The sequence below is a fragment of the Chitinophaga sp. CC14 genome, from assembly GCF_048957795.1.
In the GTDB taxonomy this organism is placed as follows: Bacteria; Bacteroidota; Bacteroidia; order Chitinophagales; family Chitinophagaceae; genus Chitinophaga; species Chitinophaga ginsengisegetis.
This window is the reverse complement of the sequence record NZ_JARBFY010000005.1, coordinates 1038085-1095755: the sequence shown is the minus strand read 5'-3', so window position 1 is coordinate 1095755 and position 57671 is coordinate 1038085. Positions and strand designations below refer to the sequence as shown.

At 45.4% G+C, this 57671-nt stretch carries 48 protein-coding genes and 1 tRNA gene (2 of these 49 only partly in view); 24 read left to right on the top strand and 25 right to left on the bottom strand.

Features of this window, described 5'->3' with window-relative positions; genetic code table 11:
• Positions 1–1055, bottom strand: partial view of an ATP-binding protein gene (locus PV783_RS23950; RefSeq protein ID WP_420989879.1) — the 5' portion only. 865 nt of this gene lie to the left of the window's left edge; the window shows 1055 of its 1920 coding nt (coding positions 1–1055); its start codon is at positions 1053–1055; the stop codon falls past the left edge of the window.
• A gap of 212 nt (positions 1056–1267) precedes the next feature.
• Between PV783_RS23950 and PV783_RS23945 the strand changes: the two genes are divergently transcribed.
• Positions 1268–2242 (top strand): TolB family protein, encoded by a 975-nt coding sequence (locus PV783_RS23945; protein WP_420989878.1) that lies wholly within the window; start codon positions 1268–1270, stop codon positions 2240–2242.
• 20 nt (positions 2243–2262) lie between these two features.
• Here PV783_RS23945 and ygiD read toward each other — a convergent pair whose 3' ends face one another.
• The 4 genes from ygiD to msrA form a co-directional block, all read right to left on the bottom strand.
• Complete coding sequence (gene ygiD / locus PV783_RS23940) at positions 2263–3084, bottom strand: 4,5-DOPA dioxygenase extradiol (RefSeq protein ID WP_420989877.1); 822 nt, start codon at positions 3082–3084, stop codon at positions 2263–2265.
• A 41-nt stretch (positions 3085–3125) separates the two neighbouring features.
• Entirely contained in the window at positions 3126–3536 is a 411-nt protein-coding gene (locus PV783_RS23935; protein ID WP_079473398.1) for an Rrf2 family transcriptional regulator, read from the bottom strand.
• A gap of 57 nt (positions 3537–3593) precedes the next feature.
• Positions 3594–4013, bottom strand: a complete 420-nt coding sequence (locus PV783_RS23930; RefSeq protein WP_420989876.1) for a hypothetical protein — start codon at positions 4011–4013, stop codon at positions 3594–3596.
• Positions 4014–4248: 235 nt separating this feature from the next.
• The gene (gene msrA / locus PV783_RS23925; RefSeq protein ID WP_310009564.1) at positions 4249–4896 is read right to left on the bottom strand and encodes a peptide-methionine (S)-S-oxide reductase MsrA; all 648 of its coding nucleotides are present in this window, start codon (positions 4894–4896) and stop codon (positions 4249–4251) included.
• A gap of 432 nt (positions 4897–5328) precedes the next feature.
• Here msrA and PV783_RS23920 point away from each other — a divergent pair, with 432 nt between their 5' ends.
• The 8 genes from PV783_RS23920 (at position 5329) to PV783_RS23885 (ending at position 19997) form a co-directional block, all read left to right on the top strand.
• Complete coding sequence (locus tag PV783_RS23920; protein WP_079473400.1) at positions 5329–7449, top strand: endonuclease MutS2; 2121 nt, start codon at positions 5329–5331, stop codon at positions 7447–7449.
• A gap of 123 nt (positions 7450–7572) precedes the next feature.
• Complete coding sequence (locus PV783_RS23915) at positions 7573–8457, top strand: helix-turn-helix domain-containing protein (RefSeq protein ID WP_420989875.1); 885 nt, start codon at positions 7573–7575, stop codon at positions 8455–8457.
• Positions 8458–8800: 343 nt separating this feature from the next.
• Entirely contained in the window at positions 8801–9994 is a 1194-nt protein-coding gene (locus PV783_RS23910; protein ID WP_420989874.1) for an efflux RND transporter periplasmic adaptor subunit, read from the top strand.
• A gap of 134 nt (positions 9995–10128) precedes the next feature.
• Positions 10129–13293, top strand: a complete 3165-nt coding sequence (locus PV783_RS23905; protein ID WP_420989873.1) for an efflux RND transporter permease subunit — start codon at positions 10129–10131, stop codon at positions 13291–13293.
• Positions 13294–13334: 41 nt separating this feature from the next.
• A complete protein-coding gene (locus tag PV783_RS23900) occupies positions 13335–14753 on the top strand; it encodes an efflux transporter outer membrane subunit (protein ID WP_420989872.1) in 1419 nt (472 codons plus the stop codon).
• Positions 14754–14970: 217 nt separating this feature from the next.
• Positions 14971–15055 (top strand) — tRNA-Ser (locus PV783_RS23895).
• 694 nt (positions 15056–15749) lie between these two features.
• Entirely contained in the window at positions 15750–17663 is a 1914-nt protein-coding gene (locus PV783_RS23890; RefSeq protein WP_420989871.1) for a glycoside hydrolase family 2 protein, read from the top strand.
• A 210-nt stretch (positions 17664–17873) separates the two neighbouring features.
• Entirely contained in the window at positions 17874–19997 is a 2124-nt protein-coding gene (locus PV783_RS23885; protein WP_420989870.1) for a hypothetical protein, read from the top strand.
• A gap of 58 nt (positions 19998–20055) precedes the next feature.
• Here PV783_RS23885 and PV783_RS23880 read toward each other — a convergent pair whose 3' ends face one another.
• Positions 20056–20433, bottom strand: coding sequence for a winged helix-turn-helix transcriptional regulator (locus tag PV783_RS23880; RefSeq protein WP_200817394.1), 378 nt, complete (start codon positions 20431–20433; stop codon positions 20056–20058).
• Positions 20434–20597: 164 nt separating this feature from the next.
• On the opposite strand from PV783_RS23880, the gene PV783_RS23875 reads away from it, so the two are divergent.
• A complete protein-coding gene (locus PV783_RS23875) occupies positions 20598–21200 on the top strand; it encodes an FMN-dependent NADH-azoreductase (RefSeq protein WP_363438831.1) in 603 nt (200 codons plus the stop codon).
• A 142-nt stretch (positions 21201–21342) separates the two neighbouring features.
• On the opposite strand, the gene PV783_RS23870 is transcribed toward PV783_RS23875, so the two are convergent.
• From PV783_RS23870 to PV783_RS23835, 8 genes are all read right to left on the bottom strand, one after another.
• Positions 21343–21891, bottom strand: coding sequence for a hypothetical protein (locus PV783_RS23870; protein WP_079473407.1), 549 nt, complete (start codon positions 21889–21891; stop codon positions 21343–21345).
• 53 nt (positions 21892–21944) lie between these two features.
• A complete protein-coding gene (locus PV783_RS23865) occupies positions 21945–23054 on the bottom strand; it encodes a type I restriction endonuclease (protein ID WP_420989869.1) in 1110 nt (369 codons plus the stop codon).
• 36 nt (positions 23055–23090) lie between these two features.
• A complete protein-coding gene (locus PV783_RS23860) occupies positions 23091–24086 on the bottom strand; it encodes a DUF4407 domain-containing protein (protein ID WP_420989868.1) in 996 nt (331 codons plus the stop codon).
• Between the two features lie 11 nt (positions 24087–24097).
• The gene (locus tag PV783_RS23855; protein ID WP_111579065.1) at positions 24098–24664 is read right to left on the bottom strand and encodes a hypothetical protein; all 567 of its coding nucleotides are present in this window, start codon (positions 24662–24664) and stop codon (positions 24098–24100) included.
• 10 nt (positions 24665–24674) lie between these two features.
• Positions 24675–25076 carry a hypothetical protein gene (locus PV783_RS23850; RefSeq protein WP_420989867.1) on the bottom strand — a complete coding sequence of 134 codons (402 nt, stop codon included), beginning with the start codon at positions 25074–25076 and terminating at the stop codon, positions 24675–24677.
• A 302-nt stretch (positions 25077–25378) separates the two neighbouring features.
• Positions 25379–25588 carry a hypothetical protein gene (locus PV783_RS23845; protein ID WP_420989866.1) on the bottom strand — a complete coding sequence of 70 codons (210 nt, stop codon included), beginning with the start codon at positions 25586–25588 and terminating at the stop codon, positions 25379–25381.
• Between the two features lie 96 nt (positions 25589–25684).
• Positions 25685–26350 carry a response regulator gene (locus tag PV783_RS23840; protein ID WP_420989865.1) on the bottom strand — a complete coding sequence of 222 codons (666 nt, stop codon included), beginning with the start codon at positions 26348–26350 and terminating at the stop codon, positions 25685–25687.
• The gene (locus PV783_RS23835; RefSeq protein WP_420989864.1) at positions 26347–28023 is read right to left on the bottom strand and encodes a tetratricopeptide repeat protein; all 1677 of its coding nucleotides are present in this window, start codon (positions 28021–28023) and stop codon (positions 26347–26349) included. Before PV783_RS23835 ends, PV783_RS23840 begins: the two co-directional genes overlap by 4 nt.
• A 617-nt stretch (positions 28024–28640) precedes the next feature.
• Here PV783_RS23835 and PV783_RS23830 point away from each other — a divergent pair.
• The 4 genes from PV783_RS23830 (at position 28641) to PV783_RS23815 (ending at position 32080) form a co-directional block, all read left to right on the top strand.
• Positions 28641–29612: a hypothetical protein gene (locus PV783_RS23830; protein WP_420989863.1), complete on the top strand. Its 972-nt coding sequence runs from the start codon at positions 28641–28643 to the stop codon at positions 29610–29612.
• Positions 29613–29669: 57 nt separating this feature from the next.
• The gene (locus tag PV783_RS23825; protein WP_079473417.1) at positions 29670–30692 is read left to right on the top strand and encodes an LLM class flavin-dependent oxidoreductase; all 1023 of its coding nucleotides are present in this window, start codon (positions 29670–29672) and stop codon (positions 30690–30692) included.
• 44 nt (positions 30693–30736) lie between these two features.
• Positions 30737–31471, top strand: a complete 735-nt coding sequence (locus tag PV783_RS23820; protein ID WP_420989862.1) for a DUF6597 domain-containing transcriptional factor — start codon at positions 30737–30739, stop codon at positions 31469–31471.
• A 63-nt stretch (positions 31472–31534) separates the two neighbouring features.
• Positions 31535–32080, top strand: coding sequence for a dihydrofolate reductase family protein (locus PV783_RS23815; RefSeq protein WP_420989861.1), 546 nt, complete (start codon positions 31535–31537; stop codon positions 32078–32080).
• A 14-nt stretch (positions 32081–32094) separates the two neighbouring features.
• Here the strand turns inward: PV783_RS23815 and PV783_RS23810 are convergent, their stop codons facing one another.
• Positions 32095–33606 (bottom strand): MFS transporter, encoded by a 1512-nt coding sequence (locus PV783_RS23810; protein ID WP_420989860.1) that lies wholly within the window; start codon positions 33604–33606, stop codon positions 32095–32097.
• Positions 33607–33695: 89 nt separating this feature from the next.
• Between PV783_RS23810 and PV783_RS23805 the strand changes: the two genes are divergently transcribed.
• Positions 33696–34559 (top strand): AraC family transcriptional regulator, encoded by an 864-nt coding sequence (locus tag PV783_RS23805; RefSeq protein WP_336388262.1) that lies wholly within the window; start codon positions 33696–33698, stop codon positions 34557–34559.
• Between the two features lie 79 nt (positions 34560–34638).
• On the opposite strand, the gene PV783_RS23800 is transcribed toward PV783_RS23805, so the two are convergent.
• The 9 genes from PV783_RS23800 to PV783_RS23760 all read right to left on the bottom strand — a co-directional run bounded on the left by PV783_RS23800 (position 34639) and on the right by PV783_RS23760 (position 49601).
• Positions 34639–36003, bottom strand: coding sequence for a TlpA family protein disulfide reductase (locus PV783_RS23800; protein WP_420989859.1), 1365 nt, complete (start codon positions 36001–36003; stop codon positions 34639–34641).
• 20 nt (positions 36004–36023) lie between these two features.
• Entirely contained in the window at positions 36024–37556 is a 1533-nt protein-coding gene (locus PV783_RS23795; protein WP_420989858.1) for a PKD-like family lipoprotein, read from the bottom strand.
• 18 nt (positions 37557–37574) lie between these two features.
• Positions 37575–38342: a DUF4843 domain-containing protein gene (locus PV783_RS23790; protein WP_420989857.1), complete on the bottom strand. Its 768-nt coding sequence runs from the start codon at positions 38340–38342 to the stop codon at positions 37575–37577.
• 14 nt (positions 38343–38356) lie between these two features.
• The gene (locus PV783_RS23785) at positions 38357–39811 is read right to left on the bottom strand and encodes a RagB/SusD family nutrient uptake outer membrane protein (RefSeq protein WP_420989856.1); all 1455 of its coding nucleotides are present in this window, start codon (positions 39809–39811) and stop codon (positions 38357–38359) included.
• Between the two features lie 19 nt (positions 39812–39830).
• Positions 39831–43193: a SusC/RagA family TonB-linked outer membrane protein gene (locus PV783_RS23780; RefSeq protein WP_420989855.1), complete on the bottom strand. Its 3363-nt coding sequence runs from the start codon at positions 43191–43193 to the stop codon at positions 39831–39833.
• Positions 43194–43314: 121 nt separating this feature from the next.
• On the bottom strand, positions 43315–44460 hold the full coding sequence (locus PV783_RS23775) for a FecR family protein (RefSeq protein ID WP_420989854.1): 1146 nt from the start codon (positions 44458–44460) through the stop codon (positions 43315–43317).
• A 61-nt stretch (positions 44461–44521) separates the two neighbouring features.
• Positions 44522–45106 carry an RNA polymerase sigma factor gene (locus PV783_RS23770; protein ID WP_420989853.1) on the bottom strand — a complete coding sequence of 195 codons (585 nt, stop codon included), beginning with the start codon at positions 45104–45106 and terminating at the stop codon, positions 44522–44524.
• Positions 45107–45584: 478 nt separating this feature from the next.
• Positions 45585–47375 carry a hypothetical protein gene (locus PV783_RS23765; protein ID WP_420989852.1) on the bottom strand — a complete coding sequence of 597 codons (1791 nt, stop codon included), beginning with the start codon at positions 47373–47375 and terminating at the stop codon, positions 45585–45587.
• A gap of 84 nt (positions 47376–47459) precedes the next feature.
• The gene (locus tag PV783_RS23760) at positions 47460–49601 is read right to left on the bottom strand and encodes a TonB-dependent receptor plug domain-containing protein (RefSeq protein WP_420989851.1); all 2142 of its coding nucleotides are present in this window, start codon (positions 49599–49601) and stop codon (positions 47460–47462) included.
• Positions 49602–49873: 272 nt separating this feature from the next.
• Here PV783_RS23760 and PV783_RS23755 point away from each other — a divergent pair, with 272 nt between their 5' ends.
• Entirely contained in the window at positions 49874–50863 is a 990-nt protein-coding gene (locus PV783_RS23755; RefSeq protein WP_159454495.1) for a helix-turn-helix transcriptional regulator, read from the top strand.
• Positions 50864–51026: 163 nt separating this feature from the next.
• Here PV783_RS23755 and PV783_RS23750 read toward each other — a convergent pair whose 3' ends face one another.
• Positions 51027–51356: an antibiotic biosynthesis monooxygenase gene (locus PV783_RS23750; RefSeq protein ID WP_336388252.1), complete on the bottom strand. Its 330-nt coding sequence runs from the start codon at positions 51354–51356 to the stop codon at positions 51027–51029.
• 208 nt (positions 51357–51564) lie between these two features.
• Here PV783_RS23750 and PV783_RS23745 point away from each other — a divergent pair, with 208 nt between their 5' ends.
• The 8 genes from PV783_RS23745 to PV783_RS23710 all read left to right on the top strand — a co-directional run.
• Positions 51565–52239 (top strand): HmuY family protein, encoded by a 675-nt coding sequence (locus PV783_RS23745; protein ID WP_111579366.1) that lies wholly within the window; start codon positions 51565–51567, stop codon positions 52237–52239.
• A gap of 81 nt (positions 52240–52320) precedes the next feature.
• A complete protein-coding gene (locus tag PV783_RS23740) occupies positions 52321–53052 on the top strand; it encodes an HmuY family protein (RefSeq protein WP_420989850.1) in 732 nt (243 codons plus the stop codon).
• Between the two features lie 7 nt (positions 53053–53059).
• Positions 53060–53806, top strand: a complete 747-nt coding sequence (locus tag PV783_RS23735) for a hypothetical protein (protein WP_420989849.1) — start codon at positions 53060–53062, stop codon at positions 53804–53806.
• 12 nt (positions 53807–53818) lie between these two features.
• Entirely contained in the window at positions 53819–54850 is a 1032-nt protein-coding gene (locus PV783_RS23730; RefSeq protein WP_420989848.1) for a hypothetical protein, read from the top strand.
• Positions 54851–54910: 60 nt separating this feature from the next.
• Positions 54911–55615, top strand: coding sequence for a hypothetical protein (locus tag PV783_RS23725; RefSeq protein WP_420989847.1), 705 nt, complete (start codon positions 54911–54913; stop codon positions 55613–55615).
• A gap of 97 nt (positions 55616–55712) precedes the next feature.
• A complete protein-coding gene (locus PV783_RS23720; protein WP_420989846.1) occupies positions 55713–56276 on the top strand; it encodes a Crp/Fnr family transcriptional regulator in 564 nt (187 codons plus the stop codon).
• Between the two features lie 90 nt (positions 56277–56366).
• Positions 56367–56702, top strand: coding sequence for a nuclear transport factor 2 family protein (locus PV783_RS23715; protein WP_079473520.1), 336 nt, complete (start codon positions 56367–56369; stop codon positions 56700–56702).
• A 132-nt stretch (positions 56703–56834) separates the two neighbouring features.
• Positions 56835–57671: the 5' end (the start) of a TonB-dependent siderophore receptor gene (locus PV783_RS23710; RefSeq protein ID WP_420989845.1), read on the top strand. Its footprint extends 1593 nt past the window's final position; the window shows 837 of its 2430 coding nt (coding positions 1–837); its start codon is at positions 56835–56837; its stop codon lies beyond the right edge, outside the window.

Here is a 57671-nt window from a genome sequence, read left to right as displayed (position 1 = left end):
GATAATTCACTGTACATCGTCTGCCATCGATAGGCTGCTCCCATATTTCCGAGTTCTGCTTCAACAAAGGCAAGCTCCTGTAAAATATTCCTTTTATCGCTATCTATCTCTGCATAGCCTTCGTTATAAATTTTCAACAATACATTCCTGGAGGCTAGAAGGTCGTGTTTACTATTGTATAGTTTTGCTTTTTGAAAAAGCAGTGAACGGATATCAAACCTGCTCTTGATTTTTTCAGCAATGACCAATCCTTTTTCCAGGCTGTTTTCTGCCTTTTTCCAGTCTTCCTTTGCCCTGTAATACATACCTTCTGTTGTATAGTAATAGGGAAAATAAAGAGAATGGGGATCTTTTTCAAGAATAGCGAAAGCACTGTCAAGGCTTGTTTTAGCCTCTGGAAGCATCTGCCTGTGTATATAGATATTTGCGAGATTGGTGAAGTTATCTGCCTGCCGCGGATCTAAGGGGGCGTGTCTGCGAAATATTTCTATTGATTTATGAAAATAAAAAATGGCTTTATCATACTCTTCATAATTCATAAAAGGAAGGGCAATGTTGGTGTACCCTTCTGCAACACGTATACTATCTCTTGCTTTGGCGGCCAAAGGAATAGCATGGTTCAGAAAAATATCCAGGTATTGTTTGTTATCGTTGTTGCGTTGTGCAATAACAGCTTTGTTGGCCCATGTCCGGCTTTGTAACCGATAGGATTCCGTTGTCTTGTATTTATGAAGATAGTCAAGGGCTTTATCAAAGGCGATGATTGCTTTATTTCCATCTGTATCCATATAAGCCCTGCCCAGATAAAAGAAACCCACCCCCTGGTAAAAGGGAAATTTTCCGGACCGCCCGAGCCCTTCCCGGATGTAAGCAGCTGCTCTGCCAGTATCCGAAACAGACCATTGATCCCCCAGCTCATAAAGCAAAATGGCCTTTGCAGTATCAGTCCTTGCTGCCTGGATTGAGCGTAGCAAACTGTCTACAAGGCTTCCAAACTGCGCATATGTACCCAGGGTGCTAAACAGAAAGATGGTAAGTAAACAGGTTTTCTTCATCCGGTCGACAAGGCATTAACAAATAATGATAGTAAGCTACCTATTTTTTTAATAACCCAAAAATCGGGGTTATTGGTGTTGGGGGCAATACCGGTTTAGCCTGATTTCATCTAAGGGTTTTCATGGAGAAGAAAAATGAAGGATTTTACGGATTGTTTTGAGCTGCATTTCATCGCAATTTAGCAATGCCATTCCCCATTTAATTAGCGTATATGAAAACAAGAATATTACTACTTCCGGTCCTCGTTGCAATGATGCTGTTCAATGCCTGTAAGAAAGATGACCAGCAGGGTCCTGGTGGAGACAACGGCTCTTACAACTATGGTCCCGGGGCTATCTTTATCAAACAGGGCACCGAAGGGATTACAAAAATTGATATGTCCACCGGGGAATTATCACTGGTGATGAAAAATTGGTTAGATGCCGGCTGGGATATTAGCTGGGATGGAAAAAAGGGAGTAAAGCAGGTAGATGTATCCTATGATGAGACCAAATATATCATTTTCAATACGGGTGATGGCTCCACGCTTAAAGAGGTTAGCTATGAACCCGCTGATAATCATGGCGGGCTGCCTTGTATTTCTCCCGATGGTACCAAACTGGCTTTGCGTCCAACACTCCGGGAGGGACTTGTTATCCTCGATATGGCAGGTAATGTGCTCAAAAGTATTGCCGGGTACGGAGCTGATCATACTTTTGAATATTTAGACCCCATTAACTGGGCTCCGGATGGTTCTATACTGTTTAAAAAGAACAGCAGCCTGTATCGCACATCCGTTGATTTCAGCCGTGCCTTTAAAATCAAAGACATTCCTTTTTCTGACTGGAAGGGGGATGCTGTTGCCAGTCCCGACGGGCAAAAAATAGCGATGAGCCTCAATGGTCATATCTGGTTGATGAATGCTGATGGCAGCGATCTGCACCAGGTCACGCAGAGCAGCCAGCAGGAGGTGGCACCCTCTTTTTCCCCCGATAGCAGGTATATAGCCATGAAGGCCAATTCGCGGGCGGGCGTTCCCGGCAGTGGTACAACAGCCCCTCATCTTTGCCTGATTCCTGCTGATGGGCAGGTTTACAAAGTGTATCCAGGCGAAGATAACCGGGTTATTCACCCCACGGTAAAGGGGGCCAGCCCTGATTCCAGGGGACTTGGCGTAGCCATAGTGGGTGATTTTGTTTGGCGGTAACAGACACGCTCCGTATAATATTAAGCGGTTTTAAAACACCGCATGCTGATACTTCCGTTCTGTATTTCTTCGTAGGTAAACTTTATTTCCTCGTTTTTATTTACCAGTCCCAGTGTATAGATCATGGGGAGATAGTGATCATTGGTAGGGATGGACAATTGTGCTTCCCTGCCGAGGGTATGATAATTTACCAGGTCGGTGAAGGCGCCCCGTTCCAGTTTTTGTTTAACGGTTTCGTCGAAGGCAATGGCCCAGTCGAATGGTTTGGCGTTATCCGTAAACACCACCTGCCGGAGATTATGCACAATGTTGCCACTGCCCATAATGAGCACGCCTTTATCCCGCAAGGCTTTCAGTTCTGCTGCCAGTTTGAAATGGTATTCCGGTGGCTGGTGATAATCGATGCTCAGCTGGAATACGGGGATATCGGCCATCGGGTACATGTGTTTCAGTACCGTCCATGAGCCGTGATCCAGGCCCCAGTGGTCATCTTCTATGACATTGGTGGAAGTGATGAGTTGTTTGGTCTCCCGGGCCAGTTCAGGTGCGCCGGGTGCGGGGTATTGCACCGCGTACAGTGCTTCCGGGAATCCGCCGAAGTCGTGGATGGTTTCCGGTTGCGGGGCTACCAGTACGTGGGTGCCTTTGGTGAGCCAGTGGGCGGATATTACCAGGATAGCGCTGGGCTTTTGAGGTAAATCCTGCCCCATGTTACCGAGTGCATGTGTAAAAGGATTGTCCATGATACCGTTCATGGGGTTGCCGTGCCCGATAAACATCACGGGCATGCGGGCGCTGTTGTTGAATTCGCCGGTAATATTCCTGAGATCGCTGAGTTGCATGCTATTCCTCCTGATGGCAGCATTGCCTTTAATGATAAAATTTATGCGAACTGGCGTAAGAAGTCCGCCAGACTTGTTTTGTCCAGTTTATGCAGCAGTGCGCCTTCAATTTCCTGGTAGAGGTTGTCCAGATGCTGGTTGATCTGTTTCCCTACGAGGCAGTCGGGGTTGGGCTTATTTTTGCTATTTCCCAGCAGGGAAGCCTGTTGTACGGCGTGGTATACTTCTGAGAGCCTGATTTTGTCGGCCGGTTTAGCCAGGGTGGCGCCTCCGTTTTTACCTTCTTTACTTTCAATGAGCCCATGGTTGCGGAGGTTGCTGATTTCCTTGCGTACCAGTACCGGGTTGATGTTGATGCTGCCGGCAATAAAGTCGGACGACAGCAGTTCCCCTTCCGCGCTGGCCATCAGCGTGAGGATATGCAGTGATATGGGAAATCTTCCGTTGTTCATTCTGTAATCGACTTTATTACAGTACAAAAATACAATAATAGGGGAGAATGGAAAAATTTATCTGTGGGTGTAGAAGTAAACCACGCTGGCAATGATGAGCACCAATACGATAAGGGCAATAACACAACCATTCCGGCTGGGCTGTTTCACTGCACTGGCCACTCCGCGGGCGCCGATGAGGGCTTCCACGGCTTCTTTGGCTTCCAGCAGGCCAATATTGGTGCCGGGGAGCTTGTTCATTTCTGTGAGGTAGTATTTAACGGCGTGCAATTTCCCGGAATGCATGCTCAGTTGTATGACTTTTTCCTCGATGGTACGTTTAGAAACGGCGTTTTTCCGGTTTTCCGGGGTTGTTTGATCGTTAACTACCTTTTGACAGTTTTGGCAGATAAACAGTACGTGAAATGGGTCTTTTTCCGGTACGGTACGGATAAGATCCGTGCTCCCACACCAGGGACATACTTGTACAGTGCTCATTAATGGTGGAACTTTTTATTAACTGCTGCATAAGTTAATAAAAGTTTTTTAGGTTTCAGCGATAAATGCAGGAGGGGGGAGGTTGCCGGTGTAAGGTGAATACTTCCCGGATGCCTCTGGGATACATAGGACATGGATAGGCATTGCACTATCCATGCACTATGTATACTGTTAGCATGCACTCCTCATGCACTATTGATGCACTCCCCATGCACTCCCCATGCACTATGGTCCCTTAAAGTTGCTTTTTCAGGTGCCCTGCAAACGCTTTTTTGAACTTTTCCAGTTTGGGTTTAATCACAAAAGTGCAATACGGCTGTGATCCGTTCTGGTTATAATAGTTCTGGTGGTAATCTTCCGCCTCATAAAAGGTGGTGAGCGGTGCAATTTCTGTCACAATAGGTTTGTCGTACGCGCCGGATTCCTGCAGTTTCTTCTTATAAAACTCCGCTTTCTCTTTCTGGGCCTCGTTATTATAGAAGATTACGCTGCGGTACTGGGTACCTACGTCGTTGCCCTGCCTGTTCAGCTGGGTAGGGTCGTGGCTCAGCCAGAACGCCTGCAGCAGTTCTTCATAGCTGATCTTTGCCGTGTCGTAAGTAACGCGGATTACTTCCGCATGGCCGGTAGTGCCGGTACATACCTGTTCGTAGGTGGGATTGGGTACATCACCGCCGGCATAGCCGGACTCTACTTTTGTTACACCATCCAGGTACTGAAATTGCGCTTCTGTACACCAGAAGCAGCCGCCTCCAAAGGTGGCGGTAGCCGTTTTTTCCTTATTGGTTACTTCCATATCTCCAGGCACTTTGTCTTTTTTTTGCTGGGCACAGGCGGAAAACGCCATTGCAATCAGGCAAATGAATATTGAATATTTTCTCATAAAATAAAAATTTCAAGGATGCAGCTTTTTTTTATATGTCGGGAACGTAATGCTGTTAAGGGATTGCAGCCATTCCCGGCATCTTTAAAGTGGCATTCCTTTCTATAATTTACGTAATATATGATGGAGGAGACCGACAAGTTAAGTAACTTTAACATTCTTTTGCAGTTTCCAGGAACCCAGGAGCGCCCTGAAAACCTCCCAAAAGCATACGTCAGCAGCAGCAGGAACCGATAGTATAAGCCGGAATTGCCGGATAACGTTTGATAGCATAATGACAACAAAGATGAACAAGAATTAATAATTTTCCCGGATCAGCTTTCTCCGCCACCATGTTGGCAGCGCTTTTACGCGCACTTGAACGTAAACCTTTTACGCAGACACGAACAATACCTGATTGTTGGTGCCTTCTTACTTTAAATAAATTAACACTTGAAATATTTTCCTGAATCTGCGTTAATGCAGTTGGAATTCGACAAAGTACAGGCATTGCTGCAAGAGCATTGCAAAACAGAGCTCGGCAAGGAAATGGCCGCAGCACTCCGCCTGCACACGCATATAGATTACGTAAAAACTGCCCTGCAACAGGCACATGAATATAAACAACTCACCCTGTTACAGGAAAATTTCCCGAACGATTTCATCCTGAACCTCAAAAGGGAACTGCGCCTGCTGTCTATCGAAGGCGCCGTACTTACCGGGGAACAGGCCATGCTGCTGCGTAAACTGGCAGAAAGCATGCACAGCATCGTCCGGTTCTTTGATCACGACCGCCGTGCCCAGTACTCCGCATTGTATGAAGTGATCAAAGAAACCCATTACGAAAAAAAGATCACCGCTACCATTGATGAAGTGTTGGATGAACTGGGACAGGTAAGGGACAACGCTTCCCCGGAGCTGGCCCGGATCCGTATTTCGCTGTACCGCAAACGTACAGAGTTGCGCCGCGTGTTTGACCGCATCCTGCAGAAGCTGCAAAAGCTCAACTACCTGGCCGACCAGGAAGAGGCTTTCCTCAACGGCCGCAGGGTAGTAGCCATTTATGCGGAGAATAAACGCATGGTAAAGGGTATTATTCATGGTGAATCCGATACGCGGAAGACTTCCTTCCTGGAACCGGAAGAAACTATAGAACTGAATAATGATATCCAGTCCCTCGAAAGAGAGGAAGGACGCGAAGTATACCGCATTCTCAAAGCCATGACGGCTGCATTAAGCGGGTTTTCCTTTTTGCTGAACGGCTATCATGAAATACTGGGCACGTTCGATTTTATCCGGGCAAAAGCCAAACTGGCGCTGGATATGGATGCGAACTACCCCATGCTGCTGCCGCATGCACAGCTGAATCTCATACAGGCGTATCACCCGCTATTGCTGCTTTATAACCGGAAAAACCAGAAGCCTACCATCCCGGTAAGCATTAACCTGGATAAAGACGCGCATATCCTTGTGATCAGCGGACCCAATGCCGGTGGTAAAACGGTGACCCTGAAAACCATCGGGCTTATTCAGCTGATGCTGCAATCCGGGCTGCTGGTGCCGGTACACCCTTCTTCCCAGATCGGGATCTTCAAACAACTGATGATCCATATCGGGGATACGCAATCGCTGGAGTTTGAGCTGAGTACGTACAGTTCGCATCTCAAAAACATGAAATATTTCATGGAAAACGCCAACGGCAGAACGCTGTTCTTTATAGATGAACTGGGAAGCGGGTCGGACCCCAACCTGGGCGGCGCTTTTGCGGAAGTGATCATGGAGGAACTGGCCAAGAAGCACGCCTATGGCGTAGTAACCACGCACTATCTGAACCTGAAAGTGATGGCCAACAAGGTAAAAGGGATCGTTAACGGGGCAATGGGCTTCGACGAACAAACCCTGATGCCGATGTATAAGCTGATGGTGGGGAAACCCGGCAGCTCGTATACTTTCTCCATTGCTGAGCGGATCGGGCTGAACCCGTCGCTCATTGCGCGCGCCAAGAAGCTGGTGGATGAGGGGCATTTCCAGCTGGATAAGTTGCTGAACAAAGCCGAACAGGATCTGCAGAAAGTAGAAAGCAAAGAAAAGGAGCTGCAGAAATTACTGAAGGAAAACGAGCGTTTGAAGAAGGAATATGAAGTACTGGCCGACAAAGAACGCAAGCAGCAACAGTATACTTTGCTGAAATTACAGAACCAGATCAAGGAAGATGACCTGCAGTACCTGAAAGATATGGAGCGGAAGCTGAAGCAGATCGTGATAGAGTGGAAGCGGGCCGATGATAAGGAGAAAGTAATGAAGCAGGCAGAGATCCTGTTGTTCCGTCGCCGGGAGAAACAGCATACCGAACAGCTCAATAAAAAAGTACAGGACAAATTTGAGGAGATCAAGGGCCAGATTGAGGTAGGCACCCAGGTGAAAATAGTTACCAACAGGCAGGTAGGTAAAGTGCTGGAGATCCGTGATAAACGTGCCATTGTAAAAATTGGTAATATTCCTATCAATGTGAAACTGAGCGATCTTGTGCTGGTGCAGGAAAAACCTGCCGAAAAGGTAGAGGAAGGGAAATGATATAGCTGATACCCGGGGGTGATATAGAAATTATCTATACGCCCTATAGTTGGAGTAAGGTTATTTAATCAGCTATCTTTACTGCGTCAAAATTTAAATGGTTACCGGTAAAATACTAAACCAATGGAAGTTTTAGAACGTGTTGTAACACGGAATTCGGATGTACAGGTTTATAACTGTGATTACGCAGAAGGGGCCAATTTTTTCATGGGAGAGTGGAATGGTTATGAGTGCGCAGGTGATCTGAACATACCGCATCGTCATAATGGATATAGTATAGATATATTGATCAAGGGCCGCATAACGCAGATTATTGATTTTAAGAAATACGAGATGGAAGCACCGGCGCTCATGCTGATGGAACCTAACCAGGTGCATCAGCATGAGATGGATCCCGATGCGGAACTCATTAACCTTTACTTCACCAACGACTTCCTGGTGCCCGAAATGCAGGGAGTGGTGAGCTGCTGGCGCTGTGTATTCAGTTCCGGTATGGTTCCGCTGAATCAGGAGCAGCTGGAGGAAGTATTGTCTTATGCAGATTTGATCAGGAAAGAGTATAACGGCGACAAACTACGCAAGGATGCTATCATCCGTAACCTGCTGAATGCTTTTGTTATTGCGTGCGGACGCATCTCTGAACCTTCCGGTAACTGGATGAATGCAGAAAGTTCGCAATATAATATGGCGCGGCAGTTTAAGATGCTGGTAGATCAGCATTTTCATGAGAAAGCACAGGTATCGGATTATGCGGAAATGTTGTACGTTTCACCGGGACATTTAAATGACACGGTGAAAGCGTTGCTGGGAAGGAATGCCAAATTTATTATTGACGAGAAACGGATCATGGAAGCAAAACGCCTGCTGTACTGGGGTGAGCACTCCATTAAGCAGATTGCGGCCCAGTTGAATTTTGAAGATGATGCCTATTTTAACCGTTTCTTTAAGAAGCATTCCGGATTCACTCCTGCATCGTTTCAAAAGAGTATCCGTGAAAAGTACAATTAAACCCGTAATAATTTAAATGTACGTTAACTTTAAATATCTATTTTTGCATTGTGTTTAAAATAATGATGTCGCCCGTGCATCATTCTAAATTTTGAAAACCGATGAGAATTTTTTAGCGGCCGACCGCAAACCTTCAATTTCTTTTTTACAGTAGTAACAAATTGCTGTGCTCGGACGTATAATGTGCTGTAACATTATAGGTGTCTGAGTGTTGCGGGACTACCTACATGTATTTCACAACCCGATTGCTGTCACTATATTGATTGCTGCGAAGCAAGGCTGCTGTTTATTGGCCTTGATCGTACCGGGGATTTTTATTGTTAGTCGTTTAAAACAAAGTAGTATGAAACCATTGAAATCAACATTGACCACATTGCCAGCAGGCATACTTTATAGTTTTTTTGTTCTTTCGGTACTGTCTGCCTGCAGCTCATCACAGGCAAAGAATGAAGCACCGCCACCAGCATCTTTACCTGTAATTAAAGCAGTTACATTACCTGCTACAACATTTCAGGATTTCTCTGCTTCGGTAGAAGGAACCCGTGACGTGGAAATAAGACCACAGGTAGACGGCTATCTGACGAATATTTCAGTAGATGAAGGTGCCTACGTTAGAAAAGGTCAAACACTTTTCACGATCGACAGAAGACCTTATGCAGAACAACTCAACAATGCCACTGCAAATTTACAAGCTGCAACAGCGGCATTAGAGAATGCACAAATCAACGTTGATAAATTGAAACCGTTACTTAGTAATAATGTAGTATCGGATGTTCAATTAAAATCGGCCGAAGCAAGTTACAATTCAGCGAAAGCTAATGTAGCCCAGGCCCAGGCCCAGGTAGAAGCCGCCCGTATCAATCTTGGGTTCACAAATATTAGCGCACCCAGCGATGGTTATGTAGGCAGTATTCCTTTTAAAACAGGAAGCCTTGTTAGCAGAGGAATGGCAGGCGCATTGACTACTATTTCTGAAGTAAAGGATATGCGTGTTTATTTTTCTTTGAGTGAAACCGATTTCCTCAAATTCAAGGAAAAATATCCAGGTAATAGTATTGCTGAAAAAGTAAAAGGAATGCCAGCGGTAGAATTAATCCTGGCAGATGGCAGTGTTTATCCTGAAAAAGGAAAAGTTGAAATAGTGGAAGGGCAGTTTGACAAAACTATTGGTGCAATTAGTTTACGTGCCAGCTTTCCTAATGCACAGGGAGTACTTAGAAGTGGTAGTACCGGTAAAGTAAGAGTACCTACTTTACATGCTTCTGCATTGGTAATTCCCCAGGAAGCCACATTTGAACTGCAAGACAAAGTGTTCGTTTATACCGTGGCCGATAGTAATAAAATCGTTACAAAACCACTCACCATTTCTGGCAAAACGTCTAATTATTATTTTGTTACTGGTGGCGTAAAGGAAGGAGAGAAAATTGTATTATCTTCTCAATCTACCATGATGATGGGCGGTTTAAAAGATGGTGTTGTTATTCAGCCACAGATGGTATCTACAGATAGCTTGTTGAAAGCAAAGCCACTACTTTAAAATTAAGCGTGAAAGCACGCCAGTGTTAAGAACGTTTACACAAAACATTATTCAAATTGCGACGCAGGCAGTGTTGTTATACACATGTACTGTTTGTGCTCGTGCGGACATACCGCAACCCATAATTGTTATTTATGTTAAAACGATTTATTGAAAGGCCGGTGTTATCAACGGTTATTTCTATCATATTGGTTATACTGGGAGGGTTGTCTTTATTTTCCCTGCCCACGGCTTTATTTCCTGAGATTGCGCCGCCATCTGTACAGGTTATCGCCAATTACCCTGGCGCCAACGGGGAGGTGATAGCCCGTACAGTTGCTACCCCGATAGAAGAATCGGTAAATGGTGTGGAGAACATGACGTACATGACCTCCAATTCCAATAACGATGGTAGCTACGTCCTGACAGTTTTTTTTAGACAAGGAACGGATCCTGATATTGCGGCGGTAAACGTACAAAACCGCGTATCTAAAGCCAATAGCCAGCTGCCTCCCGAAGTATTACAAGCCGGGCTTTCTACACAGAAAGTACAGAGCAGCTTCCTGATGTTTGTGGCGATATATAGTGAGGACAGCGTTAAGTATAACGAACTGTTCTTAAATAACTATGCAAGAATTAATATCATCCCCCAGTTACAACGTATACCAGGGGTAGCACAGGTACAGCCATTTGGTTCAAAGGATTATTCGATGCGTATCTGGTTGAAACCGGACAGACTTGTTGCTAATAATCTTTCTACAACAGAGGTGATGAATGCGATCAAGGATCAGAACGTAGAAGCTGCACCAGGGCGTTTGGGACAAAGTAGTAAAGAATCTTTCGAGTATATTATTAAGTACAAGGGAAAGTCGAACAAGCCTGAAGAGTATGAAAACATGGTGATTAAGGCAAATAACGATGGTTCTGTTCTTCGCCTTAAAGATTTGGCCAGGGTTGAACTTGGAGGCTATACTTATACTGCCTCGAATTTGCTTGATGGCAAACCGGCTACTGGTTTTGGTATTGTGCAGACACCGGGTTCCAATGCCAATGAAATTCTTACCGAACTGGAACGCCAGATTGGAGAATTTGAAAAGGCGTTACCCGATGGTATGAAGTTTAAGATCATGTATAACTCGAAGGAGTTTTTGGATGCATCTATCGACCAGGTAAAAGAAACACTGATCATTGCGTTCATCCTGGTGGCCATCGTGGTTTTCGTTTTCCTGCAAGATCTGCGCTCTACATTGATCCCGGTAATTGCTGTTCCTGTTTCGATTATAGGTACTTTCTTCTTCTTACAATTATTCGGCTTTAGTATTAACCTGCTTACATTGTTCGCATTGGTACTGGCCATTGGTATTGTGGTGGATGATGCGATTGTGGTGGTAGAGGCCGTACACTCAACGATGGAACGTGAGCATTTACCGGCAAGAGAGGCAACAGTTAAAACGATGAGTGAGATATCCGGTGCGATTGTTTCGATCACATTGGTAATGGCAGCAGTGTTTGTACCAGTGAGCTTTGTACAAGGTCCAGCAGGGGTATTCTATAAACAATTCGCCTTTACACTGGCCATTGCTATCGTTATTTCTGCGGTGAATGCGTTAACGTTAAGCCCGGCGTTGTGTGCTTTATTCTTAAAGAACCAGCATATAGGCGAAGGTGGAGAGAAAAAAGGTTTTGGTGCCCGCTTCTTCCATGCGTTTAATACCGCTTTTAATGCAATGACGGCAAGATATATACGGAGCATCAAATTCCTGCTGAAGAACAGATGGGTGGCCATTACCGGATTATTGCTTGTGGTGGTTGCTACAGTTTTGCTGATCAAAAGAACACCTACCGGGTTTATTCCGGATGAGGATCAGGGATTTGTAGTTGGTATTACCCAAACACCTCCCGGTAGTTCACTTAGCAGAACGGAGAATGCAACGAGCCAGATCAGTAAAATTACGATGAAAGATGAGGGCGTGAGCGATGTATGGGCTGCAAATGGGATGAACTTCGTAACAAATGCGAACGCTTCCCCTAATGCTGCGATATTTGTGCGGTTAAAAGATCGTAAGGAGAGAGGTGCTGTAAAAGACCCTACTGCTATTGCCGGCGGTTTGTTAGGCAAATCAATGCAAGTACATGATGCCTTAACTTTCTTTGTTGGTTTTCCAACAATACAGGGTTTCGGTAATGTGAGCGGGGTAGAAATGATGTTGCAGGACAGAACAAACGGATCGCTGGAGAAATTAGCGGGAACGGCATGGGGTTTTATTGGTGCGTTAAGTCAGCGGCCGGAAGTGGCAAGTGCGTTCACTACTTTTAATACGGGTAATCCACAATACACCATTGATATAGATGATATAAAAGTGAAACAATTGGGTGTATCTGTTGGTGATTTGTTGAATACGCTGCAAACATATTATGGTAGTAGTTTCGTTTCAGACTTTAACCGCTTCGGGAAATATAGCCGCGTAATGGCGCAGGCCGATGTTTCATACCGGATGGATAAAAGTTCGTTGGATGCTATTTACGTAAAGAACAACCTGGGTACGATGGTACCGGTAAGTACAGTGGCCAAATTCACACGTGTATATGGCCCGGAAACGGTTACACGAAACAACCTGTATAGTGCTGTTACCATTAATGCTACACCTAAGCCAGGTTATAGTACCGGTGATGTAATTACAGCCATCGGAGAAGTATCGAAAAAGGCATTGCCACAAGGATATGCCTATGAGTTTACAGGTATTACCAGGGAAGAGATAAGAGCAGGGAACCAAACTGCGTTCGTGTTTTTATTGAGTGTATTGTTCGTATTCTTCCTGCTGGCTGCACAGTATGAAAGCTATATCCTGCCACTGGCAGTAATCCTTACCGTACCTACGGGTATATTAGGCGTATATAGTTTCATTGGCCTTAGCGGCATAGAAGGCAATATCTACGTACAAATAGGTATGATCATGTTGATAGGATTATTGGCAAAAAATGCGATCCTGATCGTGGAGTTTGCCATACAACGGCGAAGAGCGGGTTATAAGCTTGTTGATGCGGCTTTGGAAGCAGCCCAGCTTCGTCTTCGTCCAATATTGATGACTTCCTTTGCCTTTATTGTCGGTATGTTGCCATTAATCTTTACACAAGGTGCATCTGCCAAAGGAAATCATTCGATCGGTTGGAGTACTGTAGGTGGTATGCTTACCGGGGTGGTCCTGGGGGTATTCATCATACCTGTGCTGTTTGTAATTTTCCAGTTCCTGCAAGAGAAAATCAGCCACAAGCCGATAGTGGAACTGGAAGAAGGACAGGAAGCAAAGCTGGTACACTAAAAGATCATCATTATCTATTATCAGAATCAGAAAAAAGACAAATGAAAACAAGTTATAGCTCATTTTTAATTCTGTTGTCCTTAGTTGTAGGGTTAGCAGCTTGCCGGGTAGGCCGCAATTACGAGCGGCCCCCGGTGGCCCTGCCACAGCAGTTCAATAATGACACTGCGCCTTCAGACACCAGCAGCATAGCAGAAATAGAATGGAAGAAGTTTTTTACAGATGCCACTTTACAGCAGCTGATCAGCCAGGCCCTCACCGGCAACTATGATCTGCAGCTGGCGGTGAAAAAAGTAGAAACGGCACAGGCCTATCTGAAACAGGCCAAAGTAGCCTGGTTACCGGCTTTTACGGCTACTGCATCGGGTAGTACCAACTTCCCTTCCAAGAATAGTTTCAATGGATTGAACCTTTCTGTTAATAACCTCGGCGACCATATCGAAGATTTTAACATCGGTGTAGGTATGTCGTGGGAAATTGATATCTGGGGTAAGATAAAACGTCAGAAAGAAGCTGCACTGGCCAGCTATCTGCAATCATACGAAGGTGAGCACGCCGTGCAAACCGGGCTGGTAGCAGCAATAGCCAACAGTTACTTCAACCTGCTGATGCTGGACAACCAGCTCAGTGTGGCCCGCAGAAACCTGGCGCTCAGCGACACCATCGTAAAGATGATCCGCCTGCAGAAAAACGCCGGTGAAGTAACCGAGCTGGGTGTACAACAGGCCATTTCGCAGCAGCAAACTGCGGAACTGCTGATACCACAGCTGGAACAAGGTATTGCCATCCAGGAAAATGCGTTGCGCATTTTAACCGGTGAGCTACCGTCAACGATTACACGTAGCAGTAAACTGAGCGACTTCCAGGTAACGGAATCATTGCCGGCAGGTATTCCCGCCGCCATGATCAGCCGCCGCCCGGATGTACGCGCCAGCGAAATGGGACTGGTGGCCGCCAATGCACAGGTAGGCGTGGCGCAGGGTAGCATGTATCCTACGCTCACCATCACCGGCAGCGGTGGATTGAATGCCTTCAAAGCCAGCACCTGGTTTAATCTTCCTTCTTCCCTGTTTGGTACAGTGGCTGGAAGCGTGGCACAGCCTATCTTCCAGCGCCGTCAGTTAAAAACGCAACTGGAAGTAGCTAAAATCCAGCGTGAACAGGCCGTGATCCAATTTAAACAATCGGCCCTCATAGCGGTAGGAGAGGTAAGTGATGCATTGGTAAAGCTGGACAAAGTAAAGGTGCAGCAGGAAATTGCGGTTCGCCAGGTAAATACTTCCCAACTGGCCGTACAACAGGCCCAACTGCTGTTCCGCAGTGGTATGGCTAACTACCTCGAAGTAATCACTGCACAGTCGCGTTCCCTGCAGGCCGAACTGGCCCAGGCCGACATAGACCGCCAGCGCCTCAGCGCGATGGTAGACCTGTATCGCTCCCTGGGCGGTGGCTGGAAATAGTCGCAGCAAATGACGGATCAAAGCGAAAGACCATCAGCAGAGCTTTTGAATCACTACAAGAAACAGATCGCTTAGGTCCGTCATTTTCATCATATCATCCCGGTTTACGTGTTGTAAGCCGGGATTTTTATTTCGGGAACCCTTGATGCTGGCGGGTTTTAAAAATAATCCACGAATTTTTTTTTATTTTCAATTTCTTTTATACTTTTGCGTCCCTGGAGAGTTGGCAGAGCGGTCGATTGCGGCAGTCTTGAAAACTGTTGACTGTAACAGGTCCCGGGGTTCGAATCCCTGACTCTCCGCAGAAAGTGATACAAAATTCATGATTGGATTTTGTGTCGCTTTTTCATTTTTAAGAAGAGTGTTTATCAGGTGTTTTCGATTTGAAAAGTGTGTTCGATAGTGATATTTTGTATGTTTTACAGAAGGTAAAATCTTATCACAACTGTCATCAATACACTCATAAGCCAGGGCGGCAAGTCAAACATCCTTAAGTCGGGACTTGCTTTTATATGAACGTTTAGGGCTTCGGTTTTTGTCCGAATTAGCTATACTCATTACTTCTTATGTAGTAAAGAAAATGTTCACATACCAATCAACACCGTTTAACCTTATCAAAGACGGCTTTTGTTTTTTATTCGCCAATATGTTTGATGATGGGGATCAAACCAGTGGAAAAAAAGACGCAAAACACGGGAAGAAATGTCATATGTGCAGGTGTTTCCGAATGCACTTTCACACAAAAGTATTTTCAAAAAGAATTCGCACATAAAAGCTGTTTGTATGATTGTCAGTGCTGATTATCCGGAAAGTTTTTTGAAACAGGACGCTCAACCGTTTCGTTTTTTTATTCGGCAATGACAATCAGTTTTTGATTGAAGAAATTATGACGGACGATATTTTACGAACTGTAAACGAAATTGTAAAAAGAGAAGAACCGATTCGCGTATAATTAACCATGTTTAACCAATTCCCTTAGGGCACTATTTCCCCGGGATGAAAGCCTGCAAGAAGAATTTTGTTGATTTGCTTTGGCTGCCTGATTTTACTATATTGGTCAAAACTAACCTTACCTTACTCAATTTCTCAAAACCGATAATGATGGCCGCCATTAAACGCACTGCTTATTCCGTTCTATTATTTTGTCTTTCTGCTCAGATTTCAATAGCCCAGGTTATCAAGTTGCCTACCAGATGGACAAAAGCTGCTATAGAAGCCCCAATTCCTTTTCCGGAATATCCACGCCCGCAATTGGAGCGCAAAGACTGGCTGTGTCTGAACGGTAAATGGGATTATATTGGAGGCGAAGCAACGGCAAACGCATTGAACCCTTCAAAGCCAATCAGTTTTGGAGGAAAGACGGAACAAATCCTTGTGCCCTATTGTCCTGAGGCTGTGCTCTCGGGCATCGGGCGAAAACAAGAAATCAATATGTGGTACAAAAAGAGTTTTGAGATCCCGTCGGCCTGGAAAGACAAGCAGGTACTGCTTCATTTTGATGCGGTCGACCATGATGCCACTATATTTGTCAACGGAGAAAAAGCAGGAAGTCATGCCGGTGGTTATGACGCCTTCAGCCTGGACATTACGCCATTTTTAAAACAGGGCAATAATACCCTAATTGTTGCGGCCCATGATCCAAATGACGGACGGACGCCTTCAGGTAAAAACGGCCCACGCGGGGATTATACCTTCACATCGGGAATCTGGCAGACAGTATGGATGGAACCCGTCAACAAAAACTATATCAAAAACATCCGGATAACGCCCGATCTGGCAAACAGCCGCCTCAAACTGTTGGTAAACGCAGGCACTTCTCAGGTATCAGCAGTTGCGCTTGATGGAAAAAAAGTAGTAGCTGAAGCGACAGGTTCATCCGGAACTGCATTTTATATTCCCATTAAAAATGCTAAGTTATGGAGCCCTGAGGATCCTTTTCTATATGATCTGAAACTTACCCTGAAGGATAAAAACGGTAATGTTACCGACGAAGTTAACAGCTACTTTGGCATGCGCGACATCAAACTGGGTAAAGTTGATGGTGTAGTGAGGCCCTTATTAAACGGAAAATTCGTTATGCAGGTTGGTCTGCTCGATCAGGGCTACTGGCCAGATGGTATTTTGACCGCACCAACTGAAGAAGCCTTAAAATATGATGTAGAATTTACCAAAAAGGCCGGATTTAACCTCATCAGGAAACACATGAAAACCGAGCCTAAACGCTTCTATTACTGGGCAGACAAGCTCGGTATAATGGTATGGCAGGACATGCCGGCCATCTGGTACCAGCATGAAGACACCGCTAAAAACAGGACGACCTTTCGCAAAGAACTCAAAGCCATGATAGACGACCAATACAATTCTCCGTCCATTATTACCTGGGTTCCGTTCAATGAAAACTGGGGCGCATTTGATGTCAAGGAAATTACCGATTGGGTAAAGCAATATGATCCATCGAGGCTGGTAAACGGCAACTCTGGCTTTAATAACAATCCCGGTTACCAGAAAGCGGCAGGAGATCCAGGCAACGGAGATTTTGTAGATACACATATTTACATCGGGCCTAACGATGCTTCGCAACCCGATGACAAGCGGGCAGCATCCTTAGGTGAATTTGGAGGAGTAGGTTTGTTTGTAAGGGGACATATGTGGCCAGTAGAAAATAATGCTTATGATTACCAACCGACAAAAAACGCATTGACCGACAAGTATGTACTCCTGATGGACCAGGTAGAGCAGCTGATGAAGTATAAGGGGCTGAGCGTTGCGGTGTATACACAAACCACCGATGTGGAACATGAAGTGAACGGACTGCTGACCTACGATCGTGCTGTCGAAAAGATGGACGTGGAAAGGGTCAGAGAAGTGAATCAGGCTGTACTGGATGCAGGCAAAAAGCTGAACCGATAGGACATTTCTTGTCCAATTTGGAGAAACAACATTAGTTAAACCGTAATAAATATGACCTCGTTGCCAGTTGGTGCTTGAAGTTGGGATTATTCGACATGTGGCCACCTGCTTCGCATCACCGCGTTCAGTCACAGACTCAGGTTAGTACAGGATGCAAATCCAAATCAATATGTCTATTTTTAGCATCTAACCACATACGACAAGCCAGCTATGAACAAATTCAGATTATTGATAGCAGTCCGGATTTTTGCGTTTTCAATTTTTGTCATTCAAAATTCCTATGCCTTCCAGTCGCAACCTTCAAAAATTGACCGTAAAGCTGTCGTAACCAGACATAACATAACGATCACTGATAGAGACTTAAAGGGTCCGGGTCAGGTGGGTAACGGTGAATTCGCTTATGGTTTCGATATTACCGGTATGCAAACCTTTACGCAGTCCGGCAATACGATGTCTAACTGGGGCTGGCACAAGTTTCCCTTACCCACCTCCGAAACACCTGCCGACTTTAAAGGACAGGAATGGAATACACAAGGTCGCATGGTCAGGTACGACATCCAAAACAAGGAGCAGGAAAAACTGTCTGACTGGATGAGGGGCAACCCGCAACGTATCCATCTGGGTAGATTAGGCCTCATCCTAAAAAGAAAAGATGGAACCATGGCCGTGCTAAACGATCTGCAAAATCCAGTTCAAAAAATAGATCTCTGGACAGGAATAGCCACGAGTACATTTGAACTCGAAGGGCGGAAGATAAAAGTAACAACCGTTGGCCATCCTACACAAGACGCCATAGCCATCAAAATTGAAGCAGACAATCTGAATGACGGTCTGATCGGTGCGTTTCTTGAATTTCCTTATGCTTCAATGGCTGAATTTGGAAATGGTGCTGACTGGAACAATCCAGGTAAACATACTACAGAAGCCGTATTTTCCATTGGGCATACAGATTTCCATAGAAAGCTGGACGATACAGAATACGATGTACGGCTGCAATGGAAAAATGGAGGAACGATAAAAGAGACGAAAGCGCACAGATATGAACTTCAATTCGCAGGTAAAGACCAGGCAGAAATCAGCCTTTCTTTTTCCAAAAAGCCTATAAAATCTGACTTGCCAACTTTCCAGCAGACCAATAATGAGAGCATTAAGAAATGGGAAAAATTCTGGAAAAGTGGTGGAGCAATAGATCTCTCTGAAAGTAAAGATCCGAGGTGGAAAGAACTGGAACGGCGTATTGTGCTCTCGCAATATGTTATGGCAATTAATGAAGCAGGTTCTCTGCCACCACAGGAAAGTGGCCTGGTAAATAACGGCTGGTATGGTAAATATCATTATGAAATGATCTGGTGGCACGGTACGCATTATGCTCTTTGGGACAGATGGCCGCTGCTTGATCCAGGTATGAAGGCGTACGGAGATCATCTGGAATCATCTGTAGCGAGAGCAAAAAGACAAGGTTACGATGGTGCCAGATGGCCTAAAACCATTGGTGATCAGGCTCGTTGGGAATGGCCATTGGAAATCACTGCCTTATTGATCTGGCAGCAACCACATCCCATATTCTTTGCCGAACTGGATTACAGGTCTCATCCCAATGCAAAAACCCTCAATAAATGGAAGGATGTGGTATTGCAATCTGCTGATTTTATGGCTTCATATGCGCATTACAATAAAGATCAAAACCGGTATATATTAGGTTACCCATTACAGGTGGTATCGGAAAATGCAGATCCTCGCACGACCATCAACCCTACATTTGAACTTAGCTATTGGCGCACAGGGTTAAAAATTGCGCAAGAATGGCGTAAAAGATTGAAAATGCCTGTAAGCACAAAATATGCTGATGTACTTGCGAAACTTTCTCCACTCCCCGTTAAGGATGGGCTGTATGTTTCCTGGGAAAACATCAATGACATGTGGAAGAACTACACCTTTGAACATCCGGCCTTGATTGGTGCATACGGCATGTTGCCAGGTGATGGCGTAGATGTACCCACGATGGAAAGGACATTTAAAAAAGTTGGTGAAACCTGGAAATTCAGTCATACCTGGGGATGGGACTTTCCTATGCTCGCTATGTGTGCAGCAAAACTTGGACAAGGCGGGAAAGCAATAGATTATTTGCTCAACTACCCCGGCTTTCGTTTGGAAGAACATGGTTTGGTTGATGGGGGTGGCCCTTTTCCTTATTTCCCAGGCAATGGCGGTTTGCTCTATGCTATAGCCATGATGACTGCCGGTTGGGATGGTGCACCTGCAGGTAATGCTCCGGGCTTTCCTAAAGATGGTGCATGGGTTGTAAAATGGGAAGGATTAAAAAAAGCACTATAAAAGAATCATCCTGGATCCCCTTTCTTCCGTTTTCAGTTTGCAGGTGCGGGGCACCTGCTCAGGATTGTTTCCGCATGCTTTGCCTGATCTTTTCCCTGTGTTGCCCTCCCCAGGCACTTAGTTCACCTATCAGGGTTTTTAAGGTCCGGCTATATTCGGTTGCTTCATAAATAATAGTTACCGGCGTAGTCGGGTATACCGTACGTTTGATAAAGTCATTCAATTCCAGATCTTTTAACTCTTTGGCTAATATCCTGGATGATATGCCAGTGACTTCATGCTGAATTTCATTAAAGCGCTTTGACGATTGCACCAGGCAAAGGATCAGGGCCAGCTTCCACCTTCCATTAATAACAGATAGTGCATCAAGGACGTTTTTGAGCGAGCCTGCGCATGCCTCATTGTCTGGCAGGGGCTCATTTATAATCATCTTCATAGATACAAATGTAATTACATTACCTAAGTGTAAGCGCTTCCCTTTGGGTAAGTACCTCCTTTTGACCAGCTGGTAACCATAGTTTTGCCTTTGATAATTCGGGTGAAAGGATTCTTTCATTCCCGGAATTTAGAATTGATTATATTATTAACAGGTAAATTTTTATGAAACATATCCTTCATTTAATTTCAAGTTTACAAGGGAAAGGATCGCATAGCATTCAGCTGGGTCAAGCTATCGTTGAAAAAATTCAGGAAAAATATCCAGGCAGTACACTTGAAGAATTAAACCTGGTCGATATTGAAATACCACATCTTAGCCCTGCTGTTCTTCGTACATTCTTTCTTCCCGGAGATCAGCTGACTGAAGAAGAAAAGGAGTCCATCCGTTTTTCTGACGAGATGGTTAAACAGTTATTAGCTGCAGATATCATTGTGATTGGCGCACCGCTTTACAACTTTACTATTCACACATCTTTAAAGGCCTGGATTGATCACATTACGAGGGCGGGAATAACTTTTGGGTATGGTGAAAATGGTCCTGTTGGAAAGGTAACAGGGAAAAAAGTTTATGTTGCAATGTCTTCAGGAGGCGTTTATTCTGAAGGCCCTGGTAAAGCCAACGACTTTGTTGCTCCTTATTTGAATGCTTTCCTCGGCTTTTTAGGTATGACAGATTTGACGGTATTCCGTGCTGAAGGATTAAAAGTGCCGGGAGTGAAGGAGTATGCTATGGAGAAAGCAATTGATAGTATAAGAATTGATTAAGATCTTCACAGAATCCCGATCCGGGTTCGGCTGTAATCCCTGACTCCCCGCAAAAAAGCGACACAAAATTCATGATTGGATTTTGTGTCGCTTTTTCATTTTCAGGAAGTGTTTACCGGGGCAATATCTCGGCTTATATTAATCAGAGTTTTGCCTTTGCATCATTCAACAGTGACAGCAATTGAATAATATCCCCATCCTTCATAATGACAAAGGACTTGTCATCAAATCGCGCCAGTTTTAAAAAGGTGGACCATTGTTTTTTTGAATAAAAGCAGCCTGCTTCTAAGCCGCCGCGGCTTTTATATTCAATTTCGGTATATACTTCCGGCGTGGTCGGCATTATCTTATCTTTTATAATGTTCAAAGATTTAATTAGTGCATCAACCTCATCCATATCAAGCAAACCTATTTTTGTATCAGATGAATATGCCCCGGAATAAGCATATTCAAAACGCACTGCCTTGGTGGTTTCTCCGCCAATCAGATCTGTAAATTGGGCAACTTGAATCAGGCAGCCCCTCAGCGAGCCAATATCCATAAATTGTTTTTGTATCAGAGAACCCGATTTGTTTGAAAAAAGCTCTGCTTTGCTTTTTTGTTCTTTTAGATCTGTATCCGGTTTCGCCGTTTGGGAACAGGCCGGATAAAATGGGGCAATAATTATCAAAATAAAAATTACTTTTTTCATAATTGATGGAGGTTTACTTAGAATATAATTAATAACCGGGGCGGAAACGTTAGCTACGAAAGCGACGAGTCCTGAATTTTTGCCTGAACTTTTTCTGAATCATACCAATCAACAGTCTTATGAAGTATTTCTGCAAATCTAAAGATGTCATCGATAGTTAGAATCTCTGTCCTCGTTTCCTTTTTTTGCTCATCGAAAGTGCCAATATATTTTCGTGAACCGTTAAAATACAATCTGCATATCGTTTTTCGATTATTGTCATCCAGTAGTATTGCGAAATAGGATTGCGCATCCCGATATACTATCCTGGCGGGCTTTATCTTTTGGCGGAGAATTGTTTTTACAATCATGTAGCCTTCCTTTTCTTCCTCAGTAGTTTCAATCACTGAACCCTTTTCTTCAGTATTTGTTGCTACTAATTCCTTTTCAGGATCAGATTGCTCAGTATCATTTTCTTTTTTCAGCGCGGATTTAAGCCTTTCAGTTATCAGATCATTGATGTATTGTTGTATCGACTTCTTAATTAGTGCACCGAATTGCTCAACAATTTTTGAAGTTAACATTCCCCTGTATATCTGTTTGGAGAAGAGTTTAATCAATCCTTCAGAGGGGTTTTGAAACTCAACATTTATCAACGTTTTGAGCTCATTCATATATTTTAGATCGCTCGCGGTAGTTTGAATGCTTTCTATATTGAAATAGGACTTGTGAAATTTCTTTAGTTCTTCGATCTGGTTATCTTTTATATCCGTAACATTGAATTCGAAGAATGGCTTTTCATCCATTTTATTCTGCTCCGCAAGATCTGTATAAAACCGGTAAATGATTCCGTTGGACAACAGGCCGAATTTAGCGGTGGTAGTATGGAAATACCGGAAAAGCTGGGAGTTATGCGGATCCAGGCTTTCGCCCCAATGCTTGCATTCAATGAGTATGGAAGGCTTACCTTCTTTCAGGATCGCATAATCGACTTTTTCGCCTTTCTTGATCCCGATATCCGCAATGAATTCCGGCATTACCTCAAAAGGGTCAAATACATCGTAGCCCAGCACTTTAATGAAGGGCATGATAAAAGCGTTCTTGGTAGCTTCTTCTGTTTGAATCTGGTTTTTAAGCTTTTCTACTTTGTCGCCGAAGAGCTTAATTTCATCTTTAAAATCCATAGGAGTTTTTTTTCGATATTAGTGTTGACAGAAACTTTATCCTTCAAATCCTTTTCCAAGGGCATCGAGCCGTCGCATCTGTAAGTTCATGTGATGCAGCACAACCTTTTCGTAATCATTAGACCTGTCGCCCATTTTACTGAATAGTACCAGCATCTCTATAAACAGGAAAAACAGCACCCACAGCAGCCAGAAAGCCAATGCAACGTAGGATGCGGATAACATCCGCGTCATAATCGTTAACTCATCCAGAAATCCTGTACTTGCTTTCATTTCCTTTTCAAGTGCAGGCTTGATGTGGAGTAAATCGTTTTCCTTTAAGGTTCTTTGTTGCCGCATAACGCCAATGGTAGAGTCAAGGGGCGTCAGCAATGCTATTTTGGGATTTGATACCAGCACAGTTCCTACGGTACGGTCACTTGTCGTTTTCCAGATAGTGGTGTCTTTTCCGGAAGATGTTACTGTTTGCACAGGCATTCTTTTTGTTGCTGTTGTTGTAGTTATGGCAGTTGTGGTTGGATGTTTACTGATATCCTCCACGTAATTATCTCTCTCCTGTTCTTTTTTACTAATCGTTGTATCCAGGGCAGCAATCTGCTTTCTTAATTCTTCCGTTTTCGAGGGTAATAATCTGTCTACTTTTTCTGAGACATAGGAAATCTTCTCGATCTCAATATCTTTCTCGAACAATATCTGGTCGATGATTACCGCGCCCAGGACAGACATAATTAAAGCCAGGCAGAATCTAAAAAATCGTAGCATCCAGCTCGGATTAATGGATAAGACAATCTGCTTTTCTACCTGTACAATGATTACGATTGAGAGCATTCCTGCCAGCATGCAACCCGGCAGGCCAAGCGACAGGTAACGATGCGCAAAAGTAAAACCAATAAAAAACCACAGTATGCAAACGATCAGCATGGCTGCGGTATACTTCTTCACGGATTTAAAAGCGGCTTCGCTGCAGTTGCGCAGGATGCTGTAGTTGTACCCGGTCATGAAGCAGCCGAAACGGATCCAGAGATGTTTCATAACGATTGGTTTTAAAAGTTTTTGTTCAGAATAATGTGACTGGAAATTGCCGCAAGACCATTCCTGAATCCGCGTGTATAGCTGATAATGATGCCATGCCCGACACCCTCATTAACCTTTGCCTGCTCTTCGATCTCTTTGACCTGTTTGATATGCCCCTCTGCAATTTCCTTTTTGACAGTAAGTTCTTCTACCGTATCTATCATTCCACTTCTGCTCCTGCTGGTGATGTGGAAATTGATTTGCCGGATAAAGTCTTCGTAAAATGTTTTTACCTTCCGGATAGATCTTTCCAGGTCATTCTTCAACGCGATCACATTTTGATCGAGATGGGTTGTGTCCGGATTTATCAATGCATCATTATACCCTTTGGATTCATAGTTCTTGTCGAGGAAATCGTATAGAAAATGTATCCCACCGTTGAGTGGCGTAACCGCTTTTCCGTCAGGCTGTTCTTTCTCCGGTGCGTCCTTTTCAATGAAAGTAGTTTCCGGAATATCGGGTATTGTAGTTTCAATTGCCATGGTGTGGGTATGCCCATTGTGGCGTTGCCGGTTGAAAATATTGAATAAGCTCATACGTGTTTTATTAAATAGTGATTGTGGGCACTTTATATTTATTATGCCCTTTGTTATGACAGGATTCGCAAAGCGTGATGAGTAAATGGCCGGGGTAATCCCAGGGTAGCCGGAACCTTTGCTCGTTTGCTATAAAGTGGTATTGCCGGTGATGCACCTGCAAGTCTTTATCGCTGCGGCAATGCACACAACGATGCATGTCGCGGTGCAGTATTTCCTTTCGTTTCGCTTTCCAGTTAGGGTGAAATAGAAGTGCGCCATAACTGCCATGAGATTTAACGTTCAGGAGGTGCTGCTCCTGCGGTTTTGCAGGAAGAGATTTCGCAGGAATATCTTCCTGGATATATCTGCGATAAGATTGATCTCCCTTAAACTGCAGGTATTTATAATGCGCGTCGTTTGGAGTTGTCATAACAACACAGGTTAGAGTTATTGAAATATAGTTCCGGTCGCAGCCAATTTTATTGCTCCCACTTACAAAGGGTTCTGGTTGCCATTGCTTTTTCAAGGGACATGCTGATGATTCGATGCTTACAATTACTTAGTCCACGGCAATTCTGTTTATAATGATACTTCGTAGCATTTTTGCTGTCGCAGACATACACCGTTGTTTGACTGCAGTAACTATAGCTGGTAAGTAGCCATACATATAGGAGTTTCATGGCTCGATTGATTCAGGGGACAAGGGGGTTACAAAAGAACTGGCATTATTGTTTAACTTGTATGGCAGGGGGCACAACAATATATACAGCCATTTGACTTTTGATAACGTTTCTTTGCTTCACGAACGGCCGCCTGGCAAGTTTCAAATTCTCCCAGGTAAGTCTGGCTATACATCATCGGATAATATTCACAGGTAGGGACGTGAACCTCATGATCGCCGTTTAGCTGGGCGTTGTTGTTTACATAATACTTCTTTTTCATAGTGTTTTTAATTTATGAAACAAAAGTATATTCCATTAACCTTCTTTTTTTATGGGAAACCGTAATTAGATATTTTCTGTCAATTTTTTAAGATGCTTAGATAGCGCCTAAATCCTTGCAGTGAGCCACCAATTGCTCATTCTTGGTAAAGCCGAGTGCATCTTTCATCTGGTTGAGTCTTTTCTCTATACTACTTAAGCCAGATGGTTTTATTCCGTTACGTTGAAGGTGCGCAGGTATGTCTTTCTGCAGCATTCCCTGTGCAAGCAGCGTTATGATCGTGATATCAAATTCCGAAAATGAGTAGGCGTTTTTTTTGTTGTTCAGCTGCCTGATATGATTCGGATAATAGCGCCGGTGTCTGGCTATTTCATTGATGGCTTCTTTAAGTGATTGGACATCATTCCGGGCTTTGAGGACAAAACCGTCTACGTCATACTTATTGTAAAGCTGGTCAATAACAGCCTGCCTGCTTTCCAATGAGAAAACCAGGATTTTCAGGTCGGGCTGTACTTCCCGGGCAGCGGCAATTAGCTCCGTTCCACCAGATAATAGCTGCTTATGATCATCCTGAGCGAATGATAAATCTGTAATCAGGAGATCGAAAGATCTTTCGGCTTTAACTGCCTGTGTGATCCTATACAAAGCATCATCGCAATAATAGGCATGTGCTATATCCGTGATGGCCAGTTCTTCCAGTGTTTTCTGGAGGGAAATATTTACGCTTTCGTGATCTTCAGCAATAAGTACCTTTGTAATCATAAGGATTGAGCTATTGGAAAGGAAATGTGAATTTTTAATCCTTTAACAGGATGTTCAAATGTATATTGTCCGCCAATGCTTTTAATACGGTTTCCCGTATTTTGCAATCCGTTCCCATGCTTAACTTGCGGGGAAATACCGATGCCATCATCGGTATAGTGAATTTGAACCTGGCCGTTTTGACACTCGAACTTTATCATCACGGAATTAGCCTGGCTATGTTTTTTCATATTGATCATCAATTCCTGCAGGATATGTTCAACTTCATGCTGTATCTGCGCATTGGTCCGGCTCCAGAGCATCGGACCGTTGCCGAAGATCAGGACCTTGATATGGTCAGACCCAAAGGATTCCAGCAAATCGTCGATTTTAACGTGAAATGGAACCTTTGAAACAGTGGGGTTTTCGTACGAGATATCGCGGGATCGCTCATACAGTACCTCAATCTTATCTATCAGCTCCTCCTTGTTTAAGGATGCTTTATACTCAAGGTCTGTCATGATGCGGTACAAACCATTTGCTACTACGTCATGCACTTTCTGGGAGGTTTTAAGCTGATGTTCCTGTATCGCCTGCCGGGATGCAAATTCTATCTGTTGCCGGCGCCTGCGGTACCGGAGGATTAGAATAATTCCGGCGGTAATGAAGAAGAGGATGGTTAACGCCAATAAGAACCGCTGTACCACCAGCTGGGTTTTCTTTTGTGCATTATCTTTTTGCAGCTGAAGATTGTCGGCTTTATTTTTAGCGGCTTCGTACCGGATTAATGCGAATTGGTTCTTGGCTGCATTCTTTGCCGTTTGGATACTATCCGTCAGGTATTGGTAGCGGACAAAATAAGGTTTCAGCAGATTGGTAGGGCTAAGTGTAATAAGTTTTGAAAGCGCTTCGACTTCGTCGTCGGGGCTATTCATTTCCCGGGCGATTTCGTATCTTTTCACAGCATAATACAATGCTGAATCTGGTGAGGATAGCGAATAATAGTCCGAGAGATGCGCATAACTGGCATTAAGCCCCCTGATGTCGTTTGAATCCTTACGGATTTGCAGCGCCTGTTGTAGCTCAGGCCCGGCGGGATAAGTGGAATCTTTCAGCCATTTGGTTTTGGCATAGTTGGAAAGCACCCGGGCATATTCTTTTTTCTTGTCCTTACTCTTAACCAGCAGGGATTTGTATAAACCGATAGCCTGATCATAGTCGCCTTTCTTCTGGTAAGTAAGGGCTATACTGTTTAAGGCAATGGCCTCGGCCTTAGGATGGGTTATATATTTTAGCGCTTTATTATAGTAATCGATAGCTGCTTCATAGTTTTTAAGATTAAGACAGATATTGCCCAACTCATGGTAGTTGGAACCCAGGCATTCCTGGTCTTCTTTTTTGTGTTCATCGAGATAAGTAAGGGATTTCAAAAGGCTCTCCTGTCCTCCGTAATGATCTCCCTCATATGCCTGGATGATACCCATATAAGTATAGGCCATTGCAATTTCCAAACTGTCTGTGGCACCCGTTGCAACGAGGTTAAAATAATAAAAGGCAGAGTCGTTATTCTTATTGAAGAATGATTCCCCTTTTTCCAGCGTAGGTGCAGAAATCAGTTGCGGGGATTCCCGGTTGGATGTACAGGCTAAAAGACTTCCAAGGAGTATGGGCAGGATGATGCTTGAGGGACGCACTGGGGATTATTTCTCTTAAAAGTATCGAATTTCTCAATTTTGAGGAATTATTAATTGACAGGTAACCAAAAAAAGTGAGGCAAGAACCTTCTTGCCTCACGTAGATTATATATCAGGGTTTTCTTGGAGGAATTGTTCCGGTTTCGCCACCGGTATCATCCAGAGTAGTAACCTGTTCGCCATTGTTAGGATTGCTGTTATTGGAATGGCTGGGGCATAAGAATGCCATGAGAAAGCTAAATATGATGTGAAACATAGTTTTAATTTTTTGAATGTTTTAGAAATAGGCTGCCGGTTGCCGGGCAGCCGGCAGCTGAGTTAGAATCAGTGAAGAAGCGCTTCTTGCTTTTTTAGGGAAGTGTGGGCGTGGATTACGGAAGCTGATGATCGCTTCCCAAGCCGGTAACCGGCTCCCGCTTTCTTTGCCCGGGGTTGAATCGGTTCTGTACAGAGAACCTCTTAGCTAAGGAGGTATTACCCGATTGCAAAACAAAGATAGATCGAGGTAAGTGGTTGATTTACAAACAATTCCAATAATTCCTTTAATTCCTGGTATTCCACTGGTAATTCCGGGAATGCGGGTTTAATTCCGATTATTCAGTTCTATAATTTTACTTATGGCGACATCTTATCCTGACTACCAGCAACTCGTCATGCGGGCGTATGAACGAAAGAAGGCAAACAATACGCTACCCCACGGCCTGATGTACCTCACCCCTGCGAAACTCAAAGAGGAATGCGTGAAGAAATGCACAACAGATGTAAACAGGCGGGACGAAAAGATTATCAGGGATTTCTGTGGAGATTTGAATAAAGGGAGAAGCTGCCATGCTATTATGCAGCGATGCGACACGGATAAATTCCGGCCGTTGGTGAATTATCTGAAAGAGAAGACTGAAAATACAGATGAGAAGAATATCGAGCTCCTGGCCTGGCTAATTGATTTTGCCGGCCGGCCCTGGGAAATAGGGAAAACGGTTACAGGCGATGATGAGGAAAGTGGAGCCCCTGTGTTAAATGAGGTGAACCCGGTAACAGATTCCCCGGCCATCCTGCCTGCAACGCGAAGTGATGAATCAACCGGAAATCCGGTAATTCCGGAAATTCCAGGAATGTTAACCCTGATGGGTAGCTCAAAGGGAAAGGAAAGTGGGGCTGTTAAAACTGCGGAAACCGTTAATCAAAAAAAATTAAGCGGGAGATCCGCAAAAACGCTGGCAGCTGCGGTTATGTTATCGCTGGCACTGGGAACAGGCGGCATGTGGTGGTGGAAAGATAAGACGGGCCCCGGTGGTAACTGCATGTATTGGCATGAAGATCATTATGAGCCTGTAGCCTGTAACCAGAAAATACCCAATGCAAGGGTTATAGCATTAGATACCATGAAGTTGAAAAATTTCAGGAAAATAACCAGGCCCGACACCATCACCTACCAGGCGCTAGGAAAGGTTTGGTATTCTAAAATTAATGGCAAATTCGAATACTATACATATGGGGGAGAGCATCCGGTGGTCTTTGACCATCAGCTGAAGCCAATTACCATCTATATTATTGATAAGTACATCCTCACGGGTATGATTACGAAATAGTAAAGGCGTGCAAAAAATAGATAATAAAGGTTTATTTTTCAGCACGAAAAAGAAATTATGAAGAAGATAGGATTTTTATCATTTGGGCATTGGTCTAACCACCCTGCCTATAAAACCCGTACAGCGAGTGACACATTGCTTCAGTCAATTGATCTGGCCGTTGCTGCCGAAGAAATTGGTTTGGATGGCGCCTATTTTCGTGTGCATCATTTTGCAGCCCAGTTAGGATCACCATTTCCTTTACTGTCGGCTATCGGCGCCAAAACAAGCAAAATAGAGATTGGGACAGGGGTAATTGATATGCGTTATGAGAATCCAATGTATATGGTGGAAGATGCCGGAGCGGCGGATTTAATTTCGGAAGGGCGATTACAATTGGGAATCAGCAGAGGTTCGCCGGAACAGGTAATCGATGGGTGGCGTTATTTTGGATATGAACCGGCGAAAGGAGAAACGGATGCAGATATGGGACGCCGTAAAGCGTTGGAATTCCTGGATAAGTTAAAAGGTGTTGGATTTGCACAGCCTAATCCGTCACCCATGTTTCCGAACCCACCGGGCTTGCTGCGTCTGGAGCCATATTCGGAAGGATTGCGGGAACGTATCTGGTGGGGAGCCGCGTCTAATGCAACCGCTGTTTGGGCGGCTGAAAACGGAATGTATCTTCAAAGTTCTACCCTGAAGTACGATGAAAGCGGAAAACCTTTCCATATACAACAAGCCGAGCAAATCAGGTTGTACAAAGATGCCTGGAAAAAAGCGGGACACAATCGGGAACCGAGGGTTTCTGTGAGCCGGTCTATTTTTGCACTGGTAAACGATCAGGATCGCTATTTCTTTGGGCAGGAAACCAACCGGGTTGATAAAATCGGGATGATTGAACCGGATAAACGTGCTATTTTCGGAAGAAGCTATGCCGCAGAGCCAGATCAACTCATAAAGGAGTTAGCGGAGGATGAAGCTATCCAGGAGGCAGATACCATTCTTTTAACAATACCCAATACATTAGGAGTTGATTACAATGTGCATGTATTGTCTTCTATTTTAGAGCATGTGGCGCCCGGATTAGGTTGGCGTTAAATTTTAATAATCCCTGAAGACAAAGCATTGACTGACACCATTAAATGAAACATACTGAGACCAAACCTTGCATAACGTTAGCGGCGTATATCCATTCTTTTTGGGAATTGAAAGGTGATGACAGCGACAGCCAATGGGAACGGATATTTCCTGATGGCTGTCCTGGAATAGTGATAAATTTAGGAGAACCTTGCAAAACGGATAATGGCTTAACTACTATGGATCATGGGAAAACATACGTAGTAGGAGCAATGAATTCTTTTAAGGATAATTTTATTGACAGGAACACCCATCTGTTAGGCGTATGTCTGAAACCAGCGGTGTTTTCGTCTTTTTACAACTATGCTCCACAAAATGAACTGACTAATCATACTTTTGAATTTGATTCACCGCATTCATTTGATATTGGAAAGATAAATAATGCCCCCACTGCTTATCTGACTGGATATTTTTTGGATAGAAAAAGAAGTCTCAACCAGTCACTTCAGTCCGTTTTGAATGATATTCATATTTCTAAAGGAAACGTAAACATCTATGAAATTTCTAAAAAGAATTTTATAACTGTCAGGCAATTGGAACGGGCTTTTAAAACCCATATTGGTTTAACACCTAAGGAGTATGTAAATATTATTCGCTTCCAGTCAGCTCTTTCTATGATGGGCGATGTAAGGCAAAAGAAAAGCTTATCAGATATAGCTTTTGAATGCGGTTTTTATGACCATGCACATCTCTCCAATGAAATAAAGCGACACACGGGGCTTACTCCTTCCCAGTTTTAATTTTGTCGTTTTTTTCCAAAAGATAAACGGGCCTGGTATTTACTTTTGCTAAAAGCAATTTAAATGAGAAAAGTAATTTTGAATTTAGCAGTAACCCTGGATGGTTTTATTGAAGGTCCAAATGGGGAAGTGGATTGGTGCATTATGGATGATGATATGGATTTCGGCGGTTTTATTGCAAGTATCGACACCATATTTTATGGCAGGGTAAGCTATGATGCCTGGGGGAATTTTCAACCTGATGCAACTACCAGCCCTGCAGAAAAAGAGATGTGGGAGGGAATACATTCAAAGAATAAATTTGTTTTTTCGGGTCAGAACAGGCAGGATGAAAAGGCTACATTCATCAATTCGGACATAACTAACCGCGTTGCTGAAATTAAACAGCAACACGGTAAAGATATCTGGTTATATGGTGGGGCAAGTCTTATCAAAACATTTATAAATGCAGGTCTTATTGACGTCTATAAAGTATCAGTTCACCCGGTAGTTTTGGGAACTGGTAAACCATTGTTTGAAGATTTAAAAGAAAGAATTGGTTTAAGGTTGACTGAAACCAATGTTTTCAAATCGGGTGTGGTGCAGCTTACCTATGAACCAGAAGGATAAAACAATGAAGAGTATTATGCAGTAACCCGGACAACAGTTTTTTCTTTCGGACCAAAGATCAGGAAGCTGACCAGGGCCAGGATACAAACGCCGACTCCGCCAAAAAGCATGACCCAGCCAAATCCATACACCAGCGCAGCATGCGCGGTAGCATCAGGCAGGCCGGGCGCAGAAAGCCCTGCGGCGATTTTTTCCGCTGCCATGTGTAACTGGGAAGGGGCAACAGACCCGGGAAGAATGCTTTCCAGGTAGGAATAGATTCCCTCCACAAGGATGAATCCCATCAGGGCGATATTGATAGCTAAAGTGATCAGGCGTGCACTCATATCAATACCCGATGCCATACCGGCACGATCTGGTGTAACTGCCCCGGTGGTGGTGTTCGTAACGGGTGTATTTGTAAGACTCAGCCCGATACCTGCCAATAGTGAACCTGGCAGCATGGTCAACCAGCTGGCATGCGCTACGCTACTGCCGTAGCGCATCAGCAGAAAGCCGAGCCCGATCATCAGCAATCCCGAAGGAATAATAATACGGGGCTGATAGCGGAGCGTAAGTCGTTCTGCCAAAGGTGGCACCACCAGGGTGGGAAGTGTGTAAGCCAGTAAAGATAATCCAGCCGTGATGATATCGTAGCCCAGTGCGCTTTGGAAATAGATCGGGAGGTAAACCATAAATGGCCAGAAACTAAAATTCATACCGATACAGCCAATGATAGCACCGGAGAAGCGACGGATACTGAACACGGAGAAATCGAACATCGGGTTGGCATGCTTCTTTTCTACCCTCAAAAAAATAATAAAGCTCAATACAGCAGCCCCAAGAATGCTTAACCCTGCGATGCTCCTGAATCCGATAGTCTGTCCCTGCGTAATATAATATACGAGGCCAAATACTGCCAGTGATAAAGAGATAATGCCTGCTACATCCAGTTTTTTTGCCTGCGGGTCCCGTGATTCCTGTACCCCTCTGAGTACAAGAAGCGTAGTGATTATCGCAATACCCACATGCACCAGGAACACCCATTGCCAGTTGGATATCGTTACAATAGCCCCACCGATGATGGGGCCAAAACCCAACCCCACGCCGGAAATGATACCCCAGATAGCAAATGCTTTTCCCCGTTCGCGTCCTTCCCGGAACTGGTGTGAAAGGATAGCGATAGAGCAGATCAGCATCGCGCCGCCGCCTATTCCCTGCAGGAACCGGCTGATGATTAACACAAGTGTGTTGCGTGCCAGGCCGCAAAACAAAGACGTGATGCCGAATAACAAAATGCTGATGATAAAAATCCGTTTCCTGCCAAACCGGTCGGCCAGGGTACCTGTGGCCATCAGTACTGTAGTGCAGGCAATCGTATAGGCGTTCATGATCCATTGAACTTCTTTGAAATCACTGTGTAAAGCTGTTTCGAGTGTAGGAAGTATCACCGGTACACTGGAGATCTCCAGGCCAAACATCAGGGCTGCTAAACATACTGCTACCAAAGCGACGGTATTTTTTCCTGTCTGTGTAACTTTTATCATGGGTATTTTTATTTTATTCTTTTGTAAAATTATACCGTTAATGATCAGAAAATCGGTATAATTCTACTATAAAAAGGTATTTTTGCAGCATGTGTGAATTCAAAAAAGAAAATATCCGTCAGTCCCTGGAAGTCTTGTACAGAAAGGTGGATGACTGTCCCCTGAAAGATTTACGGCTTACTTTTTTCCAGATGGCTTACATTATTTCAGGCAATGGTTTTTTAAGTATTAATGGTCACCGGATTGCTTACAAGACGGGCAACCTGATGTTGCTGACTCCTAATGACTGCTACAATTTTGATATTGAAGAAACCACAGAATTTCTTCTCATTAAGTTCACCAGCGATTATGTAAAAAAATACCGGTGGAAGAATATTTGTGAGATTGAATGTTTATTGTACTACTCTACCCACCTCACGGGTTGTATCTTACGCAATGAGTCCGACTATCCGCTGGTGAGGTCCATTACTCAATCGTTGCTGCAGGGCGTTCGCCACAGCGATCTCTATGAGGAGGATTTGCAAATGCACCTTGTTAATGCATTGATCGTTATTGCCGCCAGGAACATTGCCAGGATCAAGCCGGCCCAGTTGAAAGTAAATGCTGATCAGCGCATCCAGGACATCATTACCTACATTCAAAACAATATCTTTTCGCCTCAAAAACTGAAGGCTGCTGTTATTGCTGAAGCTTTTGACATTTCGGATACCTATCTCGGTAGTTATTTCAAAAATCAGTGTGGCGAAACCCTTCAGCATTTTATCGCCACCTACAAGATCCGTCTCATCGAACACCGCCTGAAATTCAGTGACCGGCGCATCAATGAAATAGCGTATGAGTTTGGCTTTTCCGATGAAAGCCATCTGAATAAATTCTTCAAAAAATACAAAAACCTGAGCCTGACCCGCTATAGAAAAAGCAAAGCTGCTGAACGAATCGTCCAGGCAGGATAAAATTCAAACTATGTACACCAAACAGAAGAGGCTGCCCACCGGCAGCCTCTTCGCATTAATGATTGGTTTTTAAAAAAAATTATTTCTTCACTTCACTCTCCAGCAATAACTTCAACTCTTTATTTGATGGTCTTGGCGCATCTGTTGAAACGATATTTCCATTCTTATCAAACACCATAAACCGCGGAATCCCTTTAATGTTATAGAATTTGGCGATATCGCTCCATCCGCTGGCAAACAGTTGCACGCCACCCAGTTTTTCGCTGGCAATAAAATCTTTCCATTTCTGATGATCTTTTTGCTCATCCACGGATACGCTCAGGAACAGTACGTCCTGTCCGTGCATCTCTTCCTCCAGTTTTTTGAGGTGGGGTATTTCTCCTTTACACGGACCGCACCAGGTAGCCCAAACGTCTACTAATACCACCTTACCTTTGAAATCACTCAAAGATGTTTGTTTGCCGTTCTTATCCGGGTAGGTAAAGTTCACCGCCTGGCCGCCGGCGGCAGTGGCTTTCTTCGCCAGTTCAGTTTTTATGCTGCCGGCGCGGTTAACCTGGTCGGAAGTGAGCAGGTATTTGCCATATTGTTTGTCCAGGTCAATATAGCCCAGGTATGTTTTAAGCGAGGCTGCCTGTTGCAGCACCACTTCACCTTTCAGTGTATCGTTTTCAATACCTTTCATCCTGGCTTCGATGCTGTAGTCCTTTACATCCCCGTTACCCAGCCGGGCTGGCATCATTTGCACCATACGCATCATACGCATACCGTAAGGATAGCGAAGCAGGCGGGTATCCTTAGTGAAATACGGAACATCTATGCTTTTGAAATACGGCGTATAGTCGTTTGCTGACGGATGGGCAGAACGGGGAGTACTCAGCAACTCAGCGGTGCAGTGGAGTATATCCAGCTCACGGAACTTCGCAAACTCACTGTCAAACTGCTTGTTGCCAGCCGAAGCGAATTTCGTTTCCTGCACCTGCTTGTGAAGTGTTTCCAGCAGTGGGAAGAAATCTACATAGGTACTTCTGGACAAATTGAAATAAACGCCTTTCCTTTCCAGCGGCAGGATAGTATTGTGCCATTTCGCCACGGCCTGATTCTCGGGAGAGTTCTTGCCCGTGAGCACATAAGAGGTATCTGTGATCTTTACGTTCAGCTGGTCTTTTTGTTTGAAATAGAAGCTGTATTTGTCTATAGGAGACTGACTATTACCAGTGCCGATCACATAAAACCCTTCGCGCTCCGGGCGGAAATAAAATCCGAAAGATGAATCGGCGCCAGGTTTGGACGCGGCCACTTCTTCCAGTCTTCCATGCTCTACGCGATAGAGGTGTACATTACCGTCGTGGCGGCGCATCCATTCGCCGGAGATGGTTACCTGTGCTTTCAGAAATACGGGCAGGCAAAGCAGGGCCATTAAACCCAGATGTAATTTTTTCATTTGTATTCAGATAATAATGGTTAATAACTGTTTGGATATGTATAGTTGTTAATCGGTGGCGCAATGTAGATCACATCTCCCGCGCTTCCCTTTCCTTCCATCGTGAAATCGGGTGCTGTAGCCAGGTTGCCGGATGTTTTCTGAAATGCACGCACTTTATAGTTGCCACCACCGGTTGTACCTATCAGCATATAGTTGTAATAAAAAGACTGCTCGGTGGCAGTGCCGCCGGTATATTTACGGTGACGGATACACGTTATTTTCTCTCCTGCCGGTGCGGTGAATTGGAGCTGTTCAGCGCCATTGCTCAGATTCCGTGACCATACTTCCTGTCCGGTAGAGAAATACAGGATATTCTCATCCGCTACGATCAGCCCGAAACGTTCCGCCTGGTAAAGCTTGTCCGTTGGCGCCAGTGTATCATTCACCATCTTCAACGCATAATTGGACGGTGTGATGGTGGAAAGTATCTTTAATGAAGGATCTGTTTTATCCTGGAACAGGGCTATGCCAACGTATGGGTTGGTGGATTTTACACCCATGAACAGCAGTGTTTTGTTGTTCCTGTTGGCGGGCATTTCTGTTCCGGATACATCTGTTACAGCAGAAAGCACGGAACCTGTGCCTGTAGCGGAAACGAACGAAGTACTCGTTTCATCAAAAAAGAAAGGGTTGTCGAAGGGATATGCCAGGAAATATCTTGAAAGATTATACGGGCTGTTGTTATCGTCGCGCAGCTGCTGACCGCCGAACAGGCCCACGTTGGCCGACATGGAATAAATACTGTGCAGACGCCCGTTGTTTACAAAATAGTTGGCCTGTGAAGATTCGCTGATACTGCCTGGTCTGTTCACCGAAGGTGTTTCGTAGAAAAGGTTGTTAATACCGTGTATTTCTTTGAAAGTATTGATGTTTACCACGCTGGCATCTTTGTCCGACAAAATGAACAACGCCCTGGTATTGGCGTAAGCACCTGTTACATTGGATTTATAATTTGTATAGAATCCGAAAAGATTTGCTTCTCCATCCAGTTTTTTCCCATTCACCAATGAGAATACATTTTCCATCCTTGATCCGGGGGTAATAGCTGAAGGTGTTAAGAAGAGGTCTACATCAGTTTTACCGCCATCGTTCTTCATGATATACCAGCCACGGGTGAACTGGGTAACCACGTTAATATTGGAGGTCATTATCTTACTGAATCCTGTATGTTCATTCTTTGCGCCGAACACCAGCACCCAGCCTTTGGCCGGTTGTGTTACCAGGTAATCCAGTGCTTTGGTGCGGCCTATCGTATCTACTTTAGGCGCGGAGCCCTGTACATTTGTTTCATAAATTCCCCACCAGTAAGAGAACTTCGCATCGGGGTCAGTAGAGGTGACTGTAGGATTGATCGTGATCTTATCCACCAGCGACACTTTATTATAAGAGGCTTCTATGCCGTTGATGTTGATCTCTTCCGGGACCTTGTAGATATAATTGCCCTGGTCCTTGTAACAGGAGCTGATCAGCAGGATGCAGCAGGTAGCCAGGATTTGATATTTCAATTTCATGAAAGGCTGTTTTGCAGGTTAAGGAAATACGACTGTTTCACCCGTCTCGTCTGTCAGCGGCTCACCGGGATGGGCGTTATTGTAATCTGTCAGCAGGGTTCTCAGCTTCAGTCTCCAGAAGGTGAGCAGTGCATAATCGGTGTTCACGTAGGTCAGGAATTCTTCATCCCACTTTTCGCCTGTCTGGTTGATCATGAAGGAGTGTTTCACCTGGCTGTATTTGCCCCAGTAGTATTGCACTGCAGAGGCATTCCAGGCTGCAGGCTGACTAAGCATGTCCGTGAGGTTTACCCTTCTCCATAGTTTTCTGATCTCCCCAGGCTGGAACTGGTCGTTAGCTTTTACCTGTATCTGGAGCTTCACGTTTTTCTTTTTCAGCGAAGCATCGCGCAGCAGGATCACTGGTACGGAGGCATGCACTTCTCCTGCTTTGATCACATACACCTCTTTCAGTGACGGATCGGAAAAGGCTTTGTAATGAGTGCCTGGTATCGCATTTTCTTCCCCGTTGAGTGTTACCTGTTCAAGGATAAAAGGCCGGTCGTTGCCACTCACGCCCCCGATGGCATAGATGTCGAAGAACACGGTGTCCTGTATAGTGGTAGCCGGTTCGTAATAAAAGGTGTACGGCTTCACCGTATCAGCCATTTCGAAGGAGGTGGTATAGATCCGCTCGGGCGCCGGCCCAAACTGGAGCCGGGCGATATCGTTATAGAGGTAATACTGATCTTTTTTGCAGGCAGCCAGTAAAGTGGTCAGCAGGGCTACAGTGAGTATCTGTTTCATTCTTTACGCTTGTGTTATTGAACAAATTCATTTAAAGGCAGTGGTACCAGGTAATTGATGGTTGCTGCGGAAGGCGCCCAGAGGAAGCTGGCTTTGGGCGCGTTGATGCGTTTATAGGCAAAAAATGCCTGTCCTTCCGCAAAAAATTCCTTCCTGTATTCCTTCACCAGTTCCAACTGTACCTGCGCGAGGTCGGCCGGCAGCGTGGAAACGGTGATGTTGCGGGCGGTGCGGAAAGCAGCCCAGTACTGCTGGCCTTCACCCGCCGGCGCCGTTTCTGCAGCTATCAGGTACATTTCGCTGACACGCAGCATAGGTATCTGGAAAGGCGCTATGGCAGCACTTTCCATAGCCGCCGTGTATTTTTTCATGATGTAGCATTTGGAACCGTTGCCCAGCGTGATCAGCGCCCAGAGGTTAGTTTCCCGTATATCCGTTCCCGTATTGCCATACAACTGGTTGTTTACGGTGGTGGTGCCACTGCCTTTTTTTAGTACGCCGGATGTGAACTGTTGCTCGAATTTTGTTGCCAGTTGGAAATCATAAAGACCGAAAATATGTTCCATAGAAAGATTGAAATTCCCGCCGGAAACATCGCTTAGTGTTCCGAGGCGGAACTTGGCACCACCATCCGGGTTCTGTGCATTGATCACTTCTTTGGCGCACGCATAAGCGGATCCATTATCCCGGAACCAGAGATATGCGCGGGCCTGCAGCGCCTTCACCGCATAGTAATTCATGCGGAGGAAACGGAAAGCGGAGTAAGTATTTTCCGGTTTGAAAGGAGAATTAACACTGCCTGGATTAGAGAGATCAGCCTGGGAGTACCGGGTGAAAGGATCTGTATCCTTCAGTAAAGCGGCTGCCCCGCTAAGATCATTCAGCAATTCTGTTTTATACTGATCGTAGGTGAGATGCTGATTCGGTTCCCGGGAGATCTTTTTCACATACGGTAACACCGTGCCGCCCTGTATATTACCCGGTACCGGCCCAAAAAGCCGCAACAGGTCCAGGTGACAATAGGCACGCAGCGCAAGACACTCACCCTTCATCATTTCGTAAGATCCGGCAGAAAGAAACACTTCTTTGCGCGTGTCCACTTCGGCGAGTATCGCATTGATGCTGGAAATGATCTTGTATTCCTGTGCATATATGGAGGACAGCGCACCCTGCACGCCTTCGTCGGAATAGTTGAACAGGCCGAGGCGCTGTTCTGTGGTGTTGGTGGTTACATCCCAGGAAGATGTCAATCTTTCTATGGTACCAAAGATCATCTGCTGGCCATAGGCGTTCCCGGATTTCATCTGGATGTATACCCCGGTAAGCGCATCCTGGAAGCCGCTTTCCGTGGTGAAAAGCACATCTGAAGGCATCTGGGTTTTAGGCTGAACGGTGAGCCATTTTTTGCAGGAGGTAGTACATATGGCTATCCCCAACAGCCCCGTGATAATATATTTAACCGGTGTCATGGAACACTAATTTTTTTTGTTAGAAGAGAGCGTTTACAGTAAGCGACATCTGTCTGGAAAAAGGATAGGTAGTTCCTCTTTCACGGCGTACAGTGGACAGGTAAAAGAGGTCGGCCATGTTGGCGGAGAAAGACAGCGCCTGCATTTTCAGCTTTTTCGCAAATAAGCTGTTTACGTCATACTGAAAATTGGCGTTCTGCATGGTGAGCGTCTTTTCGTCCTGCACAAAGCGGGAGGTCCTGTTTGTTGGCGCTGTTACCAGCAATCCTTTGAAGGCGGCATTATCTCCCGGTTTTTGCCAGCGACTGTCGTATACGCGGGCATCCACATTGTAACGGTAATCTGCATTCTCCACTTTATTAATCAGTGTCTGGTTATACAGTTGCCCGCCAAAGCGGTAGCCGAAAGACAGGTTCATGGAGAAATTCTTATACCGCACCAGTGTGCTGAAGTTGCCGAAGTACGCGGGTTCGCTGATGCCGCTGGCACGCAGGTCCAGTGAGTTCCAGGTGTAGGTAGGCTGCCCGTTCCTGTCCAGGTACAATTCCTTGCCGGTGCTGGGATCAATACCCAGTGAAGGAACTACCCAGATAGTGTTGGTGGAATACCCTTCTTTGTAAAGCACGCCGGGTACAGCGCCGGTTGCATTTTCACTGCTTTTCTGTGCGGCTTTCAGGGCATCGGAGATTTGCAGGATCTTGTTTACATTATGTACCAATGCGCCGCTGATGCTCCAGGTAAACCCTTTCCGCAGATTGCGTACAACAAAGGCAGTAGCTTTCAGCTCAATTCCGCGGTTCTCCAGTTTGCCGATGTTTTCGATATAGTTGGGGAAGCCGTTGGATGCGGGAAGATCTACAGAGGATATAAGGCCGTTGGTGGTTTCGATGTAATAGTCTGCTACAAGACTCAGGCGGCGATTGAAAAGATCAGCTTCAAGACCAACGTCGTAGTTCATTTTCTGTTGCCATTTCAGCGATTCGTTACCGAGGCCCATCAGATAGGCGCCTGTCCAGCTGTAATAACGGTCGTCTGTATAATATCCATAGGTAGACAGGGCCTGGTAAGCGTTGAAGTTCTGCGAACCGGTAACGCCCACGGAGCCGCGCAATTTCAGCCGGTTGATGAACGGCAGGTGCCTGAACATGGCCTCCTTATGCAGGTTCCAGCCAACACCCGCCGACCAGAAAGGAGCAAAACGGTTAAGTGCTCCAAACTGGGAAGCGCCATCCGAGCGAAGGGAGAGGTCCATGAAATATCGTTCATCATAGGTATAGTTCACACTTCCGGTAACTCCCACAGAACGGGTAAGACTTTCAGCACCGCCGGGTTTACCTCCTTGCGCATATTGCAGCGCCATTGAAATAAAGTCGAACTTAGGATTGGTAAAACCTTCCGCAAGGAAGCTATAGCCGGAGGTTTTGGACTGGCGTATGTTATAGTCCAACCCGGCAAACAGTGCATGGGCGCCGAGCTGACGGGTATAGCTGAGGTTGGCGCTTGCATCGTAACGGAAGCCTTTGTTCACACCGTACCGGTAAGAACCTCTGCGGAGAATGTCTTCCGTAGCGGCAAACGCTGTATGGTCTGCGGGCCGGAAATAATCTGAATCAGAGTTCATCTTGGTAAGGCCCAGTCTTGCCCGGAAGAGGAGATCAGGATGTATACGCCATTCCACGGAAAGGTTGTTCGTGATGTCCGTGGTTTTATAATTCTGGAAAGTATTCAGGGTAGCATCGTACAGCGGGTTGGTAGGCAAGGGGCTCCAACGGCCTGAATAAATACTGGAACCCGGATTGCCCAGCAGTTTTCTTACACGGCCATTTTCCTCGTAAGGAGACCAGTAGGGATTCATCTTTACGTAATCGGAAAATGAGCCGTAGGGAGATTCTTCACTCTCACCCAATCCGATGAGCAGGTTGTTCGTGAAGCGGATATTCCGGTAATAGTAACTGAGGTTGATGGTGCCATTGAACGTCCGCCGGGAAGAGCCTTTCATTACGCCCTGTATATCGTTCACCTGGGCAGAAATGGAGTAACGGAATGCGTTGTCGCCGCCTTCCATTTTCACATTATGACGTTGGCCGATGCCGCTGCGCACTGGCTTGGAAAGCCAATCTGTTTCCACACCCCGGTTTACTTCACTCATCAGGTAGTTGTAATATTGTTTGAGTGGCACATCATTTTCCGCGCGGGCATTGTCGTACAGTCCTACTTTGTATTCCAGCTCCAGTTTTTCGCGGGCATTCAGTACGTGATATGCCGTCAGGTCGGGCATTTCAACATTGACATCGCCGCGGTACGACAAACGTAGTCTCCCTGGTTGTGGCGCCCTGGTTTTGATCACGATCACGCCGTTAGCGCCACGGGAGCCATAGATGGCGGTGGCAGATGCATCTTTCAGCATGGTGATGGACTCCACTTCATTCTGATTGATGTCCAGCAGCTTTTGCAGCGAGGATTCAAACCCGTCGAGGATCACCAGCGGCGTATTCATGCCCACGCGTGTTTCATCCTGCAGCTCATTCACATTGGGCAGGCTGGAGTTTCCGCGGATCTGTATTTCCGGCAGCCGGTTGGGATTAGAGCCGAACGCATTACTCTCCACGATGTTAAAGGAAGGGTCAATGTTGCGGAGGGAAGTGATCAGGTTGCGGTTACCGAATGCAGCCAGTTGTTCAGCAGTAACAGTAGTTACAGCGCCGGTAAAGCTTTCTTTTTTCCGGTTGAAGATACCGGTGGTCACTACTACTTCATTGATCTGCTGCTGCGATCTGCTCAACATGATGTTCATGGTGCCGGGGCCTGCTACTTTTATTTCCTGCGGCGCATATCCCTGGCAGCTTACCTGCAAAGTGACGGGAAACGCCCTGACCCCTAACCTGAATCTCCCATCCGGTAAAGTTATAGTACCGGTGGTGCTGCCTTTTATACGCACACTGGCAAAGGGAACAGCCTTGCCTGCTTCATCGGTCACGGCGCCGGATATTTCCTGCAAAACCGTTTTGACGGAGGCGATAGTCTTTTCATTGATCACTACCATTTTGTTTACGATCCGGTAGGTGAGCGGCTGATTGCTCAACAGGATATCCATTGCTTCCTGCAGGGTGGCATTGCTTACCTGTATGTCCTGTGGAGAGGATACTCTTAGTACCTGCTCGTCCCACATGAAGGACAAACCTGTTTGTGCTTCCAGTTTCCCGAATATTTCCTTCAGGGAAGCGCGTTTCAGGTTAAGGTTAATCTTTTGTGCAGCAGCAGTACCTGCCTGGAGACTTAGGATCAGGAAAAGAATGGTGGCAGTTTTTGAACGCCATAACAATTTCATACATAGTCCGGCAGGAGCATAGAAATGCCGGACCAAAAACGCAATTAATTGCATACATTTGGTTGGTTTTGGTTGATAAAATAAAACAGAACCTGTGTTTGGTTTATTAGCCCGACCTTAATAGCCGCTCCGTGAGTCAGACGGGGCGGTTCTCTTTTTTTTCAGGCCAATGTCTTTATGGTTGTACGATCAGTTTATTGTTTTCCAATCTGCAATTCACGCCATAGATATTCAGTGCCTCGATAATATCCGTAAGGTTTACATCCCTGCCGATAGTACCGCCGAATGAGCGTTTAGGTAGTTCTCCTTTCATGTTCACTTCTATATCATACCATCTTGATATTTGCCGGAATAATGCGGGCAGATCTGTACTGCTCATCATGAACAGGCCCTTCTTCCATGCTATTGCATTTTCTGTTTCCGCGCTGCTTTCTATGGTGATGCCATTATTATTGTCAATATTCGCCTGTTCTCCCGGCCGGAGTACCTGTTGTTTATTTACCCTGATACTGCCACTCAGCAGGGTAGTTTTTACCAGCGGTTCATCCGTATAGGCATTGATGTTAAAGGCTGTGCCGAGTACTTCCACCACACCCTTTTCATTGAAACGTACCGAGAATGGCCTGGCTGCGTCTGCGGCTACTTCAAAATAGGCTTCGCCGGTGATCCGCACCTCGCGCGTATTACCGGAGAAAGCCACCGGGTACCGCAAGGATGATGCGGCATTCAGCCATACTTTCGTACCATCGGGCAGCACTACGCTGAACTGCCTGCCTCTCGGCGTGGAGATCGTATTGTATGCGGTAGCAGCTGCGCCGGATTCTTCAGCATTGTATACTACCTGCCCGTTGTTTAGTACTACATTGGTTCCTGCCTGGTTTGCCACCACGCCGTTTTTCATACTATCAAGCAGTACTGCGGAGCCGTCTGCGAGGGTGAGTACTGCGCCTTGTTTTCCTGGTGCAACAGGCTTACGCTGCGTAATGGGAGGTGGCGTGCTTCCATGCTCTTCCGTCAGCCGGTATATGCTGCCTGCAATTACCAGCAGCCCGACAGCAGCCGCCCAGCGCCAGTAACGCATCCGCTTCACAGGCGTTTTACGGGGCAGGTCTACCGACTTCACATTGTCCAGCAAAGGTTGCAGGGACGGATCAAAATCCAGGTCCATATCAGGCAAGCCGGTAAGCTCCATGAATTTTTCCGTAAGGGCTTCCCGTTGGCCGGGATCCCGCAGGAGTGCATAGAATTCCTGCTGGCCTTCTGCATCCAGTTTGTTGTCAAGGAAATCCTGCGTCAGATTATGTAATCGGGTATTTTTCATGGTGTTCATAGTATAAGATCAGGGTAAACGTGGTTTTGTCATTATCGGACAGAAAAAAAAATTACAGGTGCAGCAAAAACATAAGGATCAGCAGCCCGGATGCAGTGAGCCGTTCCCTGATACTTGCCAGGGCCGCGCTGAGCGCATTGCGCACATAACCGTGGGACAACTGAAGTTCTTCTGCGATCTCCCGCGTGGTTTTTCCTTCCACACGGTTCAGGTGGTATATGATTTTCCTTTGCTGGGGAAGGGATTCAATGGCTTCATGTACAAGCCGGCGGATTTCTTTCAGTTCAAGGGCGCTGGTATTATCAATGGGAGGATGCTGTGTTATTTGAATAGCCTCGAGCCGTTTATCATTTGCCGCATGCCGCTGAAGGGCAAGCAGGCTCTGGTTAACAGTGATTTTCCGGAGCCAGGCGCCCAGGTTCTCCACTTTGTCCAGCTTGTCCCGGTAAAGCCATACCTTAATAAATACTTCCTGCACAACCTCCTGCCGGGCATACCCGTTCTTCAATATCTTCATGGCAATAGCAGCGAGCGGGGTGGCCCATGCAGCGAATAAAGTGGAAAAAGCCTGCTCGTCACCTTCCGCTATGCGTAGCAGGAGCGCAGTTTCATTAGTATGTAAAGGTTCTGGCGGCACTTAATGCTTGTTTAAAATTTCTGGCAGTTATGTTTGTGTTGCAAATCCCTTTACGGATGGTGGTTTGTGAGTAGTTTCAATCCCGCAGTTGTGGTTGTTTTCAACAGCATGACTGAGCTCTCCCGATGGATTTTGTCTGTTCAGATTGGTTTCATTCTTCACTTACGTTATCAGTTTTCGATAACAGATAAATATTTTTTCTATGTTTTTCTGTTGGTCAGCAAGGTAAACTCGTTATCACGGTTTGTTCCTGGTATCCAAACTATCTTTCTAATTTCCTTCTCCTGAATTTTTAAACACCCGCTGGCGGGGATTTAAAAAGCGAAAATAACAAGTAATTGATTTAAAAATAAATTATTAAATAAAACTAATAATGAAATGAGGTGTTCGCAGTGGTTCCTGGCGGCAGGCAAAAAGCGATACAAAATCCATAATTGGACTTTGTATCGCTTTTCATTTTTAAGCGGTGGTTTTATTTTTAATTATCTCTGATAACGTGTGCAGTACCAGATATACTATGTGAAAGGTTGTATCCCATATTCATACCAGTCATGACTATTTCGTTGTAGGTCCCGCTAAAACTGACATCAATATACTGGCCAACGGCCCCCACATTTACCAGGTTATAAGTGATATTGAACGTATTGAATACAGGGTTAATATTGGTGCTTAACCCGTTTCCATATATCTGGAATCCCGATAATGTACTATAGGTACCCGGGGTTATACTATTACCCTGGATATCAATAGCATCCATATGTCCGGGTGTATTGCCGGTAATCGAGAATGAATTCCCTGTTGCAGAAGCGGTGATGTTTGCGGCAATGATTTTAGTTACCCCTCCATCTATGGCGTAAGTAATGGATTCCGCGCTGGTATTACAGGCCGGTATATTACCTATATTGGTTGTTGGGGAGGTTATGCTGTAATTCAACGTTCCTGTATTTTGGTGGTTATCTGCATCTTCGCCGAAAACCGTCACCGGATCAGCACTGCATACAATGGTCTGGAAGCTAAAGGCACCGTTATTGATCAGGGTAAAAAAAGTTTGCTGTCCGTAATTAATGGAAACATAGCCATTGGTTACATTGGTATTATTACATTTTTTCAGTGAGCCGTTTATCGTGGCAACTTGCGTAGCCGGAAGATTTAGAACGATATCGGGCAGTACATTACTATTGGCGGTAAAAGGGCCAATGTTCTGTGTGTAAATCACATTGCCACAAATGTCATAAAGCTTTAAGGTTAAAACTTCATTTTGCGGAACGGTGCCGGTTACTGTGCCATTGAACAAGGTATAGTCTGCATATGAGGCGTAAGCTCCTCCGGTTCTAAACAATACGGTTTTGACATTGGCATGTGGGTTATTGGCCGGATCAACTACTTTAATCTGAAGCTGTACCGGGGAGGTGGCCAGCGGTATATCAAAATTCCACCAGCTAAAATGGGCAACTTCTCCAATATATTTATTACCAACTTTGTTTGCCACGCCTGCTTCTTTCCAATAGCCCAATGTTTCATCAAAATGCCAGAGCGGAATTGTCGCGGGCGCCACGCTGAGTTGTGCAGCCGTGATGTTCATCTCAATCTGCGCTTTATTGCTTATTTGTAATTTCTGCCCCGCACTACCTAATAATTCTACATTCATCATCCCATAGGTTTCCAGTAATTTAGCATCGCCGGCTGCATTTTGTGCGTATAGCATACCGGGCATTTTGGCAAACAGGTTGTTATCTGAAGCCTCCAGTGAATTCACAATCACACTTACAGCGCCGGTATATGCAGTACCTGTAAGTGTTTTAAAGTTACCATCAAATGTGATTCTGGTACCATTCGACAAGCTCACATCACTGGTGACACCGGAATTTACCGTAGCGGTAATGTGACTGGGCAGCATCATAATTTTAATGACATTGGTGCTTGTTGATGGCATCAATGCCCTGGAACCTTCCATAAACTCGGTTTTCGCCGCCCGGATGTAAGCAAAACGTTCATATACACCGGCATTTTTGATGATGGCAATCCCGCCCGGATTTGTTTGGGTGGTAGACGTTCCAATTGTAACAGTAGCGCCAGGAACGGGATTATTGCTGACATCCACCAATTGCACTATGAAATCCCTGGAAACTTCATTTCCAAAATTCCGGGCAAAATCACTTGCAGAAACCGAATCTTTTATAGGAGGGTGCGGATGATCGCTGTTATTTTTCTTACAGCTGATGGCTAACAACAGCAGGAGGACCAGGAGGGGTAGGAGTGAGTTTCTCATAACTAATCATTTAATGAAGATTAACTATGGATATATCAACTGATCTGAAAAAATGTTACCCCCCTTGAATCAGGTGCTGTGACGTTATTTTTCTCTTGCCCCGAATCTGTACGAGACACCTCCCATAAACACCCTGCCGGGTTGGGCCGGCATCAGGTAGTCGGTATAATTACTGATGTTATCAATGGAAAATTTAACCATCAGTTTTTCTTTCAGCAGGGATTTTTGAATAGAGAGATATAATAATGTGTATCCCTTCACAAATATGTCGTAGTTGTCGATGTATCCGTTATTGTCGATGTCCAGGAAGCCATATTTGCTGCGATAGCTGGCCCGGAGGGAAGTTTGCAGTGCCCACGGCCGGAACGTGTAATATACCTGCATAGTGGCCATATGCCTGCTTCTGTTAGGCAGGCCGAAGTAATCGCTGGTAGTGGCAGAACGGATACCCTGATCGGAGCGCACTTTACTGTACGCTCCGGCACTATTACGGATACTGTCCTCCACATCACGGCTTTTGGCCACCAGGTACTGATAGCCACCGGTTAACTTTAATCCTGGCAGGGGATTCAGTTCCAGCGATGCTTCTAAACCTGTTGTATAAGCTTTCCCCAGATTGAGATAGGAAAACAGTTGCTGGCCGTTCCGCATAATACCTACCTGCTCTGTATTGATCAGGTGCCGGATGTTGTTGTAAAAGCCATTCACGGAAAGCGTATAGCCCTCTTTGATGGTGAACCTGCTGCCCAGGTTCCATGATACAGCTGTTTCCGCTTCCAGGGCTTTAACGGAAGCAGCGTTGCTCCATACTGATTGTACCAGCCCTGCTTTCTTCAGGTCTTCCACAGCGGTATGGAAAGTATTGGCGCCTACCACGGTATAGCCTTGTGTGATGTTGGTGAACACCTGGTAAGACTGTGCATAGGTAGGCGCTTTAAATCCTTGTCCGACCGAACCTTTTATCTGCCACCATTTGAATAGGGTATACTCCACGCCGGCAGTCGGATTCAGTTTGCCGCCATACAGGCTGTTGCCATCGTATCGTAAGCCTGCTATCAGCCCGTATTTCCGGTTGGGAGTAAAGTTAGCCTGCATGTATCCGAAGTAGTTCTGCTGATCGGGAGTGCCGGCCATTGTGCTGTTGCGCATATGCAGCAATTCTCCGCCCACACCGCTGGTCAGGTTCAGGCGGCCGTCATGAAATAACCTGTTGCCCTGTATTTCCAGGCGTTGAATCTGTTGGGAGAATTTGTTTTCCTGTAATAACTTCCCGGTTTCTATTATCTGTACATCCTGGTCGGTGCCATAGTGAGTGAAATAATACCGGGTTAGTAAACGCGTGTATTCGTTCAGGTTAGTACGTAAAGATAACGCCGCGTTTACATCTGTTTCATCGAGTTGATCGCGGAAGGGCTGTGTGCCATAAGAACGCGTCATGGTTGAATTGCGGCTGGCGGCTCTTGCGCTCAGCTGTAATGTGTTGCGGGCATTTAATTGCAGGGAGGCACGGGTTTGACCACTAAAGCTGTGATACGGCGGGGCCGTTTGGCCATCTTTCAGATATTCGGTATTGACATTAAATCCATCTGTACGGTAGTAGTCGGCCGATAAGTGAACGGTTCCTTTTTTATGCGCAAAAGGTGTTTCCGCAAAGGCGCTGATATCAGCCGTATTATAAGTGCCATACAAAGCAGAGAGGCCCGCCCCTGGCTTGTGTACATGCTGCCGGGTGATGATGTTGATCACCCCGCCCAATGCTTCACTGCCATAGAGGCTGCTGGAAGCGCCTTTAATAATTTCGATACGTTCAATATGCTGCATACTGATACGGCTGATATCGAAGTTTTCGTTGAAGCGCCCGGAGAGGGGTAAGCCATTGAGCAGTACCAGCACATAGGCCGAGCTGAAGCCCTGCATCTGGATCCCAATGCTCCGGTTACCGGCTCCGAGATCGCTTACAACGGCCATTCCAGCCTGTTCACGCAGTACCTCATCCAGGCGTCTGCTGCCCATCCGCTGAATGGTTTTGGCATCTATGACGAGGGTGGGAGCTGCAATTTTCTTTATATCAATAAGATCATCCGTTTTTTTGTAGTAGTGGGCATGTACATCAATGCTGTTCAACTGCTGCACCTTTTGTAAACCTGCCGTGTCGGTAACCGGGGCGGAAGCATAGGCATTTCCTGTCAGTAGCAGGAAAGCGGGAAAAATGAATCTGGTACACATGGGTTCTCTGGCGCATTTAAGATCAGGCAAGATGCAATATTCCATCAGCCATAGATGGAGAAAATATTACCAGTTGCGGAAGGCGCCCTTCCCGCGCAGCCATCTGCAAGGGAAAAAAAGTTACCATAAACGGAAAAGGTGAATTGTCAGATAGGGTATGACAAAGGATCTTCCCGTATTCGTAAAATAAGTTCCTCTTTGCGCAAATGCTTTGAATGACCAATGGTTTAATATTGCTTTGTTCTTGTATTCTGAAATTAATAACAGTCCCATTGTCTGCACCAGCCAATACCCATAACAAACTATTCAATCCCTGCCCGTTCAACATCCTCGGAGAGGAAACGCTCAGGCAACGGAAGCGTGCACTAAGTCAACACGGACATATCGGTACTATCCAGGAAATGTACAGCCCCGATGGTATTACCCTGGGTTACTACAGCCTGAAATCTGAAAAAGGCGGCAGTATAGTTTTCAGTAATCAACAGCCTTTTCTTCAATTGAGTTATACGCTCAGCGGTAGTAAAAGTTATCATGTAAACAGCGGCAAAACAATACTGGCCAGTATGGGGAAGCAGCAGTACAACTACCTGTTTTTCCCTGAACAGGAAATTCAACTCAGCTGGGAGCCGGAAGAGCCATTGGAAATTTTTGAACTGGGTGTAAGTCCTGAGCTATTACTTAACTTTCTGCCGGAAGAACATCCCTTGTTTGATGTTTTCCAGAAAAGTGTGAAAGACAATGCGCCGGTTCCGCTCAGTAAAAACAACTTCCCCTTACAGGCAAATATCAGCACCATTCTTTTTGATATGCTGAACTGCCCGCTGGAAGGGCGTTATATGCAGCTGTTTATAAAAGCTAAAACCATTGAGCTGCTGGCCATACAGCTTACTCATTATGAGCAGATGGCAGGTATTTCTGCAAAGGACTCATCTCTCAGAAAACTAAAAAAAGAAGATGTAGACAGAATGTACCTGGCCAGGGATATTATTACGAAAAACATTAACAGTCCATGTACCCTGATTGATCTTTCCCACCAGGTGGGAACCAATGATGCCTATCTTAAAAGTCATTTCAAACAGGTATTCGGTACTACCGTATACGGCTATCTGCAGAATATTAAAATGACACATGCGAGGGAACTGTTGGCGGAAGGAAAGAGTGTGTCGGAAGTGGCTTATCTCTCCGGGTACAAACATACCGCCCACTTTACCAGGGCTTTCAAAAAGCATTTCGGATTTTCTCCGGGTATAATGAAAAGGTAAGTCGCGCAGACTTACCTTTTCTTTTTTTATTGCCGGACTTACCTGGCAACCCAGTATATCAGATACAGCCAGAAAAGGCCCTTCAGGAGGAAGAATATAAATCCCCAAAAGCCGAGGCGTTTCAGCCATTTAATCAGTTTTTGTTTTCTGGATGTTGTTTCCATTATTCACTGATTATCTGGTAGATTTTAAAATCGCTGCGCATTGGTGCGGGTTTTCCTTCCGCCTTTGCTTTTGCCAGGTCTTCAAAGCCGCGCCTGTGGCCGGCGATAAAGGCTTCTGATTTCGTCCAGTCTTTAAATGCCTGTTCATGTTCCCAATAGCTGACGATCAGGTAATCATCTTCCGGTTTGGCTGGCCGCAATACATGCATGTTGATAAAACCGGGCATGGTGTCAATGGCATGTGCCCTGGAGGAAAACAGTTGCTCAAATCTTTCGGCGTAATCGCTGTTACATTGTATGTAATTGATAGCCACAAAATGCTTGTTCATAGTCAGTTTATTTTTTGATACACCAAAAGTAATTGTGTCACGATTATGTCATGCGCCTATTCGGGAATATCACTTACCATATCCGGAAAATAAGTGCTGACGCGGTTTTTTCCTTTCGTGGTTGCTTTTTCTCCGGTCATGGTCATTGGTATTATTCACCTTTGCGTCATCAATTATTGTTATGCTGTTTAAGAATTTTTTTTGGAAGATGTCTGTGTCATTTGCAGCTGCGCTGCTGATGGCTTCCTGCTCCGGCAAAGACAATGATGCCCTGCAACCGGCAGATGCGGCTATTACTATACGTGACCTGCCTGCAGACACTGCAGCCTCCATGGGAGAAGGAGTAGACGGAAAAGAAAAGCGTCCTTTTTATACGATGACTTTTAGTTTCAAGAACCAGCAAACGCATGTGATACGTAATGCAGCAGATTCTGCCAGCTACTTGCAGAATGCCGACTGGGACATTGCCTTCTCCAAAGAGTATAACTCTTTTGTGGTGATTAATAATGGTAAGATAGCCGGCACGCCTGGTTATAAAGGCCCCGGAGTGGGCAACCTGGTAATTGTGGAACAGCCATTTGATAACGTTACCACAGCGCCGTCCGATGAAGTGTTTCAGAGCCAGGGGCTGGCGGGTGTTGGTTGGGACAACGGCAATGGCCTGGGATGGTTTTTCTATTCACTGAATAATCATATATGCGTTCCAGTTAGAAACCGGACTTTCGTGCTGAAAACGGCGACCGGCAATTTTGCAAAACTGGAAATACTAAATATCTATAAAGGTAATCCACCGGTGGTAACAGATCTGTTCTGGCCGGCGCCTTACCTTACCTTCCGCTATTTCGTACAAACAGACGGTAGCCGGAATCTTAAAAACAGGTAATCATCTTCAGAAATTCCAATCATTATGATTTCGCACCCTTCATGGCGAACAGCTATTGCTATGCTATTATTTGCCTGCTCTATGGCAGCCTGCTCAAAGAGCGATAATAACGACACCGTTGATCCAGGCGGTGGCGATACCGGCTCAGTAAAAACGGGCGTTTACCAGGTGGTAAACCTGGTGGCCGACACCAGTGCAACTTCCGGCGGCAATGCCGAATCACTTTACTACAGCCTGGAAGAAAACAAAGTGATCCCTGCATCATTGAAGCAAACCAATAAATGGGATATCGTTTTTTATGGTATCTACAACAGCAGCATTTATCCCAATAACGGTGCTTCTGCTGGTTCTCCGGGATATGGTGGCCCCGGTAATGCTAAACTCTATGTGATCACCGACCGTAAATTTGATGCGCAGTATTATGATACCATCAACTTCAAACCAAAGATACTGCCAATCGCCCGTGATCTCTGGACAACCGCATTCAAATCCGTTAAAACAGTACCTGTTACAGACGAACAAATGGTGGTGAGAGACGCCGGACTGGATCATTTCCAGAATAATTTCGACGGATGGGGATATTACGATTTCTATGGCAGCCTTTTCCCCGATAATCCCAAAAAAGCACACGTGGTGTATGCCATGCCAAGAGTGATCGTGGTAAAAACCACCAAAGGGCACTACGCCAAAGTGATCATCGAAAATATTTATAAAGATAATCCGCTGGATCCCAACAGGGACAATAAGCCCGGATATGTAACCTTCCGTTACGCCATCCAGATGGACGGTAGCAAAAACCTGGACATTCAATAATACAGAGATGAAGAAATTTTACTACACACTGCTGGCAGTATTTTTTATGCTGCCGGCCTGTACCAAAACAGACATAGTTCCATTCACGCCGGAAACGGACAACCAGTTGCTGGAATACAAAATTGTGAATGTGCAGGGGAGTCCTATTTATGGTGCTATCAATCAGCAAGACAGCTCCATTACCGTTTATCTGCCATTTTACCTGCAGCTGATTACTTTGGAACCTGAGATGAAAGTAAGCGACGGCGCCACCGTTACACCGGTCTCCGGTACCATGATTGAAGACTTGCTGGATCTCTTCCACAAAGGACGCGAGATAAAATACAATGTGAAAGGGAAAGATGGGAAAGTGAAAACCTATACGCTGCGCATCCAGGTACAACAACCGGACCTCATCCTGCAGGAAGTAAGCACGGATGCCGCCAATCCGAATACCTATTCCCTTAACATGAATCTTGATTTTGATTCTTTCTCTTTTGGTCTGGATGGCGCCGGCTTTGCGGCCGACCTGGACATGATCAGGGTAATGCTGGTAGATGAACAGAACAAGGAATACGGCCCGCTTAACATCAGCACATTCAATACAACCGACCTGACACGTTTAGACTTTACCGTTATACGCTACAAGGAGCAGTCGGACCCGATCCTTGCTATGCTACCGGCAGAAGGACTCTACCGGATCAGGGTGTATTCCTACGCAAAAGTAGCCACCACAAAAAATCCAATCCGTATTAATCTGCTCAACAAGAAATAATTAATCAACGACATGAACCGTATTACCAGACTTATATATTGGGGATTACTCACTGCCGGCATAGCGCTGATAACATCCTGCAAAAAGGAAACAGCGTATGCTGATTCTCCCTATAATAAGATAGAAAACTTTGCTGTAACCACCAGCGGTACTGGCTTGATCAACGCGGCTATAAACGGGGACAGCATCCTGGTTTACTGGCCTGCCTATGCAGCACTTCCCGCAACGGTATCCCCGGTGATCCGCGTTTCGGATAATGCTACCATTACTCCTGCTTCCGGTACCCCGGTGAACCTGGTAACAGGCACAAAGTTTACTGTTAAATCGCAAAGTGGCGCCGTCAAAGATTATTTCCTGAAGCTGGTGCTTAATCAACCCGGTATCCGGTTTAATGAAAATATTTCTTACACGGCGCCGAAAGGTGGTACATTCTCCATCAGCACTAACAGGGATGTAAAATACCTGGTAGAAGATGTTGCCAGTACAAAAGCCTGGCTGGTGAATACAGCCGGTAAAGAAGAAGCATTGAATATAGTATTCCAGGTAAGAAATAATATTCACTACGTAGATGTTACTATTCCTGAAAATATCAGCTTCAGCGAAGGGGCGTATAAACTGAAGTTTACCAGCGGCCAGGTATCGGCTGTCACCGGTGAAGCATTGGTGGGAATCATCTATCCTGAAAGCAGGCGTCCTAAAGCCGCTCCTTTAACCACCTCCATTACTGTAAAACGAAGCGGCAACATTACTTTCTCCGGAACCAGCTTTGTGGATATGAAAGATGCCAGGGTGTACGGCTATAAGGCCGACTGGTCCGAACGCGAGATCGGTACGTTTACGCTGGAAAGTTTTACGGAAACAACAGCCACTTACAAGGTGCCGGCCGATTTCCCCAAAGGCACCTATGAATTGGGTGGCTTTGACGATAAAGGTATGGGGATACAACTTCGTACCAGCGATTTCTTCTCCTTCTGGAGCTGGATGAACACCCGGAAAAACTATGTGGAAGTAACCGGATCTGTGACGATCACGATTACCGACTAATCATAAACTTATTATAGCAGTATTCCTTTTTTAATCATTATTAATTTAAACCCTATCGTAATGACCAGATTAACCAGAAACCTTTCAAAATTATCATGGGTGTTGTTGGGAACAGGAGCCATGTTCCTCGCATCCTGCTCCAAAAACAATGATGTTGCCGCTCCCGGTCTGCAGTCAGTGAATGGCCGTGTACAGGCAGATGTTGTTGTTCCTGATGGCGGCAGCGTTGATATTACCAATAACAATGGCCAGGGTAAAGTGTACCGCAACGGTACTGTTTACCGCGTTGAAAATTTCAAGCAAATTTATTCAACCGATCCGGGTCAGCCGGCCAATGGCACTTTCTTCTGGCGTTTTTCAGATAACGATGCCGGAACTCCCGCCAGCTATAATATCAAATTCTCTGGCGTCGCTACAGGTGATATTACCGCCGGCGGCACAGACGAACTGCGTTTTGTAGACAAAGCATTTTCCAGTGTGGTAGCCGCCGACTGGACTACCGCTACCGTACCTGTTGCCAATACTATTGGTATGAATACCGTAGTAGGTACAGGTATACCTCCTGCAGTATCAGCGCTCGCCAACGGCAAGGGCTGGTATATTTACAACTGGAGTGCAGGACACACCGTTACACCTGTTAGCGGTCGTACGCTGTTATTCAAATCCGGTACCACTGTGGTAGCATTTGAGATCATCTCTATCTACCAGAACCAGGTTACAGGTGGTACTTTCCCATATTATCATTTCCGTTACAAAACTTTATAGTAGTCAATGGGAATTACTGCTGTAATGCTTCCTTGATAAAAAGAAAAGCGGCTGTGGAAACAGTCGCTTTTCTTTTTAGATTGTTATAAGTTTGGGTATGGAAAATTTATTGAGATATATCCATTCTCTTACCGGCTTCTCACCAGGTAACTGGCAGACGCTTGCACCGGCATTAACAACAATTGTATTCTCCAAAGATGAATACCTTTTGCAGGCAGGGAAAGTATGTGATGCGTTGTTTTTTGTGAGCAGCGGCTGCTGCAGGGCCTTCTACAACAAAGACGGGCAGGATATCAACACGGCCTTCTTTTTTGAAAATGACATCGCTACCAATATAAATAGCCTGGCTACTGGCGAAAAGTCGGATTTCTCCATCCAGGCATCGGAGGCGCTGACGGCTATCCGGTTTGATATAAAGAAGCTGCGCGAAGTATCCCTGCTGGACCCTGCCATAGAAGCGCTGGGCCGGAAATGTCTTCAGCAGATTGCCGCAAAGCAGGAAAAGCATGCGGCTATGTTTAAATTAATGAGTCCGCAGGAGCGGTACGAATTTCTTGAAGAGCATGACCCCGGTTTGTTGCAGCGGGTGTCGCTCACACAGCTATCTTCTTACCTCGGCGTGGCGCGGGAAACATTAAGCCGCATCCGCAGCAGGAGATAGGTACACTGTTTGTGACGATTGTCACAGGTTAAAATGGCTGGATCTGCGGACCTTTACGCCATCATTTTTAACTATTTAACAGCAGTGTATATGAATACAACAGAAACCGTATTGCGCTTTATCAATTCACTAAATGAAGAAGATTTCGCCACCGCGCGCGAATGTGTAACCGACGATCTTACGTTTACCGGCGTGCTGGGAACCCGTCATGGCGCTGATGCCTATTTCACCGATATGGAACGGATGAAACTGAAATACAACATCAGGAAGGTGTTTGCTGATGGCAACGATGTGTGCCTCTGGTACGACGTGATCATGGATAATAAACCCATATTAAGCTGCGGCTGGTACCAGCTGGAGCAGGGACGTATCCGCTCGTTCCAGGTGGTGTTTGACCCACGGCCACTGTTTGAGACGGCGAAATAGTTTCCCGGTAATAGCGTGGCAGTTCCACGCTATTACTTTATTTTTCCTCATTGCGTAAGTAATTTTCCCAATTGCGTAACCCCGCTATTCACGCTGACGGTAGTTTTGTTTCGCTTAAACACAACTACTACGATGAACCATTTTTACGTAATGAGAGATATGCTGAAAGGTACTGCTCGCCGGCATTTGAATCCAGTTCTATTGATACTTTGCCTGTTTGTACCCGTTATTGCGCAGGCGCAAAAACAGGGTCCGGGCGCAGTAACCGGGATTATCCTCAGCCAGGAAGGTAAACCTGCCGAGGCGGTTACGGTGGCGATACCAGCATTGAATAAAGGAACCACTACTGACACGGAAGGGCGTTTCCTGTTGTCAGATATTCCTGCAGGTAGCTACCTGCTCCGCGTTTCAGGCGTGGGTGTTAAACAGGAGGAACGGAAAGTAACGGTACGCAACGGAAGAACCACCGTGGCCGATTTTACCCTGGTACAAATCGCCGGCGAACTGTTAGAGGTATCTGTAACAGAGAAGAAAAACCGTTATAAGGCAGATGTACCTTCTTCTTCGCTAAGGCTGAATGAACCTTTGAAAGAAATTCCACAGAATGTACAGATTATCACTTCCCGCGTAATGGCCGATCAGCAAATGCTGACAATGGCAGATGGTGTGAATAGACTGGTGAGCGGCGCCACCCGCGTAGAACACTGGGCGGATCTGTACACCCGTATCAATACCCGCGGGTCCCGTGCCAGCGCTTTTCGTAATGGCGTGAACGTTACCTCCAGCTGGGGACCACTCAATGAAGATATGAGCATGGTGGACCATATTGAATTTGTAAAAGGCCCCGCCGGTTTTATGATGAGCAACGGCGAACCCAGCGGCATTTATAATGTGGTAACAAAAAAGCCTACCGGTGCGGGTTTTAACGGAGAAGCTTCCTTTACCCTCGGCAGCTTCGACCTGTACCGC

What these genes read in the sequence shown, in the direction of transcription:
- PV783_RS23945 (WP_420989878.1), top strand. Translation starts at nt 1,268, where the DNA reads ATGAAAACAAGAATATTACTACTTCCGGTCCTCGTTGCAATGATGCTG.
- ygiD (WP_420989877.1), bottom strand. Translation starts at nt 3,084, where the DNA reads ATGCAACTCAGCGATCTCAGGAATATTACCGGCGAATTCAACAACAGC.
- PV783_RS23935 (WP_079473398.1), bottom strand. Translation starts at nt 3,536, where the DNA reads ATGAACAACGGAAGATTTCCCATATCACTGCATATCCTCACGCTGATG.
- PV783_RS23930 (WP_420989876.1), bottom strand. Translation starts at nt 4,013, where the DNA reads ATGAGCACTGTACAAGTATGTCCCTGGTGTGGGAGCACGGATCTTATC.
- msrA (WP_310009564.1), bottom strand. Translation starts at nt 4,896, where the DNA reads ATGAGAAAATATTCAATATTCATTTGCCTGATTGCAATGGCGTTTTCC.
- PV783_RS23915 (WP_420989875.1), top strand. Translation starts at nt 7,573, where the DNA reads ATGGAAGTTTTAGAACGTGTTGTAACACGGAATTCGGATGTACAGGTT.
- PV783_RS23910 (WP_420989874.1), top strand. Translation starts at nt 8,801, where the DNA reads ATGAAACCATTGAAATCAACATTGACCACATTGCCAGCAGGCATACTT.
- PV783_RS23905 (WP_420989873.1), top strand. Translation starts at nt 10,129, where the DNA reads ATGTTAAAACGATTTATTGAAAGGCCGGTGTTATCAACGGTTATTTCT.
- PV783_RS23900 (WP_420989872.1), top strand. Translation starts at nt 13,335, where the DNA reads ATGAAAACAAGTTATAGCTCATTTTTAATTCTGTTGTCCTTAGTTGTA.
- PV783_RS23890 (WP_420989871.1), top strand. Translation starts at nt 15,750, where the DNA reads ATGAAAGCCTGCAAGAAGAATTTTGTTGATTTGCTTTGGCTGCCTGAT.
- PV783_RS23885 (WP_420989870.1), top strand. Translation starts at nt 17,874, where the DNA reads ATGAACAAATTCAGATTATTGATAGCAGTCCGGATTTTTGCGTTTTCA.
- PV783_RS23880 (WP_200817394.1), bottom strand. Translation starts at nt 20,433, where the DNA reads ATGAAGATGATTATAAATGAGCCCCTGCCAGACAATGAGGCATGCGCA.
- PV783_RS23875 (WP_363438831.1), top strand. Translation starts at nt 20,598, where the DNA reads ATGAAACATATCCTTCATTTAATTTCAAGTTTACAAGGGAAAGGATCG.
- PV783_RS23870 (WP_079473407.1), bottom strand. Translation starts at nt 21,891, where the DNA reads ATGAAAAAAGTAATTTTTATTTTGATAATTATTGCCCCATTTTATCCG.
- PV783_RS23865 (WP_420989869.1), bottom strand. Translation starts at nt 23,054, where the DNA reads ATGGATTTTAAAGATGAAATTAAGCTCTTCGGCGACAAAGTAGAAAAG.
- PV783_RS23860 (WP_420989868.1), bottom strand. Translation starts at nt 24,086, where the DNA reads ATGAAACATCTCTGGATCCGTTTCGGCTGCTTCATGACCGGGTACAAC.
- PV783_RS23855 (WP_111579065.1), bottom strand. Translation starts at nt 24,664, where the DNA reads ATGAGCTTATTCAATATTTTCAACCGGCAACGCCACAATGGGCATACC.
- PV783_RS23850 (WP_420989867.1), bottom strand. Translation starts at nt 25,076, where the DNA reads ATGACAACTCCAAACGACGCGCATTATAAATACCTGCAGTTTAAGGGA.
- PV783_RS23845 (WP_420989866.1), bottom strand. Translation starts at nt 25,588, where the DNA reads ATGAAAAAGAAGTATTATGTAAACAACAACGCCCAGCTAAACGGCGAT.
- PV783_RS23840 (WP_420989865.1), bottom strand. Translation starts at nt 26,350, where the DNA reads ATGATTACAAAGGTACTTATTGCTGAAGATCACGAAAGCGTAAATATT.
- PV783_RS23830 (WP_420989863.1), top strand. Translation starts at nt 28,641, where the DNA reads ATGGCGACATCTTATCCTGACTACCAGCAACTCGTCATGCGGGCGTAT.
- PV783_RS23825 (WP_079473417.1), top strand. Translation starts at nt 29,670, where the DNA reads ATGAAGAAGATAGGATTTTTATCATTTGGGCATTGGTCTAACCACCCT.
- PV783_RS23820 (WP_420989862.1), top strand. Translation starts at nt 30,737, where the DNA reads ATGAAACATACTGAGACCAAACCTTGCATAACGTTAGCGGCGTATATC.
- PV783_RS23815 (WP_420989861.1), top strand. Translation starts at nt 31,535, where the DNA reads ATGAGAAAAGTAATTTTGAATTTAGCAGTAACCCTGGATGGTTTTATT.
- PV783_RS23810 (WP_420989860.1), bottom strand. Translation starts at nt 33,606, where the DNA reads ATGATAAAAGTTACACAGACAGGAAAAAATACCGTCGCTTTGGTAGCA.
- PV783_RS23805 (WP_336388262.1), top strand. Translation starts at nt 33,696, where the DNA reads ATGTGTGAATTCAAAAAAGAAAATATCCGTCAGTCCCTGGAAGTCTTG.
- PV783_RS23800 (WP_420989859.1), bottom strand. Translation starts at nt 36,003, where the DNA reads ATGAAAAAATTACATCTGGGTTTAATGGCCCTGCTTTGCCTGCCCGTA.
- PV783_RS23795 (WP_420989858.1), bottom strand. Translation starts at nt 37,556, where the DNA reads ATGAAATTGAAATATCAAATCCTGGCTACCTGCTGCATCCTGCTGATC.
- PV783_RS23790 (WP_420989857.1), bottom strand. Translation starts at nt 38,342, where the DNA reads ATGAAACAGATACTCACTGTAGCCCTGCTGACCACTTTACTGGCTGCC.
- PV783_RS23785 (WP_420989856.1), bottom strand. Translation starts at nt 39,811, where the DNA reads ATGACACCGGTTAAATATATTATCACGGGGCTGTTGGGGATAGCCATA.
- PV783_RS23780 (WP_420989855.1), bottom strand. Translation starts at nt 43,193, where the DNA reads ATGCAATTAATTGCGTTTTTGGTCCGGCATTTCTATGCTCCTGCCGGA.
- PV783_RS23775 (WP_420989854.1), bottom strand. Translation starts at nt 44,460, where the DNA reads ATGAAAAATACCCGATTACATAATCTGACGCAGGATTTCCTTGACAAC.
- PV783_RS23765 (WP_420989852.1), bottom strand. Translation starts at nt 47,375, where the DNA reads ATGAGAAACTCACTCCTACCCCTCCTGGTCCTCCTGCTGTTGTTAGCC.
- PV783_RS23760 (WP_420989851.1), bottom strand. Translation starts at nt 49,601, where the DNA reads ATGTGTACCAGATTCATTTTTCCCGCTTTCCTGCTACTGACAGGAAAT.
- PV783_RS23750 (WP_336388252.1), bottom strand. Translation starts at nt 51,356, where the DNA reads ATGAACAAGCATTTTGTGGCTATCAATTACATACAATGTAACAGCGAT.
- PV783_RS23745 (WP_111579366.1), top strand. Translation starts at nt 51,565, where the DNA reads ATGTCTGTGTCATTTGCAGCTGCGCTGCTGATGGCTTCCTGCTCCGGC.
- PV783_RS23740 (WP_420989850.1), top strand. Translation starts at nt 52,321, where the DNA reads ATGGCAGCCTGCTCAAAGAGCGATAATAACGACACCGTTGATCCAGGC.
- PV783_RS23735 (WP_420989849.1), top strand. Translation starts at nt 53,060, where the DNA reads ATGAAGAAATTTTACTACACACTGCTGGCAGTATTTTTTATGCTGCCG.
- PV783_RS23730 (WP_420989848.1), top strand. Translation starts at nt 53,819, where the DNA reads ATGAACCGTATTACCAGACTTATATATTGGGGATTACTCACTGCCGGC.
- PV783_RS23725 (WP_420989847.1), top strand. Translation starts at nt 54,911, where the DNA reads ATGACCAGATTAACCAGAAACCTTTCAAAATTATCATGGGTGTTGTTG.
- PV783_RS23720 (WP_420989846.1), top strand. Translation starts at nt 55,713, where the DNA reads ATGGAAAATTTATTGAGATATATCCATTCTCTTACCGGCTTCTCACCA.
- PV783_RS23715 (WP_079473520.1), top strand. Translation starts at nt 56,367, where the DNA reads ATGAATACAACAGAAACCGTATTGCGCTTTATCAATTCACTAAATGAA.